At 45.4% G+C, this 57,671-nt stretch carries 53 protein-coding genes and 3 tRNA genes (1 of these 56 running past the window's edge); 45 read left to right on the top strand and 11 right to left on the bottom strand.

Features of this window, described 5'->3' with window-relative positions:
- The 3 genes in view from F7R24_RS06830 to F7R24_RS06820 are tightly spaced (at most 19 nt apart) and all read left to right on the top strand, a layout consistent with a single transcriptional unit that may run on beyond the window.
- A protein-coding gene (locus F7R24_RS06830; protein WP_151670506.1) for a uracil-DNA glycosylase family protein crosses the window boundary here: on the top strand, positions 1-835 show its 3' portion. Its footprint begins 38 nt before the window's first position; only the last 835 of its 873 coding nucleotides appear in the window; its start codon lies beyond the left edge, outside the window; its stop codon occupies positions 833-835.
- Positions 832-1,293: a ribosomal protein S18-alanine N-acetyltransferase gene (rimI, locus tag F7R24_RS06825; RefSeq protein WP_151670505.1), complete on the top strand. Its 462-nt coding sequence runs from the start codon at positions 832-834 to the stop codon at positions 1,291-1,293. Before F7R24_RS06830 ends, rimI begins: the two co-directional genes overlap by 4 nt.
- Before the next feature lie 19 nt (positions 1,294-1,312).
- Complete coding sequence (locus F7R24_RS06820; protein WP_151670504.1) at positions 1,313-1,981, top strand: energy-coupling factor ABC transporter permease; 669 nt, start codon at positions 1,313-1,315, stop codon at positions 1,979-1,981.
- Positions 1,982-1,999: 18 nt separating this feature from the next.
- Here the strand turns inward: F7R24_RS06820 and F7R24_RS06815 are convergent, their stop codons facing one another.
- Together F7R24_RS06815 and F7R24_RS06810 are read right to left on the bottom strand one after the other, a co-directional pair.
- A complete protein-coding gene (locus F7R24_RS06815; RefSeq protein ID WP_151670503.1) occupies positions 2,000-2,533 on the bottom strand; it encodes a response regulator transcription factor in 534 nt (177 codons plus the stop codon).
- Positions 2,526-3,779, bottom strand: a complete 1,254-nt coding sequence (locus F7R24_RS06810; RefSeq protein ID WP_240776021.1) for an ATP-binding protein — start codon at positions 3,777-3,779, stop codon at positions 2,526-2,528. The genes F7R24_RS06815 and F7R24_RS06810 overlap by 8 nt, the downstream gene beginning before the upstream one ends.
- A gap of 109 nt (positions 3,780-3,888) precedes the next feature.
- Here F7R24_RS06810 and F7R24_RS06805 point away from each other — a divergent pair, with 109 nt between their 5' ends.
- From F7R24_RS06805 to F7R24_RS06795, 3 genes are all read left to right on the top strand, one after another.
- Positions 3,889-4,329, top strand: a complete 441-nt coding sequence (locus tag F7R24_RS06805; protein ID WP_151670502.1) for a c-type cytochrome — start codon at positions 3,889-3,891, stop codon at positions 4,327-4,329.
- Between the two features lie 137 nt (positions 4,330-4,466).
- Positions 4,467-6,053, top strand: coding sequence for a peptide chain release factor 3 (locus F7R24_RS06800; protein ID WP_151670501.1), 1,587 nt, complete (start codon positions 4,467-4,469; stop codon positions 6,051-6,053).
- Positions 6,054-6,068: 15 nt separating this feature from the next.
- Positions 6,069-6,839: a TatD family hydrolase gene (locus F7R24_RS06795; protein WP_151670500.1), complete on the top strand. Its 771-nt coding sequence runs from the start codon at positions 6,069-6,071 to the stop codon at positions 6,837-6,839.
- On the opposite strand, the gene F7R24_RS06790 is transcribed toward F7R24_RS06795, so the two are convergent.
- Positions 6,836-7,237: a hypothetical protein gene (locus tag F7R24_RS06790; RefSeq protein WP_151670499.1), complete on the bottom strand. Its 402-nt coding sequence runs from the start codon at positions 7,235-7,237 to the stop codon at positions 6,836-6,838. The two genes, F7R24_RS06795 and F7R24_RS06790, sit on opposite strands and share 4 nt — an antisense overlap.
- 48 nt (positions 7,238-7,285) lie before the next feature.
- Positions 7,286-9,199, bottom strand: coding sequence for a beta-ketoacyl synthase (locus tag F7R24_RS06785; RefSeq protein WP_151670498.1), 1,914 nt, complete (start codon positions 9,197-9,199; stop codon positions 7,286-7,288).
- A gap of 200 nt (positions 9,200-9,399) precedes the next feature.
- Between F7R24_RS06785 and F7R24_RS06780 the strand changes: the two genes are divergently transcribed.
- Positions 9,400-10,047: a YiaD family glycine zipper/OmpA-like lipoprotein gene (locus F7R24_RS06780; protein WP_151670497.1), complete on the top strand. Its 648-nt coding sequence runs from the start codon at positions 9,400-9,402 to the stop codon at positions 10,045-10,047.
- Between the two features lie 18 nt (positions 10,048-10,065).
- On the opposite strand, the gene F7R24_RS06775 is transcribed toward F7R24_RS06780, so the two are convergent.
- From F7R24_RS06775 to map, 5 genes are all read right to left on the bottom strand, one after another.
- Positions 10,066-11,289, bottom strand: coding sequence for a flagellar assembly protein T N-terminal domain-containing protein (locus F7R24_RS06775; RefSeq protein ID WP_168926787.1), 1,224 nt, complete (start codon positions 11,287-11,289; stop codon positions 10,066-10,068).
- A gap of 4 nt (positions 11,290-11,293) precedes the next feature.
- The gene (locus tag F7R24_RS06770) at positions 11,294-11,788 is read right to left on the bottom strand and encodes a hypothetical protein (protein ID WP_151670495.1); all 495 of its coding nucleotides are present in this window, start codon (positions 11,786-11,788) and stop codon (positions 11,294-11,296) included.
- 76 nt (positions 11,789-11,864) lie between these two features.
- Positions 11,865-12,362, bottom strand: a complete 498-nt coding sequence (locus tag F7R24_RS06765; protein WP_151670494.1) for an LPP20 family lipoprotein — start codon at positions 12,360-12,362, stop codon at positions 11,865-11,867.
- A gap of 120 nt (positions 12,363-12,482) precedes the next feature.
- A complete protein-coding gene (locus tag F7R24_RS06760) occupies positions 12,483-15,185 on the bottom strand; it encodes a [protein-PII] uridylyltransferase (RefSeq protein WP_151670493.1) in 2,703 nt (900 codons plus the stop codon).
- A gap of 2 nt (positions 15,186-15,187) precedes the next feature.
- Positions 15,188-15,958 (bottom strand): type I methionyl aminopeptidase, encoded by a 771-nt coding sequence (map, locus tag F7R24_RS06755; RefSeq protein WP_151670492.1) that lies wholly within the window; start codon positions 15,956-15,958, stop codon positions 15,188-15,190.
- Between the two features lie 392 nt (positions 15,959-16,350).
- Between map and rpsB the strand changes: the two genes are divergently transcribed.
- From rpsB to rpoS, 26 genes are all read left to right on the top strand, one after another.
- Positions 16,351-17,085, top strand: coding sequence for a 30S ribosomal protein S2 (rpsB, locus tag F7R24_RS06750; protein WP_151670491.1), 735 nt, complete (start codon positions 16,351-16,353; stop codon positions 17,083-17,085).
- A 107-nt stretch (positions 17,086-17,192) separates the two neighbouring features.
- Positions 17,193-18,053: a translation elongation factor Ts gene (gene tsf / locus F7R24_RS06745; protein ID WP_151670490.1), complete on the top strand. Its 861-nt coding sequence runs from the start codon at positions 17,193-17,195 to the stop codon at positions 18,051-18,053.
- Between the two features lie 159 nt (positions 18,054-18,212).
- Positions 18,213-18,971 carry a UMP kinase gene (pyrH, locus tag F7R24_RS06740; RefSeq protein ID WP_151670489.1) on the top strand — a complete coding sequence of 253 codons (759 nt, stop codon included), beginning with the start codon at positions 18,213-18,215 and terminating at the stop codon, positions 18,969-18,971.
- The gene (gene frr, locus F7R24_RS06735; RefSeq protein ID WP_151670488.1) at positions 18,961-19,518 is read left to right on the top strand and encodes a ribosome recycling factor; all 558 of its coding nucleotides are present in this window, start codon (positions 18,961-18,963) and stop codon (positions 19,516-19,518) included. Before pyrH ends, frr begins: the two co-directional genes overlap by 11 nt.
- A gap of 43 nt (positions 19,519-19,561) precedes the next feature.
- Entirely contained in the window at positions 19,562-20,308 is a 747-nt protein-coding gene (uppS, locus tag F7R24_RS06730; protein WP_151670487.1) for a polyprenyl diphosphate synthase, read from the top strand.
- A gap of 3 nt (positions 20,309-20,311) precedes the next feature.
- The gene (locus tag F7R24_RS06725; protein WP_151670486.1) at positions 20,312-21,121 is read left to right on the top strand and encodes a phosphatidate cytidylyltransferase; all 810 of its coding nucleotides are present in this window, start codon (positions 20,312-20,314) and stop codon (positions 21,119-21,121) included.
- 30 nt (positions 21,122-21,151) lie between these two features.
- Complete coding sequence (gene rseP / locus F7R24_RS06720) at positions 21,152-22,504, top strand: RIP metalloprotease RseP (RefSeq protein WP_151670485.1); 1,353 nt, start codon at positions 21,152-21,154, stop codon at positions 22,502-22,504.
- A 41-nt stretch (positions 22,505-22,545) separates the two neighbouring features.
- The gene (gene bamA / locus F7R24_RS06715; protein ID WP_151670484.1) at positions 22,546-24,900 is read left to right on the top strand and encodes an outer membrane protein assembly factor BamA; all 2,355 of its coding nucleotides are present in this window, start codon (positions 22,546-22,548) and stop codon (positions 24,898-24,900) included.
- Positions 24,901-24,912: 12 nt separating this feature from the next.
- Complete coding sequence (locus tag F7R24_RS06710; RefSeq protein WP_240776020.1) at positions 24,913-25,410, top strand: OmpH/Skp family outer membrane protein; 498 nt, start codon at positions 24,913-24,915, stop codon at positions 25,408-25,410.
- 4 nt (positions 25,411-25,414) lie between these two features.
- On the top strand, positions 25,415-26,437 hold the full coding sequence (gene lpxD / locus F7R24_RS06705) for a UDP-3-O-(3-hydroxymyristoyl)glucosamine N-acyltransferase (RefSeq protein ID WP_151670482.1): 1,023 nt from the start codon (positions 25,415-25,417) through the stop codon (positions 26,435-26,437).
- Between the two features lie 12 nt (positions 26,438-26,449).
- The gene (gene fabZ, locus F7R24_RS06700; protein WP_151670481.1) at positions 26,450-26,887 is read left to right on the top strand and encodes a 3-hydroxyacyl-ACP dehydratase FabZ; all 438 of its coding nucleotides are present in this window, start codon (positions 26,450-26,452) and stop codon (positions 26,885-26,887) included.
- On the top strand, positions 26,884-27,660 hold the full coding sequence (lpxA, locus tag F7R24_RS06695; protein ID WP_206057490.1) for an acyl-ACP--UDP-N-acetylglucosamine O-acyltransferase: 777 nt from the start codon (positions 26,884-26,886) through the stop codon (positions 27,658-27,660). The genes fabZ and lpxA overlap by 4 nt, the downstream gene beginning before the upstream one ends.
- 8 nt (positions 27,661-27,668) lie before the next feature.
- Entirely contained in the window at positions 27,669-28,835 is a 1,167-nt protein-coding gene (gene lpxB / locus F7R24_RS06690) for a lipid-A-disaccharide synthase (protein WP_338087095.1), read from the top strand.
- Complete coding sequence (gene rnhB, locus F7R24_RS06685) at positions 28,801-29,415, top strand: ribonuclease HII (RefSeq protein WP_151670479.1); 615 nt, start codon at positions 28,801-28,803, stop codon at positions 29,413-29,415. The genes lpxB and rnhB overlap by 35 nt, the downstream gene beginning before the upstream one ends.
- Positions 29,408-32,911, top strand: coding sequence for a DNA polymerase III subunit alpha (dnaE, locus tag F7R24_RS06680; protein WP_151670478.1), 3,504 nt, complete (start codon positions 29,408-29,410; stop codon positions 32,909-32,911). Before rnhB ends, dnaE begins: the two co-directional genes overlap by 8 nt.
- Before the next feature lie 121 nt (positions 32,912-33,032).
- A complete protein-coding gene (gene accA / locus F7R24_RS06675; protein WP_151670477.1) occupies positions 33,033-33,992 on the top strand; it encodes an acetyl-CoA carboxylase carboxyl transferase subunit alpha in 960 nt (319 codons plus the stop codon).
- 30 nt (positions 33,993-34,022) lie between these two features.
- Positions 34,023-35,402, top strand: a complete 1,380-nt coding sequence (gene tilS / locus F7R24_RS06670) for a tRNA lysidine(34) synthetase TilS (RefSeq protein ID WP_151670476.1) — start codon at positions 34,023-34,025, stop codon at positions 35,400-35,402.
- Positions 35,399-37,027, top strand: a complete 1,629-nt coding sequence (locus tag F7R24_RS06665; protein ID WP_151670475.1) for a CTP synthase — start codon at positions 35,399-35,401, stop codon at positions 37,025-37,027. Before tilS ends, F7R24_RS06665 begins: the two co-directional genes overlap by 4 nt.
- A gap of 46 nt (positions 37,028-37,073) precedes the next feature.
- Positions 37,074-38,369: a phosphopyruvate hydratase gene (eno, locus tag F7R24_RS06660; protein WP_151670474.1), complete on the top strand. Its 1,296-nt coding sequence runs from the start codon at positions 37,074-37,076 to the stop codon at positions 38,367-38,369.
- Between the two features lie 61 nt (positions 38,370-38,430).
- A complete protein-coding gene (gene ftsB / locus F7R24_RS06655; RefSeq protein WP_151670473.1) occupies positions 38,431-38,727 on the top strand; it encodes a cell division protein FtsB in 297 nt (98 codons plus the stop codon).
- The gene (truD, locus tag F7R24_RS06650; protein WP_151670472.1) at positions 38,727-39,782 is read left to right on the top strand and encodes a tRNA pseudouridine(13) synthase TruD; all 1,056 of its coding nucleotides are present in this window, start codon (positions 38,727-38,729) and stop codon (positions 39,780-39,782) included. Before ftsB ends, truD begins: the two co-directional genes overlap by 1 nt.
- Positions 39,783-39,801: 19 nt before the next feature.
- A complete protein-coding gene (gene surE / locus F7R24_RS06645; RefSeq protein WP_151670471.1) occupies positions 39,802-40,557 on the top strand; it encodes a 5'/3'-nucleotidase SurE in 756 nt (251 codons plus the stop codon).
- Between the two features lies 1 nt (position 40,558).
- Positions 40,559-41,221 carry a protein-L-isoaspartate(D-aspartate) O-methyltransferase gene (locus tag F7R24_RS06640; protein WP_151670470.1) on the top strand — a complete coding sequence of 221 codons (663 nt, stop codon included), beginning with the start codon at positions 40,559-40,561 and terminating at the stop codon, positions 41,219-41,221.
- An 18-nt stretch (positions 41,222-41,239) separates the two neighbouring features.
- Positions 41,240-42,157: a DUF368 domain-containing protein gene (locus F7R24_RS06635; RefSeq protein WP_206057489.1), complete on the top strand. Its 918-nt coding sequence runs from the start codon at positions 41,240-41,242 to the stop codon at positions 42,155-42,157.
- A 12-nt stretch (positions 42,158-42,169) separates the two neighbouring features.
- Positions 42,170-43,060: a peptidoglycan DD-metalloendopeptidase family protein gene (locus F7R24_RS06630; RefSeq protein ID WP_151670469.1), complete on the top strand. Its 891-nt coding sequence runs from the start codon at positions 42,170-42,172 to the stop codon at positions 43,058-43,060.
- 47 nt (positions 43,061-43,107) lie between these two features.
- A complete protein-coding gene (rpoS, locus tag F7R24_RS06625) occupies positions 43,108-44,109 on the top strand; it encodes an RNA polymerase sigma factor RpoS (protein ID WP_206057488.1) in 1,002 nt (333 codons plus the stop codon).
- Between the two features lie 25 nt (positions 44,110-44,134).
- Here the strand turns inward: rpoS and mutS are convergent, their stop codons facing one another.
- Positions 44,135-46,687: a DNA mismatch repair protein MutS gene (gene mutS / locus F7R24_RS06620; RefSeq protein ID WP_151670636.1), complete on the bottom strand. Its 2,553-nt coding sequence runs from the start codon at positions 46,685-46,687 to the stop codon at positions 44,135-44,137.
- A gap of 143 nt (positions 46,688-46,830) precedes the next feature.
- On the opposite strand from mutS, the gene pncC reads away from it, so the two are divergent.
- From pncC to F7R24_RS06560, 12 genes are all read left to right on the top strand, one after another.
- Positions 46,831-47,307 carry a nicotinamide-nucleotide amidase gene (gene pncC / locus F7R24_RS06615; RefSeq protein ID WP_151670468.1) on the top strand — a complete coding sequence of 159 codons (477 nt, stop codon included), beginning with the start codon at positions 46,831-46,833 and terminating at the stop codon, positions 47,305-47,307.
- A gap of 116 nt (positions 47,308-47,423) precedes the next feature.
- Positions 47,424-48,464, top strand: a complete 1,041-nt coding sequence (gene recA / locus F7R24_RS06610) for a recombinase RecA (protein WP_151670467.1) — start codon at positions 47,424-47,426, stop codon at positions 48,462-48,464.
- 110 nt (positions 48,465-48,574) lie between these two features.
- Positions 48,575-49,030, top strand: coding sequence for a regulatory protein RecX (locus F7R24_RS06605; RefSeq protein ID WP_151670466.1), 456 nt, complete (start codon positions 48,575-48,577; stop codon positions 49,028-49,030).
- Between the two features lie 102 nt (positions 49,031-49,132).
- On the top strand, positions 49,133-51,724 hold the full coding sequence (gene alaS, locus F7R24_RS06600) for an alanine--tRNA ligase (RefSeq protein WP_151670635.1): 2,592 nt from the start codon (positions 49,133-49,135) through the stop codon (positions 51,722-51,724).
- Positions 51,725-51,776: 52 nt separating this feature from the next.
- Positions 51,777-53,012 (top strand): aspartate kinase, encoded by a 1,236-nt coding sequence (locus tag F7R24_RS06595; protein WP_151670465.1) that lies wholly within the window; start codon positions 51,777-51,779, stop codon positions 53,010-53,012.
- A 79-nt stretch (positions 53,013-53,091) separates the two neighbouring features.
- Positions 53,092-53,280 (top strand): carbon storage regulator CsrA, encoded by a 189-nt coding sequence (gene csrA / locus F7R24_RS06590; RefSeq protein WP_036519646.1) that lies wholly within the window; start codon positions 53,092-53,094, stop codon positions 53,278-53,280.
- A gap of 59 nt (positions 53,281-53,339) precedes the next feature.
- Positions 53,340-53,429: transfer RNA gene (locus tag F7R24_RS06585), tRNA-Ser, on the top strand.
- A 9-nt stretch (positions 53,430-53,438) separates the two neighbouring features.
- Positions 53,439-53,515, top strand: a tRNA-Arg gene (locus F7R24_RS06580).
- A 34-nt stretch (positions 53,516-53,549) separates the two neighbouring features.
- Positions 53,550-53,626: transfer RNA gene (locus tag F7R24_RS06575), tRNA-Arg, on the top strand.
- A gap of 414 nt (positions 53,627-54,040) precedes the next feature.
- Positions 54,041-54,301 (top strand): OadG family protein, encoded by a 261-nt coding sequence (locus tag F7R24_RS06570; protein WP_151670464.1) that lies wholly within the window; start codon positions 54,041-54,043, stop codon positions 54,299-54,301.
- 33 nt (positions 54,302-54,334) lie between these two features.
- Entirely contained in the window at positions 54,335-56,137 is a 1,803-nt protein-coding gene (gene oadA, locus F7R24_RS06565) for a sodium-extruding oxaloacetate decarboxylase subunit alpha (RefSeq protein WP_151670463.1), read from the top strand.
- A gap of 12 nt (positions 56,138-56,149) precedes the next feature.
- Entirely contained in the window at positions 56,150-57,451 is a 1,302-nt protein-coding gene (locus F7R24_RS06560) for a sodium ion-translocating decarboxylase subunit beta (protein WP_151670462.1), read from the top strand.
- Between the two features lie 25 nt (positions 57,452-57,476).
- On the opposite strand, the gene F7R24_RS14645 is transcribed toward F7R24_RS06560, so the two are convergent.
- Positions 57,477-57,671: hypothetical protein (locus F7R24_RS14645; protein WP_206057487.1), on the bottom strand; the 195-nt coding region annotated here is incomplete at its 5' end.

The raw sequence follows: 57,671 nt of genomic DNA, 5'->3' as shown, positions 1-57,671 counted from the left end.
GCAAACCTATCTGCAGGCGATGGGGATACAGCGTTGGCTACCTCGTCAGGTGCTGACCCATGCACCTGCATCTGCAGCCTGGGTCGCTGAGTTTGTTTGGCCGCCAAAAGAGGTTGTTGACGTTGATCAACCCTCTGTTGACGAGTCGTCAATGACGGCTTCGGTTAACCCACAGACAAATATAATAGATCGTCCACCGAGAACGTTGAATACTGACGCTATTCAAAGCTCTCGGCAGGCCGCCTTGTCGAATATGGTTATCGATGAACCATCTGTTTCTTTTCCAGCTAAAGCAGCACCGGTATCTGATACAGCGGTAATAGTTGATGAATCTTCTGCAGTCGAAGAAGTACCCTTACCCGAGCGCTTTAAAAATCCTCGTTACTCGTTAGCCTTTATACCGGCGGGTGATCTGCTGGTGATAGACAGTTTGCCGCCTCATGCCCGTGATGCCATCAACCCTGCTTACAAAAAACTCTTGATCGGTGTGTGTCGTTCTATAGGAGCAGAAGTCAATCTCGAGGCGATTGATACTCATCTTTGGCCGGCTTTCGCAGGCTCTCATCTGAATCAAGGTGGTGAAGAAGCGCAAAATTCTGTGCGACGACAGTTAGCCGTCGCGTTAAAAACACACCCTATTAAGCGTATCTTATTGTTAGGTGAACCGGCAGCTCAATGGTTGTTAGAGCAGGATCAGTCGCTTGAAGCGATGAGAGGTCTGACGTTTTCACTGCGAAGTGGTGTGAAAACTCAGGTGAGTTACAGCCTGATGCACATGCTGAAACTGCCTGAGTTTAAAGCCGACTGCTGGCGAGATCTACAAGCGTTACTATGAGCACGAATGACGAGCTAAAACACTTCAACTTTGATCAATTGTCGCCTGAACAAATCAACAAAGCTCGAGAGATAGAGCGTATTTGCTTTGATGATCCTTGGTCAGAAAGTTTATGGCAGCATTATTTACCACAGACCTTTGCTTTGTTTGCGTCGGATCAATTACTGGCTTATGCACAATGCTCTATTGTCCTCAATGAAGCAGAATTACTCAGAATTGCTGTCGATCCTAGCCATCGCCGAAAAGGAATCGGTAAGCAGGTGATGATGGCGTTATTGAACCTGCTGAAAGATCAGGGTACCGAGCGTTTGATGCTAGAAGTAAGAGCTTCAAATAAGGCTGCTATTGCTTTGTATGCGACAAGTGGTCTTTCCCTTGAAGGACGTCGTAAAGGTTACTACGAAACAGAGCAAGCCGGTCAGCGTGAAGATGCTTTGCTCATGGGTGTTAATCTTTAACCAATATTAGGCCTATTTAATGAATATCAGCACCGGAGTGCTCAGTCAGTATTGGATATGGGGAAGTGCTGTCGTGTATGCCATAGCGCTTATCTTTATTATCCGTCGAGTGCCTTGGGGCATTATTATGCGTGAGCGAGGCATTCAACATCTGTTGTTTGGATCAGCCGTGATACTGGTGCTACTCTGGCAATTGCGCGCGGGAGTCACCGATTATTTAACTATCTATTTTCTGGGTATTACCACCTTAACCTTGATGTTTGGTTGGGATTTGGCGGTACTGGTGGGCTCTATCGTCATGCTTGTGATGACACTGTTAGGTATTGAAACTTGGCAGATGCTTCCGATCAATCTTGTTTGCAATATTTTGATTCCGGCAGGGGTTAGTATTTTGATACTGCGTCTCGTAGAGGCCAAGCTACCGAAAAATTTCTTTATCTACATGTTCCTCTGTGCCTTCGCCGGTGCGGGTGTAGCCGTTGGTGTATCCGGTTTCTCTATGGCGATGATTTTATGGTTAGATGGCATTTACCCTTGGTACAAGATCTATCATGACTATGCGCAATACCTGCCGTTAATTATGGTTCCTGAAGGGCTAATTAACGGCATTATCATGACCGGTATGATGGTGTTTCATCCTGACTGGATACGCACTTTTGATGCGAAGGCGTATATCGATGATCAATAAGCTTTCGTGGTTTTGTTGTTAGCGTTTTACCGGATATTTGGCTAATTTTCGTTGCAGCGTGCGACGGTGCATATTCAGTGCACGAGCTGTTGCTGAGATGTTGCCGTCATGCTGATGTAACACCTGTTGTATATGTTCCCACTCCAGTCGGTTCACTGACATAGGTTCAGATTCTACTGGCTGATCGATATCAGGTTGCTCCACTTCAAGTGCTGCCAGAATTTGATCGGTATCAGCAGGCTTGGGGAGGTATTGATTGGCGCCCAGCTTTATTGCATCTACCGCTGTGGCAATGCTGGCATAGCCGGTCAACATCAGCATGCGTATATCTGGAAAGCGCTGACGCAATAACGGGATGAGTGTTAAACCTGAAGCCCCTTCCATTTTCAAGTCTAGCGTGGCGAAGTCGAAATCATGTTTTTTAATTATATGTTCCACTTCCTCTGCACAGTGAGCTGTAGACACTTGAAAGCCCCGTCGAGTGAGAGATCGCGCTAAAACGCGCGCAAAGGTTTCATCATCATCGACGATCAAAAAACGCTTTTCAGACATGCGACGACTCCTGTGAGTTGGCGTCAATAATGGGAAGTTTTACCTCTGTCAGTGTTCCGCCTTCGGGGTGATTGTATAGCCTAACTTCACCTTCTTGACTGGCTAAAGATGTCACGGTTAAAAACAAGCCAATTCCTAATCCGCCTTTGGTGGTGAAAAAGGGTTTGCCCATGTTGGCTAGCTGTTCAGGAGTCAATCCCGGGCCGAAATCTCGAATGTTAATCGTGACAAACTGTTGATTAACATCAGAGATAGAAATCTCAACTGGCTTTTGACTAGCATCTAACGCATTGTTTAACAGGTTAATAAACGCCTGTTGTAGCATCATGCTGGATTGAATTAATGGAGTATCATCATGAAAGGTTGCCAGTTGATAGCGAGCTTCAGGTCGCATGAGTTGCCAAGCACTTAATAGCTTTGATAAAAATTGATCCAAAGGCTGGGCAACGCATTTACTTTGACTCGCATCTTGCGTTAATTGCTGTAATTTATGTTTACAAATATCAACCTGTTGCTGCATCAGGCTAAGATCTTCATTCAATTCTGGGTGCTCTTGCTGTAGGTCACTCAGTATGACTTTTAAAGTTGATAAAGGTGTACGTAGCTCATGAGCTGTCCCCGCTGCAAGGGTCGCCAAGGTGAGTACTTGTCGGTCATGAATACTGCGCTCTCGTTCTTTATGGAGTTCTAAGTCTCTTTCCATCAGTGCGTTACGCATTTGCACCACATAGATACTGATGACGCCCACGGTCAGTAGAAAGCTAATCCATAAGCCTGTGATATGTTGCTGAAAAAGCTGTACCAGCGTGTGTTGATGTGAGGCTGAAAAGTCCAATAAAGGTAGGAAGTTAAACATCAAAGAGCTGTAAAGTGCACCGACAATAAGCGCCATAAGCAGGGTAAAGCGTTTCGGTAACGTCGTTGCAGTGATGATTAACGGAATTAATAAAACAAAGATAAACGGATTACTGGCACCTCCAAACTGATAGAGTAAGGCGGCATATATGACCACATCAGCACAGAGTTGGGCAAAAAACTCGGCATCTAAAACAGGCCATCGAGAGTGAAGCCTAATGTAGGTCATGATGTTTAATGAAATCAGTGCAACTAAACATAACCCGGTCAGCCATAGATTGGGCGTTAAGCGTAGTTGCGAAATGGCAATAAAGAGGGCAACACACGCCACTGCTAAGATGAGCGTTCGAATATAGCTAAGATGGAGTAGGTGTTGTTGATGTCGATTCACTAAAGCCTCCGTTAAGATAAAGTCATTATAAAGGTTTTAGAGGAACTCGGGGCGCGTCAGAATGTCGCATATAAGAATTTGTTGATTAAATAAGAGATTACAGAAAGCTATGAAAAAAACAGTTCTATCCCTTGGTTTGTTATTGGCTGCTAGTTTTGTCAGTGCTGATAATATAAGACCTGAAAGCAGTGTTGAATATCGACAATCTGCGTTTCGTTTAATGGAGTTCCAGTTGAACGTCTTGAACCCTATGCATCGTAGTCAAGCCTATTCAGAAGAAGCTTTTGCCTATCGCGCGGACACGCTAAGTCGTTTGGGGGCACTTGCACATGAAGGCTTTACTGAAGAAAGTCGAAACATAGACAGTCGCGCCTTATCAAGAGTTTGGGACAGCCGAGAAGACTTTGATCAGCGCATGCAAACCTTTATCGAAATTACCGCCAACATGGCCGAAGCCTCAAAGGCTGGCAACAACCGTGAAACGAGAGATCTATTCCGTCAAACCCTGCAAAGCTGTCGTTCATGCCATGATCAATATCGGTTGGATTGATGAGCGGAATTAATCGACTATGTTGATCGGTTGTGTATCGTAGAAGCGTTATTTGTTAGAATGCCGGCCTCTATTGGCTCATCAGAGTCATAACTGAATCAGCTTTCGATTAAAGAACTTTTTAAGGGGTTTTAAGCATGGGTGCTAGCACTCTTCACACTGAAATTAATAAGCGAAGAACCTTTGCTATCATCTCGCACCCGGATGCGGGTAAAACCACCATCACTGAAAAGCTGTTATTGATCGGTCAGTTGATCCAGGTAGCCGGAACGGTCAAGGGTCGTGGAAGTGATCGCCATGCAACCTCTGACTGGATGACGATGGAGCAAGAGCGCGGTATTTCTATAACCTCTTCTGTTATGCAGTTTCCTTACAAGGATCGAACGGTAAATCTTCTGGATACTCCGGGGCATGAGGATTTCTCTGAGGATACCTATCGTACACTAACTGCCGTCGATTCTGCCTTGATGGTGGTCGATGGTGCGAAAGGTGTAGAGGAACGTACCATTAAATTAATGGAAGTGTGTCGTTTAAGAGATACACCCATTTTTTCCTTTGTAAACAAATTAGACCGTGATATCCGTGATCCCATCGAGCTACTGGATGAGATTGAAGAAGTCCTGAAAATCGAGGCTGCGCCAATAAACTGGCCTATCGGTTCGGGTAAATGGTTTAAGGGTGTCTATAACCTTTATACCGATACTATTCATATCTTTACACCGGGTATGGGGCATGCACTTGCCGAAGATAAGCGCATTCAGGGCCTAGAATCCGATGAAGCGCGTGCCTTATTGGATGATGAGTATGATAGCTTTGTCGATGAGATAGAGTTAGTGAAAGGGGCTACACATCATTGGGATGTGCAAGCCTACTTGGACGGTAAGTTAACACCGGTCTTTTTCGGTACGGCGCTGGGTAACTTTGGTGTGCGTGAAATGCTAGACGACTTTGTGCAGTGGGCTCCAGCCCCTCCCGCTCGTCCAACAGAAACCCGTGATGTCGCCGCTGATGAGGAAAAATTCACTGGCTTTATTTTCAAGATTCAAGCCAATATGGATCCCAAGCATCGTGATCGTATCGCCTTTATGCGTATTTGCTCGGGAAGTTATACACGTGGTATGAAAATGCGTCATGTGCGTACCGGCAAAGATGTGCGTATTGCTGACGCCGTGACCTTCATTGCTGGTGATCGTGAGAACGTTGAAGAAGCTTGGTCAGGCGATATTATTGGTTTGCATAACCATGGCACGATTCAAATTGGTGATACCTTTACCGAAGGTGAATCGCTGAAATTTACCGGAATTCCGCACTTTGCTCCAGAGATGTTCCGTCGGGTACGTCCTAAAGATCCTCTGAAAATGAAACAGTTACAAAAAGGTTTGCAGCAGTTATCAGAAGAAGGCGCTGTTCAGCTCTTTATGCCGCTGAAAAATAATGACTTAATCCTAGGTGCGGTGGGTCAGCTTCAGTTTGAAGTAGTGGTTTATCGCTTGAAAGATGAATACAAAGTGGAATGTCTATATGAGCCCATTACCGTGCAAACAGCGCGCTGGGTTGAGTGTAGCGATAATAAGATGCTCGATGAGTTTAGACGTAAAGGTTATGACAACTTAGCATTGGATGGCGCTGGATTACTGACGTATTTAGCACCTACGCGGGTTAATCTGTCCTTAACCGAAGAGCGTTGGCCCGATATCCGCTTTAGAGCAACTCGAGAGCATTAAAAGCAGGGCACACAGTTGTTTTTTGATACCCATTGTCATTTAGATTTTGCAGTGTTTGATGCAGACCGCGGCCCGCTGATGCAGCAGGCGAAGACTATGGGTATCGATAAAATTCTAGTGCCAGGCGTTCAGTTGGAAGATTTTCCAAACATCATTCAACTGCAACAGCAGTGGCCATCGCAGATAGCCATTGCACTCGGTTTACATCCTTGTTTTATTCATAATCATCCCGAAGACGCGATTACTGAATTAACTCATCAGTTAAATCAACATTCCCATGTTTGTGCTCTAGGTGAAATTGGCTTGGATGCGCGGGAAGGCATGGCACCTGAAGCCGTTCAAGTGATGTTGCTAGAAGCTCAGCTCAAGCTGGCTCGGAAAATGGAACTGCCTGTTATTTTGCATGTCGTCAAAGCGCATGATCGAATGTTAAGTTTACTTCGTCGCTATGCGTTGCCAAAAGGTGGTGTTGTTCATGCCTTTTCTGGCAGCTTTGAACATGCAAAGCAGTATGCAAAACTGGGCTTTAAGCTAGGCTTTGGTGGTGCGATCACCTACACAAGGGCTCATAAACAGCATCGATTGGTGCGTGAATTACCCTTAGAGTGGATATTGATTGAAACGGATGCGCCCGATATGCCGTTAGAAGGCTATCAGGATCAACCTAATAGCCCTTTAATGGTCGTAAAAGTAGCAGAGGAAATTGCTGAGCTAAGAGGGCTGAGTCTGCAGTCTGTAGCTGAACAGACTCAGCGTAACGGATGTGAGTTGTTTGGAATTAATTAATTTTCATAGTAGGCACGGTAGACATCTTCAAGCGTAGACCATGCCGTATCAGTATATTCATTCATCGGTAAATGATAGAAGCGGCCTTCTCCTTGGCGTTCAGGGGTGTAACTATTATTAGGTGGGTTGAGTAGCATTCTGGCAAAGTTCAAGGGATAGTTTGGCCCAGCAACGCGTCGACCATACTTTTCTTCCATTGGACGTAAAACAGTTCGTGCTGAAGCTATCGGTGCTAATGCATAGCATCTTGACGTTTCGCCACGACACACTCTGAGATCTTGTGTATCAAGCTTGTAATACTCATTAGCGGTTGGATCACGTTGAAGGAGGCCATCTGTTTTAAGGCATCCGGTCAAAAAAAATGCAAACACTAGAGTTAAACCAGCTAAACGTAACATCTTCTTGCTCCTAGAATACTCTTGATAACTATTTTGCTGATCCGTAGATCAATCATTAAAGTCATCATAGGGGTTTTCGACGGCGATGGAAACGGGGTTTACATAACCGGGTAAGCGAATCTCTGTATCGGTTATATGCAAATCCTCACCTGTAAGCACTTGATGATCGTATAGATAGATAGGTTTGCTAAGACCATGAGTTGCTTCGTTGTCGTATGCTTTGGCAGTCTCAGTGACTTTGGTGTTGCGCTCTTGCCAAGCATGCATGCTGGATTGACCATAGCGTTTCGTTAACAAAGCTTGAGTGGCTTTAGGAGATAAAATCACAGCACTAGCATTGTTACCACCAAAACCTTTGGCATTAATGAGAACACTGTCCATATGCTCTGGATTATCAACTCTGTGACTAAGTGGAAAATGTAAGTTCGATTGATGAACATCATCGGCAATTTCTGGAGTGGTTGTTAATCCAGGAATAACACCGTATTGCCAGACACCTAAAGATGCCATGATCTGATCACCACCAGCACAACCTTGAGAGTGACCAACATAAGCTTTAACAGCCGATACGGTCCAGTCTTGAATGCCGAAAGCTTTGGCTGTTTCATTGATGACATGAGATTCAGTCACACGGTTTTGCGGTGTGCTAGTTCCATGTGCCTGAACAAAACTGTGGTGCTTTAGCGAAGTTTCGCCTAATAAGCTTTCCACAAGTGAAGCAGCCTTACCGAGCGTGAAGTAGTTGCCGATACCTGGTGCTGAGATGGATTTCTTATGGCCGTCAGCATGGACGAAGACATCTCCTACGGCCCCAAAAATTTGAGCACCTGTTTCAATCGCTAGATCATCGCTCATCAGTACTAGGTATTGGCTCGACTCGCCCATGGTAAAGCCGCAGTTATTACCAAAAGGACGGCATGCACGACGATAATCATCTTCACTAAGGCTGGATAGGTTATCCAATGCCATGAGGTATTTATCCTCAGCCAAGGCTCCCATAGCACGAAAACCTTCAATGATTTCGGGTGTGACAGGGGCATCACTACCACCAACCATGACCAGCTTGCGACGTCCTGAACGTATCTCTTCAACACCACTTTTCAAGTTGTATAAAAATGTTGCACAGGCACCTAGAGCTCCACCTGTTAAGCCGACATTGCCCAGTAAGTAGGCATTGATAAAGTCAGCAGGCATTTGTGCATAACCTAACGGCATCTGCTTGGAAGTTGTGCGTTTCCCAAGCGCGGGGAATTTAGTGAGTCCACCAAAACCTGCATCATCCATCTGTCCAATCGAGTTGCTGGCAAATACTGCAACTTGATCGGGAGATAGTTGAGCCGCTAGTGTCTGAAAATCAATACCGACAGAACGTAACGCATCTGAAGCGGCATAAACGCTCATCTGAAGACCGCGAGGGTGGTTGCGTGATTGATACAATGATCCTGGGTCAAATCCAGTCGGTAACATGCCTGCACTTTGTACCGAAGATTCACGAAAATCAGGAAAAATAACCTCACAGCCGCCGTTAATACGAACTTCAGATTCGCTGGCAGAGAGTGCACTGATCTGCCAGTTCGAAGGTGGATTTTGAGGTAAATGGCGATTGCGCAAACGAAAGGTTAATGGATCAGTGCCAGCATTTAGTGTTGCCGCTTTATTCAGCATCACTTGGTTTACATCAAACCAGTCTGGGTGTATGCGGCGAATCAACGTGTCTGCACAGATCTGGCTTTCCAGTGATTGTGCTAAACCGCTCATATCAAGGCTTTGGCCATTTTTGGTGATGAACTGTCCATTGCGATATTCTGCACGCTGCATCAGCGTTGCTAAAGCAGTCAAGGTTTCAGTTCGACTCTTGTTATCTAGCTGATCCAATATCAAACGGCGGTATCCGTGATGAAAGGATGATCGACCGGCAGGGCTAATACCGCCGAAACCAACAATGACCGGAAGCTGTGACAAGAGGATGGCTCCTTGAAGCTGAAATGCTGTAAATGCGCTAAAACCTTGCTATTTTAACGGTAACGCTGAGAGTGTACCAGTATTCTTAGGCGTTTAGAGGATTTGTCTTCTATATGCGTCTATGCTTCATCTAGTGTTCAGCTATAAACATGTATAAATGACTTTTAAATTTTAAGCTGTTTCTTATGGAGAGCAGATCTATGAAAGGTAAACTGGTGCTAGCGACAGTCACCGCTTCTGCATTGTTTTTAGCAGGTTGTACAGCAAATCCTTATCAGCCTTCAAACACAGTCAAAGGTGCGGCAGGAGGAGCAGCAGGTGGTGCTGCATTGGGTGCTGTTGTGGCAGGTTCTGGAAATAGAAATGAAGGTGCTTTGGTAGGCGCTTTATTGGGTGCGGCGATCGGTGGTGGCATTGGTCGTTATATGGATCAACAAGAAGCTCATCTTCGTCAAGAGCTTCAAGGTACGGGTGTTGACGTCAATCGTGTAGGTGATGAGATTCAGCTGGTGATGCCTGGAAGTATTACCTTTGCGACTAACGAAGATCGTATTGAGCCTGCCTTCCATGAAACGCTGAATAATGTTGCCAACGTTCTTCGTCAATATGATCAAACCTTGATAGACGTTGAAGGGCATACCGATAGTACTGGTAGTCTTCAATACAATCAGCAATTGTCTGAAAGACGCTCGCAAAGTGTAGCTCAATACCTGATTAGCTCAGGTGTTTCGCCGATGCGTGTCACCACTCGAGGTTACGGTCCATCAATGCCAGTGGCATCTAACGATAACGCACATGGGCGTTCGTTGAACCGTCGTGTTGAAATAAAGATTCGCGGACAGCAGTAAAGATCAGTTAGAAGTCGTTTACTGACTTCTAACTAAGTCATCACGCTGAATATTCACATGACTAGCTTGCATATTCAGCGTTCCACTCGCAAATGTCGGTTCAACACGATCCAATGTTACCGTGACTTGTGTAGGTACAAATTCTGGATAGCCTTCATTCATGGTGTTGTAATGCGTTTGTCGACGCAGAACGCTCAGTCGATCCCCTTGATTTAATCCAGCTAAGCTACCCGCATTAATCCAGATACGGTTTTGCTCGGACTGAGTGATACGAGCGGTGAATGGCTCACAACGAAGCCGATCATTTAAATCTGTGACCACCTGACGCATTTCACGCCTTACTTTATCGCCATAGTCTTGCTGCCAGAAAGCATCCGTAGCGAAGCCTGTTCTGGTTTGTCGTGCATTCCAAAGCCCAGCAGTCATATACCTTTTTTGCCAGATTAGTCCGCCCGATAGGGCATCATGGACATAGACATCCATGATAAAAGCGCGAAGATTACGTTCATTGTTAGGGTCAAGTCGATGAAATAAATCGGTCACTAATAGTGGTTCGCGTCCACCTTGCGGATTGCGCTGGCGTATATCACGAATGACACCAGAAACAATGAACTGCATGTTAGATTGCTCGGTACTGCGTTGGAAGTTCGTTAAGGTCCCATCATCCAGCATTTGCGTTGGTGCATTATCTAGATTCGGGTGAATTTGTAAGTGGGTTGCTGTATGGCTATTAAAACCTGGAAATTGTTTCAGTTCTCTAGCTAACAATTCAGGTAGACGAACAGGCATTTCATGCAAGCCACCCGCATTTGCTTGCGAGGGCTGCACCAGTGGAAAGGCTGTAAAGCCAATGTTGCGCTGATAAGCAACTTCCGGTAACCCTCCAGGGCAACCTTGTGTTGGTTGGATTCTAGCTCTGATTCTGACAATCAACTCATTACCACTTAACGTTTCTTCGAGGATGTTGAGTTCACTTAAGACTCCACTGCTTGAAAACCTAACGTTATCAGACACTATTTGACCATCTTGCATGCGTGTTGATGCGCTGACAAATGCCGTCGCTTGACGGGTGGCGATTTCAGAGGCCTCGTTTACTGCGACTCGTCGCGCTTCAGAAAGATCACCATTAATGATGATCGCTCTGCCTTCAGCTTCGACAAAAGTAGGCACGGAATTGGCTATGACTGGTAAGCTGAATAATAGACTGAACGTAATAACAAACAGAATATATTTGAATCTCATGAATTTATCGAACCTGATCATTAACGGCGGGTACCGAATGTGCTTGAAGTATCATGGTATAGCTACGGTTTTCAAAGGTTTGTAATACAACCATAGCGCCTCCGGAATTGTTCGGTGTTTTGTAAAAATGCAACAGGTGTCCCGGAAGGATATTCTGCTTTCTACCTAGGTTAATCAGGGCAAATAATGCTTCGGGTTCATTCCAGAAAATCTGAGTGATTTGACCCTGTGAGTTGCTTGGAGGGTAGTCAAAAACAAAACTGTTAGGAATTTCAATTAAGCTGGATTCCTGCTGCTGTTGCAGAAAGCGTTTATGATGTCCAGCCCGAATCTGATCACGAGCTAGACTTGCGACTTCGCTATCAACGCGCTGTGGGATGTGGCTAGTGACTCTATAATCCACAAGATTGTCTGCAAGCGTTATCGATGTCACTGAGCAAGCAATCAGTAGTATTAACCCAAAAGCAGAAGAGTGAAGCTGTTTAGCCGAAACTCGCATGGTGTAAACAGCCTCCTTAAACGATTAAGCTATTAGAACGATCACAAGAGTTGTCGCTCTTGAGGTATGGCTAATATCAAAAAGTGTAGTTAGGGCTTTTTACAGCGCCACCAGGAACAAGGCCTGCTCCTCTTCTCGCGGGTTGGTTATTCTCTTTCTCAAGCATTCTAATCAGCTGGCTTCTGCTGACTTGCATGGTCATTTGCGTCACGCCAACGCCATCGTCAAGTATTTCTTGGTTAGTAATGGATGCGCCTTGAATAAAAGAGTTCAGTTGCATTTTTAGGCGATCATTGCCTGCCATAAAGTTATTCAAATCACTGTCGCCTTGGATATAGATTCCGGCTACTTGTTCGGCAAGTTTGCGGTAGGCATCTAGCTCAGAGGCTCTCAGGGTCATCAGTCGACGCTGTGCAGCATTGGCAAAGGTGTTTTTAGGCGCGCCATAGCCCGTGACATTGACTATCACAATGTCCGACTCATCACGAAATGCATCTGTGCGGGTGTTATGTTGGGATGCGCATCCTGTCAAAAAGACAACGGCTGAGATTGCGAGTAAAAAAAGTTTTTTCATGGTCTGGGTCTCGTTATGGGCCAATCATGATGAAGCTGTTGATATAGATATAGTAGATATCTATATCGGGAGTTGCTAGAAAAACTTTAAATATTACCGCCAAGTAACTGTTGTTCTGTTTTAATTACTATGCTGTATATGTTCATCTAGCTTCTCACAAATAGCGGTTTGCAATCGCTGACAAAGTTCAGGATCGCTAATGGCGTTACCCTCTGAATCGGTGATAAAGAAGAAGTCCTCCACGCGCTCGCCAATGTTAGAGATTTTCGCCTTGCGTACCGAGATATCAAACTCCACGAAAATACGTCCAAGTCTCGCCAGTAGTCCTGGTCTGTCAGATGTCATGACTTCTAACACGGTTTGTTGGCTGCTAGGGTCATTGCTTAAATTGACACTGGTTGGGATAGTAAAGAGTTTTAGGATGCGTGGTACGCGTCGCTGAATGATTTCAGGGAAGTCATTAGGGTCGTCTAGCTCTTCAGTTAGGCGATGCTGAATGGTTTTCAGGTAAGTGGGGTCATCCGATAAGGGTTGGTTGTCTTCAGTTAAGACTGTGTAGGTGTTTAGAGTTCTACCGTTATCGGTTGGAATAATTCGGGCATCGACAACGTTTAAGTGCAGTTGATCGAGTGCTGCCACGGTGGCCGGGAATAAATATGGAAGATCATCGGCATAAATGAAAATCTCTGTCGCACCTTCATAGAGACGATAGGATGTTTTGTGTACTTGGATAAGCGGAAGAGGCAGATCACCATGTTCCAGAATGATCTGAGTGTGCCAAGCAATATTGGCAGAATCTTCTCGCATGAAGTATTCATCACCTAGAAGTCTCCAGAAATTACGCACCTCTTCCTCTTTTTTGTTCATTCGCTCTAGCAGTTGAAGGGCTTCGTGCTGCAATTGCTCGATTCGATCTTCTTTGTTCATTGGATTTTCTAAGCCGCGACGTAAAGCGCGCTTAGTTTCCGTGTAAAGCTGGCGCAATAATGTACCCCGCCAGCTATTCCATAGCGTGTGATTGGTTGCGTTGATATCTGCAACCGTTAGTACGTATAGATAATTAAGGTGGACAATGTCGCGAACTTCAAGTGCGAACTTATGAATCACTTCAGGATCTGAGATATCTCTTCGCTGAGCCGTCATCGACATCAGTAAGTGGCGTCTAACCAGCCAGGCAACTAATTGTGTGTCCCATTTGCCAATGTGATGTCGTTTACAGAAACCGATCACATCATCAGCGCCCAGTTCAGAGTGATCGCCACCCCGTCCTTTGGCGATATCGTGATAGAGTCCTGCTATATAAAGTAACTCAATCTTAGGCAGTTGGTTGATGATGCGGTGAGCCAAAGGGAAATGCTGTTGCATATTCTCATGTCTAAACTGGCGCATCATCTGAATGACTTTTAGTGTGTGAGCGTCTACGGTGTAGATATGAAAGAGGTCATGTTGCATCTGACCCACTATTTTTCCGAACTCGGGAAGGTAGCGACCTAAAATGCCATAACGGTTCATCCGCTTAAGTTGTGTAGAGACACCTTCAGGGGATCGTAAAAGCTCCATAAATAAAGAGGTGTTGCGCAGATCTTGACGGAATTCTTGATTGATCAGATGGCGGTGTTCGCGGATCAATCGAATCGTGGACGCACGCACGCCTTTGATTTCTGGATGTTGGGCTAGTAGAACAAAGACTTCCATCATGGCAAAGGGATGGTGTTCAAATACCGTCTCGTAAGCCGCTTCAATATACTGGTTACGAATGCGAAAGCGACTGTTTAGCGGTGAGACTTGATGCGGGTCGTCGCCCCGTAAAATCACTTCGTCAAAATATTGCAGTAGCATGTCGTTGAACTCTGACATGGCTTTAGCAACGCGGTAGTAGTTGCTCATAAACTGCTCAACTGCCAAGGCACCTTCTTTATCCTCATAGCCAAAAAAAGCAGCTAGGCTGCGTTGATGGTCGAATAGGAGACGGTCTTCTCTACGTTTACAGAGCATGTGCAGGGCATAGCGAACAGTCCAGAGATAGAGTTCACCTTTGTTTAGTGACTCTAGTTCGTTCTCAGTTACAAAGCCGTGTTCAACTAAGTCTCTTAAATAGGTGGCACCAAAGTGGCGTTTGGCGACCCAGCCAATGGTTTGCAAGTCGCGCAATCCACCTGGCGAGTTTTTTAAGTTAGGTTCTAGGTTGTATTCCGTGTTGTTGGTGCGTTGATGGCGCTCTGACTGTTCTTGAAGTTTAGCTTTGAAAAACTCCTTATCAGACCAGGCGCCTTCTGATGTCACTTTGGCATACATGCGTTGTTGCAGGTCAGCATTGCCGCACAGGGTTCTCGATTCAATGAGATTGGTCGCAACGGTAATGTCGTTTCGAGATTCATCATAGCATTCATTAATTGAGCGAACGCTAGAGCCAATATCGAGTTTAAGATCCCACAAAAGCGTCAAAAACCCGCTGATGCTTTCAGAGAATTCATTCGCATCGATGTTATCAGTAAGTAGGAGTATATCGATGTCTGAGAAGGGATGGAGCTCACCTCGGCCATAGCCGCCTACGGCAACGAGAGCAACTTCAGATTGGCTTGGCCAAGGAAACAAATTCCAGGATAAGGTTAACACCTGATCTAACACCCAAGCGCGACCATAGATAAGCCTACGAATGTCGCTACCTTCACGAAAATCATGATTCATCAATGTTTCAGAGTTTCGTAAAGCATTCCTTAAGATCTTTAAAGGCGTTTCTTCAGCCTTATCTAAAGCGAAACGAACAGCTTCTAGATCAAGATATTCAGGAACAGGTTGGGTGTAGACAGGTGTCTGGCTCATGATTAAAAGGGCTCTTCTGAACGGCGTGTTAATACTTCTACGCCATCTGTAGTGACCAATAGAGTATGCTCCCATTGGGCAGACAAGCGTCGATCTGCGGTTTCTACGGTCCATCCATCGCGTTTAGATAACTTAACTTGGCGTTTTCCAGCATTGATCATCGGCTCAATCGTAAACGTCATGCCTTCGCGAAGCGTCTCACCCGTGCCGGCTTTACCATAATGGAGTACCTGTGGGTCTTCGTGAAATTCACTGCCTATGCCATGACCGCAATACTCTCGCACGACACTGTAGTGATTCTTTTCCGCGTGTTTTTGGATGATTTCACCAATGTCGCCTAGGCGGGCGCCCGGCTTCACCAGTGCAATGGCTTTGTATAAACATTCTTGTGTGATTTCACAGAGGCGTTTAGCATGATCAGGAACATTTCCCACGTAAAACATCTTGCTGGTGTCGCCATGAAACCCGTCTTTAATAACGGTGATGTCAATGTTAATGATATCGCCATCCTTCAACGCTTTGTCGTTGGGAATGCCGTGACATACCACTTGGTTCACAGATGTACAGATGGACTTAGGAAAGCCATGGTAGTTCAAAGGAGCGGGGATGGCTTTTTGGGTATTGATAATGTAATCGTGGCAGATTTGATTCAGTTCGTTGGTGGTAACCCCAGTCTGAACATGGGGTTCGATCATTTCTAGTACTTCAGCAGCAAGCTTGCCGGCAACTCGCATTTTCTCAATTTCGTCGGCTGTTTTCAGGCTGATACTCATGGCTCTGATATTTTCCTAATCTGATTTGCTCCTCCTAGGCTTGTGCTCGTTAGCCTATTAAGAGGGCTGTGTATGCTGTGATATCTTTAAGATAAGAGTTTCGTGTATATTTCTTCAACCATTGTAGCGAATAACTCAGTTAAGTGATAACGATACCCGATTAATACGCTCGGATATAGTGAAGAAGATGAGTGAAGTATAGTGTTTGAGCGCGACGGTGAGATAATTTACTTTAAAAAAAATATTGTCTGTGGTATAAAATGCGCTCCAAAAAAACCGTGCTTTGCACACATTAACACACACACTTACCGGCACAGGCTTTCTGGGTGCTGCCTTAGGCAGTGGAGAGATGGGGTAGGTGGAGGTTAAACCCACTACAGGAAATATTTGAAATGGCAAGAGTTTCAATGCGTGACCTGCTAAAAGCAGGCGTTCACTTCGGTCACCAGACTCGTTACTGGAACCCGAAAATGACTAAATACATTTTCGGTGCGCGTAACAAGATTCATATCATCAACCTAGAGCACACCCTGCCAGCTCTGAACAATGCCCTTGATGTTGTTCACAATATGGCCTCAAACAAAAACAAAATTATGTTTGTTGGTACTAAGCGCGCAGCGGGTAAAGTGATCCGTGAAGAAGCAGTCCGTGCAGGAATGCCTTACGTGAATCATCGTTGGTTAGGTGGTATGTTGACCAACTACAAAACGATTCGTCAGTCTATCCGTCGTTTGCGTGAGCTTGAAACGATGTCTCAAGATGGTACTTTCGACAAGTTGACCAAAAAAGAAGCACTGATGCGTGCTCGTGAAATGGAAAAGCTTGAGCGTTCAATCGGCGGTATCAAAGAGATGGGCGGTCTTCCAGATGCGCTTTTCGTTATTGATGTTGACCATGAGCGTATTGCAATCAATGAAGCTAACAAGCTAGGTATTCCAGTTATTGGTATTGTTGATACTAACAGCAATCCAGATGGCGTTGATTATGTAATTCCAGGTAACGACGATGCGCTTCGTGCAATTCAGATTTATGCTCGTTCAATTGCAGATGCCTGCATTGAAGGTCAGGGTAAAACTGTAACTGACAAAAGCGAATTCGTAGAAGTCGAAGAAACTGCTGCTGAGTAATCAGCTTGTAAGCTTGATATGACAAGCTGAACAGATTCCGATGAGGGGAGCGATGCTCCCCTTTTTTCGACTAGAGTAATGATTAATTGAGTTTGAGGATTTAGGAAATGGCGAATATCTCTGCTGCAATGGTTAAAGAGCTTCGTGAGCGTACCGGTTTGGGTATGATGGAGTGCAAAAAAGCACTGGTTGAAGCTGAAGGCGATATCGAAAGAGCGATTGATGATCTGCGTAAATCTTCAGGTATGAAAGCAGCTAAAAAAGCAGGTCGTACTGCGGCTGATGGTGTTGTTGCGTTGCGTGTTGCAGACGATAACAGCTACGCGGTTGCCGTTGAAGTGAACTCTGAGACTGACTTCGTTGCTCGTGATGACAACTTCCTAGGTTTCGTGGAAAAAGTATTGGCTAAAGCGTTCTCTGAGAAGCAAACCGATGTTGCTGCCCTAATGGCAGGTGATCTGGAAGCTGCTCGTGAAGCCTTAGTTCAGAAAATCGGTGAAAACATCAGCGTTCGTCGCGTCTTCTTGGTTGAAGGTGCCATGGTTGATGGTTATGTTCACAGCACTAATCGTCTAGCAGCGATTGTTGCTTTGACAGCGGGTAATGCTGAATTGGCTCGCGACGTTGCAATGCATGTCACGGCTGTGAATCCTCGTGTTGCTAAGCCTGAAGATATGCCTCAGGAAGAGTTAACTCGTGAAAAAGAGATCATTATGGCGCAGCCTGATATGGAAGGTAAGCCACAAGAGATCAAAGAAAAAATGGCTGTGGGCCGTATTAAGAAATTCTTGGCTGAAAACAGCTTGGTTGAGCAGGCGTTTGTTAAAAACCCTGAGCAAACAGTGGCTCAGCTGGTTAAGTCAGCTGGTGCTGATGTGGTATCTTTCGTCCGTATCGGTGTGGGTGAAGGTATCGAAGTTGAGAAGAAAGACTTCGCAGCAGAAGTTGCAGAACAGCTAAAGGGTTAAACCTTACTAGCGAGACATGACTGTCTCAACATTAAAGCCAGACAAGGCTATGCCTGTCTGGCTTTAATATGAATGCTGTATCCATTCATTAAAAAAACTGCGTAATCGCGCCGTTTTCTTGTACACTGTGTCATCTTATTGAGTGCGGAGAACCTATCGATGCCGAGCGCTGATAAACAATCTAGATACAAACGTATTCTTCTTAAGCTCAGTGGCGAAGCGCTACTTGGCGATGAAAATTTCGGTATTGACCCAAAAGTACTTAATCGTATGGCCCTTGAAATTGGCCAATTAGTTGGTATTGGAGTGCAAATTGGTATTGTGATAGGTGGTGGTAACCTATTTCGCGGTGCTGCACTCAGTGCGGCGGGTCTTGATCGTGTGACTGGCGACCATATGGGCATGCTGGCAACCGTGATGAACGCATTGGCGATGAGAGATGCGCTAGAGCGGTGCAATATTGCCACGCGAGTTATGTCTGCTATTCCTATGTCAGGTGTTGTCGATCATTATGATCGTCGTAATGCTATGCGCTACCTGCGCCAACAAGATGTTGTTATCTTTGCCGCAGGTACAGGAAATCCTTTCTTTACAACCGATTCTGCTGCGTGTCTACGTGGCATTGAAATCGAAGCCGATGTGGTTGTTAAAGCCACTAAGGTTGATGGCGTATATACAGCGGATCCAATGAAAGATCCAACCGCTAAGCGCTATAAACACCTAAGTTTTGATGAAGTCTTGGATAAACAGTTAGGCGTCATGGATATGACAGCGATCTGTCTTACCCGTGATCATGATATGCCAGTGCGAGTGTTTAATATGAACAAACATGGCGCACTCGTTAATCTGATTATGGGTGGTGATGAAGGAACGTTAATTGACGCTGGGCCGGCTGCAGGAGAAACCTATGCTGAATGAAATTACTAAAGATGCTGAAACGCGTATGGCGAAGAGCATCGACTCGTTAGTGGAAAATTTTAAGAAAATCCGTACTGGACGAGCTCATCCCAGTATTCTGGATAGTGTGCAAGTCTCTTATTACGGATCGATGATGCCTATTTCGCAAGTGGCTAATATCAATGTTGAAGACTCTCGTACCTTAACCATCATTCCTTGGGAAAAGAAGATGGTGCCCGAGGTTGAGAAAGCAATTATGAAGTCTGATTTAGGGATTAACCCCAACACTGCGGGTGATGTCATTCGTGTGCCTATGCCTGCGCTGACTGAAGAAACTCGTAAGGTTTATATCAAGCAGGCAAAAGGAGAAGCGGAAAACGCTAAAATTGCCATTCGTAACATTCGCCGTGACGCTAACAGTAATATTAAAGATCTTCTGAAAGAAAAGTCGATCAGCGAAGATGAAGAGCGTCGTGGTGAAGATCAAGTTCAAAAATTGACCGATAAGTTTGTATCGGAAGTGGACACATTGCTGGCTCAAAAAGAGTCGGATTTAATGGAAATTTAATGTATCTACTGGAGCGCGGGATTTAAGTCCCGCCACTCGTCCTATGTCCTCATCAGATTCCTCATTTACATCTGCTTCTTTGCCTGCGCATATTGCCATCATTATGGATGGTAATAATCGTTGGGCTAAACAGCGTCATTTGCCAGGTTTGGCTGGGCATAAAGCAGGTGTGCATAGTGTAAGGCAAACCATCGAAGCCTGTGTTGAGCTGGGTGTCGAGGTACTTACCCTATTTGCGTTTAGTAGTGAAAACTGGAAACGACCTGAAAAAGAAGTCAGTGGCTTGATGGATCTTTTTTTACTCTCGCTTGACCGAGAGGTAAAGAAATTACATCGTCATGGCATTCGTCTGCGCATTATTGGCGATCGCAGTCGTTTCTCTGAAAAGTTACAAAAGCGTATGCATGATGCAGAGTTGCTTACTGCCAATAACACCCGTTTAGTGCTTAACGTTGCTGCTAACTATGGTGGTCGGTGGGATATTGTTGAATCTGCTAAAAAGCTCACGCAAGCCTGCCTTCTTGGCAAAATTCAGTTAGATGATATTGATGAGGTATGTTTCAATAATTTTACCTCTCTTGCTGATTTGCCTGCTCCTGATTTATGTATTAGGACAGGGGGTGAGCAAAGAATCAGTAATTTCTTAATATGGCAGATGGCATATACTGAACTTTACTTTTGCGATTGCTATTGGCCAGATTTTGGCAAAGCTGATTTGCAAAAGGCAATCGAATGCTATTCAAGTCGTCAGCGACGATTTGGAAAAACATCAGACCAGATAGAGGCTTAATTTGTGCTGAAACAACGAGTGATAACAGCTTTGATATTAGGCATTCTGGTGCTTGGTGCCGTGATTTGGGCTCCTGTGTGGCTGTTTTCGCTGTTGGTTGGTTGCGTAACCCTATATGGTGCGTGGGAGTGGTCGAATTTTTGCCGCATTGGTCGTCAAAATCGTTTGGTTTATGTCGGTGTGGCTGGTTTGATTATGTGCGTCATTGCAGCAATCGGGTTGCATAACTTATTGACTACCATAGTCATAGCCGCGGGCTTGTTTTGGTTGCTTGCGATTGTGATGGTGTTGAGGTTTCCAGAGGGGTTGCGCTGGTCGGCCTGTGGACCAAAACTCGTTATCGGAATGTGGGTGTTAGTTCCGGCATGGGCCGCTCTGACTGCAATTAAAGCGCTTCCAGACGGGGTGTGGTTAATTTTTTTGTTGCTTTTCTTGGTGTGGGGCGCAGATACAGGAGCCTACTTTGCTGGTCGCGCGATGGGCAAGCGAAAATTAATGCCACGAGTAAGCCCAGGAAAAACCTTAGAAGGGGTTTATGGAGGCTTGGTAACCTGTGTTGTAATTGCCGCTGTTTACGCATTCTTAAGAGAACTTTCATTCGTTTCAGCGGTCTTTTTAATCGTGTTAGCCGTAATAACAGCGGTAGCTTCTGTTTTAGGTGATCTTTTTGAAAGTATGTTCAAGCGTGAACGTGGCATCAAAGACAGTGGTACCCTGTTACCCGGGCATGGTGGTGTACTAGATCGTATCGATAGTATTACTGCTGCTGCACCGATTTTTTTATTAGGTTTGATCTATTTTCCAGTCCTTTAGGTCTGCGACGAAATTGATCTGGAGTATTACATGGGTTTGATCCAGACCATCTTAGCCACACTGGTTACTCTTGGAATTCTAGTCACTATTCATGAGTGGGGTCACTACTGGGTAGCGCGCCGATGTGGTGTGCGGGTGCTCAGGTTTTCAGTAGGTTTTGGTAAGCCATTATTCTCCTGGCGTGGTAAAGATGAAACTGAGTATGTTGTAGCAGCAATTCCTTTAGGTGGTTATGTGCGCATGCTGGATGAGCGTGAAGACAAGGTTCCACCCGAGTGGCAAGGTCAAGCTTTCAATACTAAGCCAGTACTGCAACGCATTGCGATCGTGGCCGCAGGGCCTATCGTCAATTTACTTTTTGCTGTTTTAGCCTACTGGTTTCTATTTGTTGTCGGTACTAGCGTTGTCATCCCCAAAGTGGGTGAGGTAAGGCCCGGATCGCCTGTTGAAATCGCAGGTGTTCAGTCAGGTGAAGAGATCTTGTCGATTAATGGTTTTCGTGTGAATTCATGGGATCAAGTGAATTTGCGTTTGGCTGCTTTAATTGGTGATACGCGAGTTATCGAGGTAGAAGCCGCAGAGCCTGGTCGAAGTGTCCGTCTGTATCACGTTAGTTTGAATGATTGGCGAGTGGATCTGGAGCGGGAATCACCCGTCTCTGCATTGGGATTTATTCCTTGGCGTCCTGATGTTGCGCCAGTTTTAGGTCAGCTGGTTAACGATGGTCGTGCGGCTCAAGCAGGGCTGCAAACAGGTGATCAAATAGTCAGCTTAAACGGCCAGCTTTTGGATACATGGCAAGGTTTGGTAGAGCAGATACAGCAAAGCCCTGAACAGCCGTTAACCTTCGAAATAGATAGAAATGGTCGTTTGTTGACAATTGATGTGACACCGGCTGCTCGTAAGGGTGAAGACGGAACACTTTCCGGATATATTGGTGCGGGAGTGCAGATGCCAGAGTGGCCTGATGAGATGTTACGGGAAATACGCTATGGCCCCGTGCAAGCATTAGTCATGGGTGTTGACCGGACTGGTCAGATGATCATGTTGACGCTCGACTCTATCAGAAAAATGATTGTAGGGATCATTTCAGTTAAAAACTTGAGTGGACCGATAACCATTGCTAAAGTGGCAGGTGACTCTGCTGCCTCTGGGTTCGAAACCTTTATTATGTTTCTTGCCTACCTGAGTATCAGCTTAGGAATTTTGAATTTGTTGCCAATACCGATGCTAGATGGTGGCCATCTGATGTATTATATGGTCGAGCTGATCAGAGGTAAGCCAGTCAGTGAGCAAGTTCAAATGATTGGGCTGAAAATAGGTATGTTCCTGTTGTTCAGTTTAATGGCTCTGGCAATATTTAATGATCTAGCACGCCTGTAAGGCAACAATAAACCGACGGACTAACTGAAAGTATCAAAACCATGAAGCGTACGCTAATTCTGATCCTGATATCTTTGTTCTGGTTTTCTCCTGTGCATGCACAAACCTTTCCATTTGTCGTCAGTGACATACGTGTGGAAGGTGTGCAGCAGGTTGATCTCGGAACTGTATTTAGAAACTTCCCTATATCAACAGGGGATCAAATTGACTCTGCTCAGCTAGCAGCGGCAACGCGACAGCTATTTCGTTCGGGTTTCTTTGATGATGTACAGATCAACCGAGATGGCGATATCTTAGTTCTTGTATTAAGAGAGCGTCCTGCGGTAGCGATTATTCGAATAGATGGCAATAAAGCGATCAAAGAAGAGCAGTTACGTGAAGGTTTGAAACAGTCAGGTCTTCAGGAAGGTGATGTGTTCCGTCGCGCAACTCTAGATCAAATTGAATTGGACCTGATGCGTGTTTACGCATCACAAGGCCGTTACGGTGCCAATATTTCCACTGAAGTTGAAAATCTGCCTGGAAATCGTGTTGCCCTAAATATCAATATCACTGAAGGTCGCATCGCAACCATTCAGCATATTAACATCATAGGGAATGAAACCTTTCCGGATGACGAATTATTAGATCTGTTTTCTCTGAAATTGCCAAACTGGCTATCCTTCTGGAGAAAAGATGATCAGTATTCGCGTGAAAAGCTTTCTGGTGATCTGGAGCGTCTTCGTTCGCATTACTTAGATCGTGGTTTTATCAATTTCTCTATTGATTCTACTCAGGTATCAGTCTCTCCAGACAAGCAAGACGTGTTTATTACCGTAGGTATCACTGAAGGTCAGCAGTTCCGTGTTAACGAAGTGTTAATGATCGGTAACTTAGTTGTCCCAGAATCTCAATTGCTTGCAAAAATGAGCTTGGGTGAGGGTGATGTGTTTTCACGTCGTGAAATGACCGATTCTCAAGAGCGCCTAGAGAGATTGCTAGGTGATCAGGGCTTTATGTTTGCTAACGTTAGCCCGATACCACAAGTTGACGAGGCCGCCGGTACGGTATCGCTACGGTATTTTATCGAACCAGGCAAGCCTACCTATGTAAGACGTATATCTGTTCGTGGCAATACACGTTCAACAGATGAAGTTGTTCGTCGTGAAATTGAACAGATGGAAGCTGGTATCGTATCGACTTCAGCCATTGAGCGTTCTAAAACTCGTTTAGAGCGAACTGGGCACTTTAGGTCAGTTAACGTGGAAACTCGTCCTGTTCCAGGTACGGATGATCAAATTGATCTAGAGTTCAGTGTTGAAGAACAGCAGTCTGGCCAATTATCAGCGAGTGTGGGTTTCTCTCAAAGTGAAGGTATTATCGTTCAGTTGGGTGTTTCTCAGGATAACTTCTTGGGTTCGGGTAAGAGTGTTGCGTTTAATGTATCCAACAGCTCAACATTGACTGAATACAGCTTTAATTACCTTGATCCATACTATACCGTTGATGGCGTTAGTAGAGGATTTAATCTTTATTACCGTGAAGAAAACTTTGATGAAGACGATCGTGGTGATTACAACACCGATGGTATTGGCGGTGGTGTGACCTTTGGTTATCCAATTGATGATTTCCAGCGTTTAAGTTTTTCTGGTGATGTTGAGTTCTTACGTATCAAGCAAAACAGTGCTGTAAATAATAATTCAGATGCCTATAAAGTTATTGAGCAATTCATTAAGAATAACGGTGACGAATATCTAAACTGGCGCTTGACTGCCGGTTGGAGCGATAATCGCCTAAATAGAGGCTTCTTTCCAACCAGTGGTCGTTCTCAGGGTGCTACGCTTGAGGTTTCTGTACCCGGAAGCGATCTTGAATACTATCGTGCCCAGTATAACAATCGCTTCTATTGGCCGATAAATAATGATGAAACTTGGGTAGCATCTGTTCGAAGCAGAGTGGGTTACGCTGATTCTTATGGTAATGGCTCAGATTATCCGTTCTTTAAAAACTACTATGCCGGTGGCTTAACAACGATTCGCGGTTTTGAGGCTAACTCACTTGGACCTCGATATGATCGTGGACAAGGTCGTAATCCGCGCTCTATGGGTGGTAACGTCTTAGTGGCGGGTAGTGCTGAGTTGATTTTCCCGATGCCTTTCTTAAAAGACAAGAGTGCTTGGCGTACTTTGGTGTTTATGGACGCGGGTAATGTCTTCACAACTAAATGCTTACCAGGCGCAGTTAATGATACCTGTGTCGAAGGTGTAGACTTCGGCGATTTGCGTTACTCTGCAGGTATTGGTCTAAGTTGGTTAACACCAGTGGGTCCTTTATCGGTTTCTTTGGCTAAGCCATTGAACAGCGCTGCAGGTGACGATGAAGAAGTGTTCCAGTTTGTGTTAGGCCAGTCTTTCTAATTTGAGGTTATGATGAAAGTAAAAGCGTTAGCGTTTGTTCTTCTGTTGTGCTCAAGCCAATGGGTGTTTGCAGATAAAGTGGTTCGTGTGTTGGGTGTTCAGGAAGCCTTGTTGAGTTCTAAAGCAGCAAATGACTTCCGTGCTCAATTAGAAAGAGAGTTTTCAGGTGATGAGTCGACCTTAACGAATCTTGAGCGTCAAGCAGTTGCAGCACGAGATCGTTTAGAGCAAAACAGAGGCTTAGTTTCTGCTGAAGAGTTTCAGCAGTTAGGAATGCAGTTTGAAAAGGCTTACATTGAGTATCAGAACCTTGCTGAACAGATGACTCAGCGTCGTATGCAGCGTGAAGAAGAGTTCTTAGCGCAGATGCGCCCTAAGTTAGATCAAGCAATTAGAACGCTGATTGAAAACGAGAATATTGAAGTTATTGTTGCGAAGCAGGCAACTGTTTATAGCAGTAATACTGTCGATATTACACAGCGTGTGATTGAACTCTTAAACCAGCAATAATTCTGTGTTTAGGCTTGATGAGTTATCTACACAGGTTGATGGGCTGCTAGTAGGCGATCCAGCAGTTGTGATTAAAAGCTTGGCAACCCTTGAGGTTGCTCAAGCTAATCAGCTGTCTTTTTTTGCTAATCCAAAATATCTAAAGCAATTAAAATCGTCATCTGCAGGTGCTGTTTTAGTTAAGGCGGATATGGTCGATCAGGTTAAAGGAGCTGCTATCGTTGTTGCGGATCCCTACCTTGCTTACGCTCGACTGAGTCAATTCTTTGATTGGCGGGCACCTGTCAATAAAGGTGTTCATGCAACCGCGGTGGTATCCAGCTCAGCTAATATTGATCCGACAGCAGAAGTGTCAGCGCATGTTTTTATCCACGATCATGTTGTTATCGGCGCTAGGACCTATATCGGTCCTAATTCAGTGATAGGTCGAGATTGTGTGATCGGTGCAGATACTCGTATTGAATCTGGCGTAAACTTATATCCTGATGTTCACTTGGGCAGCCGCGTGATCATTCATAGTGGAACTGTCATAGGCTCAGATGGATTTGGTTTTGCTAAGCACAATCGAAAATGGGTCAAAATATATCAGTCAGGCGGTGTTCGCATCGGTGATGATGTTGAAGTGGGGGCGAGTGTTACAATTGATCGTGGCGCCCTCAGCCCCACTCGTATAGAAAATGGAGTAAAGCTGGATAATCAGATCCAAGTGGCACATAACGTGGTGATTGGCGAAGATACGGCGATTGCAGGATGTACGGGTATATCAGGAAGTACTAAGATTGGTAAGCGTTGTACCCTTGCCGGAATGGTGGGTGTAGCAGGACATCTAGACATCGCGGATGACTCGCACATTACTGCTATGTCCTTGGTGAGCAAGTCGATTACTAAGCCCGGTGCATACTCTTCAGGTACCGCTCTAGAACCGCATCAACAATGGAAGCGCAATGTTGTGCGTTTTCGACAGTTAGATGATTTAGCTAAACGAGTAACGTTACTCGAAAAAGCACAAGCAGATAAGTCTGAATAAGGTTAATTGAACATGATGGATGTAAATGAAATCCGGAAATACTTGCCACACCGCTATCCTTTTTTGTTGGTTGATCGCGTAATTGAATTAGTTCCGGGTCAGTCTATCGTGGCTATCAAAAATGTGACGGTCAATGAGCCTTTCTTTAATGGTCATTTTCCTGATCAGCCTGTTATGCCAGGTGTCTTGTTGGTTGAAGCCATGGCTCAAGCCGCAGGAGTGTTGGGTTTTAAAACCATGAATAAAACCCCTGAAGACGGTTCTATATATTACTTTGTGGGTGCTGATGATCTGCGCTTCAAACGTCCTGTTGTACCTGGAGATCAGGTAAAATTAGAAGCCAGTGTGCTATCAGAGCGTCGCGGTATTTGGAAGTTTGCCGTTAAGGCCAGTGTCGATGGACAGCTGGTTTGTAGTGCCACTATTCTATGTGCAGACCGTAAAGTATGAGTTTGATCCACCCTTCGGCTATTATTGACCCCAGCGCTGAACTTGGCAAAGATGTCGAGGTCGGTCCTTGGACCTATATCGGTCCTCAGGTAGAGGTAGGTGATGGTTGTGTCATTGGCTCGCATGTTGTGATCAAGGGGCCTACAAAAATCGGTCGACACAACCGCATTTTTCAATTTGCCAGTGTTGGTGAGGATTGCCAGGATAAAAAATATCGAGGTGAGCCAACACGGTTAGAAATAGGCGATCATAACGTCATCCGTGAAGGAGCGACTTTACATCGAGGTACCGTTCAAGATCAGGGTATCACTCGAGTTGGTAGTCATAATTTGTTGATGGCCTATACGCATGTTGCTCATGATTGCCTGGTCGGTGATCAGGTTATTCTCGCTAACAATGCAGCTTTGGCAGGCCATGTGCATGTCGATGACTATGCAATTTTGGGTGGTTTCACCGCCGTTCATCAGTTCTGTCATATCGGTGCTCATGTTATGTGTGGTGCCGGCACGGTGGTGATTAAAGATATTCCCGCCTATGTGATGGCAACCGGTAACACCGCTCAGCCACACGGTATTAATTCGGAAGGATTAAAGCGCCGTGGCTTTTCGGCTGAAGCGATTGCGCAACTTAAGCGTGCTTACAAAGTCATTTACCGATCTGGACTGACCTTAGAGCAGGCTCTTCCTCAATTGCAGCAAATGGCTGAAGCAGAATCAGCAGTCAATTTACTGATCAAATCATTACAAACGTCATCTCGCGGTATCATACGTTAGGAGGAATTGTGCCTCTAAGGATTGCGATTGTTGCGGGTGAGGCTTCAGGGGATATTTTAGGTGCTGAATTAATTAAAGCCCTAAAAACGCACTATCCAGATCTTGAAGTGGAAGGCATAGCCGGTGAGCTAATGCTTGCTGAAGGTGCACAATCACTTTATCCACTTGAGCGTTTATCGGTGATGGGGCTGACCGAAGTCTTAGGTCGCTTGCCAGAATTACTGAAAATACGTAAACAGCTTATTCAGCGCTGGACAGCTAACCCACCAGACCTTTTTATCGGCATCGATGCTCCAGATTTTACCTTAAAGCTTGAGCGTAAACTGCATGATGCTGGCATAACCACCGTTCATTACGTCAGTCCCTCTGTTTGGGCTTGGCGTCGAAAGCGAGTGGTTTCCATTAAACAGGGTACGGATTTAATGCTAACCCTGTTGCCTTTTGAAGCAGATTTCTATCGCGAACATCAGCAACGTGTAGCATTTGTGGGTCATCCCCTAGCAGATCAGTTTCCGATGCAGCCAGACACTGAAGGGCAGCGACAGCTATTAGGTGTGGATAAACAGGCTAGAGTCATCGCATTATTGCCCGGTAGTCGGGGTGGGGAGGTGTCTAGGCTTGCAGTACCTTTCTTGGAAACAGCCAAACAGCTTTATCAGCGCTATCCTGATGTAGAGTTTTTGTTACCTGCAGCGAATAGTGCACGCTATGATGACCTGAATCAGCTTATCGATACTGATTATCCCGATCTTCCGGTTAAGCTGCTGCTTAAACAATCAGGTACCGCAATGGCTGCCAGTGATGTCATTCTCATTGCATCAGGTACCGCCACACTGGAGGCGATGTTCTGCAAAAAACCGATGGTGGTTGCTTATCGATTATCAGCCTTAACCTATTTTATTCTCTCTAAATTAGTGAAAAGCCCTTGGATTTCATTACCGAATTTATTAGCCAAAGAAACCTTGGTTCCGGAAATATTGCAAGATCAGGTCACGCCAGATCGGCTTGTTAACGAAATTGATGCTTGGTTGAATGATCCAGCAGCCTGTCAAGAGCTTGAAAAACGCTTTACACAACTGCATGAACTACTGCGTGGTGGTGCAAGTCAGCGCGCCGCTCTAGCAATCGTTGAGTTGCTTAATGATAAACAGGTGTCTCGTGATCGTATCGACTAAATTATTGGTTGCTGGTGTGGATGAAGTTGGCAGAGGGCCTTTAATCGGTCCAGTGGTTGCTGCCGCAGTGATTTTAAATCCAGCTGTTGACATAGTAGGTTTGGCTGATTCAAAAAAACTAACTGAAAAACGCCGTTTGCAACTGGATGCTCAAATTCGCGAACATGCGCTGTGTTTTGCGATTGCAAGTGCCTCGGTAGAAGAAATTGATCGTCTGAATATTTTACATGCCAGCTTACTGGCGATGCGTCGAGCGGTAGAAAAACTCAACATTAAACCTAATCATGTTCTGGTCGACGGTAATCGTTGTCCAGAGTTAAGTATCCCTTGTGAGGCTGTTGTCGGTGGTGATGCCTTGCATGCCAATATTAGTGCCGCATCGATTATTGCTAAGGTTGCTAGAGATCAGATGATGGTTGAATTGCATCAGCAATATCCCGACTATGGTTTTGATCGTCATAAGGGTTATCCCACCAAAGATCATCTTCAAGCGATACAGAATTTCGGTGTGTTAGATCAGCATCGACGCAGCTTTAAACCCGTACGACAGTGTCTAGAAGGCCTTATAAAACATGACTAATGCTTCATTTGTTCATCTTCGTGTGCATAGTGAATACTCACTATATGATGGCATAGTTAAGGTAAAAAAGCTGGTGGCTGCGGCTGCCGAAAACCAGATGCCTGCGGTTGCCTTAACTGATCAAACAAACCTATTTGCGTTAATCAAGTTTTACAAGGCAGCTGTTGCTCAGGGGATTAAACCTATTTGTGGTGTTGATCTATGGTTAGCACATGGTGAGGATGAGTCGGCTGATCCCAGTCGATTGACGTTACTGGTGCGCAATGGTGTGGGTTATAAAAACCTGATGGAGTTGGTTTCTAGAGCCTATGCAGAGGGGCAAACCCTTCAATCAGAATACGCACTGGTGCGTCGAGAATGGATTAAAGAAAAATCAGAAGGTTTAATCGCTCTTTCAGGTGCTAGTCGAGGGGAAATTGGTAAGGCCTTACTGGATCAGAATTTCAATTTAGCTAATGAATTGTTAAGTGAATGGATGTCGGTGTTTCCGGATTCCTTTTATCTGGAAGTTCAACGTACCGGTCGTCGGAATGATGAAACACTGGTTCATGCCAGCGCAGCCTTAGCCAGTCAATTTGACTGCCCCTTAGTTGCCACCAACGAGGTGATGTTTCTCTACGCTGAAGATTTTGAAGCACATGAAGCACGCGTGTGTATTAACCAGAGTCGAACACTGGCAGATCCTTCACGCCCAAAAGATTACTCTGATCAACAGTATTTTCGCAGTAGTGCAGAGATGGCAGAGTTATTTGCTGACTTGCCTTCTGCGATAGAAAACACCGTCGCCATCGCTCAGCGTTGCAATATCGAGATAGAGCTAGGTACTTACTACCTACCAGAGTACCCCATCCCTGATGGGATGACGATGGACGAGTTTTTTCGTCATGCCTCGGAGGAAGGGTTAGAGTTTCGTCTCAAGACCATTTTGGATACTCAAGATCCAGAATATGCCAGCAAGCGACAGGTTTATTTCGATCGCTTGAAGTTTGAGCTGGATATCATTATTCAGATGGGTTTCCCTGGTTACTTCCTAATCGTTATGGACTTTATTCAGTGGGCCAAGGATAACCAGATACCGGTGGGTCCTGGTCGAGGATCAGGTGCCGGTTCCTTAGTAGCCTATGCGTTAAAGATTACCGATCTTGATCCACTCGAATACGATCTGCTGTTCGAGCGATTTCTTAATCCAGAACGTGTCTCCATGCCGGACTTTGATATCGACTTCTGCATGGATAATCGTGATCGCGTTATCGACTACGTTGCTGACCGCTATGGACGTGATGCCGTTTCGCAGATCATCACTTACGGAACCATGGCAGCAAAAGCGGTGGTGCGAGATGTGGCTCGCGTTCAGGGAAAACCCTTTGGTTTGGCTGATCGTTTATCAAAAATGATTCCCTTCGAAGTGGGTATGACGCTGGGTAAAGCAGTTGAACAAGAAGAGGTGCTTAAAGATTTCGTTACCAACAATGAAGAAGCGGCTGAAATATGGGAAATGGCGCTTAAGCTTGAGGGTATTACCCGTAACGTCGGAAAACACGCCGGTGGTGTGGTTATCGCACCAACCAAACTGACGGATTTCTCGGCCACCTATTGTGATGAACAGGGGCAGGGGTTAGTCACTCAGTATGATAAAAACGATGTTGAAGAAGCGGGTCTGGTTAAATTCGACTTTTTGGGTCTGCGTACTTTAACGATCATTGATTGGGCGCTTCGTACTATTAATACCCAGCGCCGTCGTCGCGGTGAAGACGATCTGTTCATTGAGGGAATCAATTTAGAAGACCCTGAAGTGTTCAAGATGCTTCAGCGTGCCGAAACAACGGCTGTTTTCCAGCTGGAGTCATCCGGCATGAAAGACTTGATTAGGCGACTTCAGCCGAGCCGTTTTGAAGACATTATCGCACTGGTAGCGCTCTTTAGACCGGGGCCTTTGCAGTCAGGGATGGTGGATGACTTTATCAACCGTAAGCATGGTCGAGCGCCGTTAGCCTGGCCACATCCTGATTATCAGCTTGACAGTCTTCAGCCCGTCTTGGAACCCACCTACGGTATTATTCTTTACCAAGAACAAGTCATGCAGATCGCTCAGGTGATGGCAGGCTACTCTTTAGGCGAAGCTGACTTGCTGCGCCGTGCGATGGGTAAAAAGAAGCCAGAAGAGATGGCAAAACAGCGCCAATTCTTTTTAGATGGTTCGGTTAAGGAAGGTATTGATGTCAATCTAGCCGGAAATATCTTCGATCTTGTGGAGAAGTTTGCGGGATACGGTTTTAACAAATCTCACTCTGCTGCATACGCATTGGTCTCATATCAAACTGCTTGGTTAAAAACCTTTTATCCGGCTCCTTTCATGGCGGCAGTTTTGTCATCGGATATGCAAAACACCGATAAAGTGGTGATCTTTATCGAAGAGTGCCGCCAGATGAAGCTGAAGGTGAACTTACCGGATGTCAATGCCAGTGAGTTTATGTTTACCGTCAATGACGCCAACGAAATTGTATACGGACTTGGTGCGGTTAAAGGTGTTGGTGAAGGACCCGTGGAAGGAATTATGCAAGCAAGGCAGACGGGGCCTTTTAAAGATCTTTTCGACTTCTGTGCACGCGTTGGTGTTAAGAAATTGAATAAACGTGTTATGGAAGCGTTGGTTCGTTGCGGTGCCTTGGATAAACTCGGTCCAAGTCGATCGGTATTATGGCATGCGATAGGGGCTGCCTTGCAGTCAGCGGATCAAGCTGCCAAAAATGAAGATGCAGGGATGTTGGATTTGTTTGGTGAGGTGATTGCAGAAACACCGAGCGATCCCTATGTCGAGTATACTCAAGTTCGAGAGTGGAGTGATAAAGAGCGCTTAGTCGGTGAAAAAGAAACCTTAGGTCTCTATGTAACCGGTCATCCTATTGATGAGTATGAGCCCGAGTTATCTCGATTGGTCAGTCGTAAGCTGGTGGATATCCAACCTCAACGTGGCCGTTCTCAAAAAATGGCTGGGCTTATCGTGGACATGCGCATTAAAAAGACCAAAAAGGGCGATAATCTCTGCATTTTGACCCTTGATGATCGCAGTGCGCGAATGGACATCACCTTGTTTGGTGATGTCTACGATTCGGCACGTTCCATCATCAACAAAGATGTGGTGTTGATCATCGAAGGAGAGGTCGCTCCTGACGAATACAATGGTGGTGTTCGTGCCCGAGGTCAAAGCGTCATGAGTGTGACTCAGGCACGCGCACGGCATGCCAGTCATATTGAAATTCAATGTGATCAGCAGCAGTTAAGCAATGCGCGTATCAAAACTCTGAAAGAGTGTTTGATGAAAAGCCAGCAATCGCTCGATCGAATTTCGATTGCGTTGCGTTTTCAGCGTGAAGATGCTGAAGGGGATCTACGCTTGGGTGATGCTTGGCAGCCAGAACCGTCTGATGAGCAGATTATTGCACTTAAAGAGCTATTTGGTAATGCTGCAGTCAGGTTGGTTTGGCCCGATCACTGACACTTGAGTGATCAAATCAGTCACTCTGCATTAGACGAGACTGGTGATCCGCTTGTTCAGCAGGTAAAATCTTACCCAATATTTATTTTTTAACCTTTGATTATCGCAAAACTGGAAGCGCATGAACCCAAATTATCTGGATTTTGAACAGCCTATTGCTGAACTAGAAGCCAAAATCAAAGAGTTACGCCATGTTGGCGAAGGCAACGCAGATCTGAATCTCAGCGAAGAGATCAATACACTGCAAGAGAAAAGCCATAAACTCACCCGCTCAATCTTTGATGACTTGACTGCATGGCAAATTTCTCAGCTCTCGCGTCATCCACAGCGTCCCTATACGCTGGATTATATTCACTTGGCGTTTGATGATTTTGATGAAATCCATGGTGATCGTCACTTTGCTGATGATCCTGCCATCGTCGGTGGTATAGCGCGTTTAGATGGCGCACCAGTTGCCATCATCGGTCATCAAAAAGGTCGTGAAGTCAAAGAAAAGGTTCGCCGTAATTTTGGAATGCCACGGCCTGAAGGTTATCGTAAAGCGCTTAGAATCATGGAAATGGCAGAGAGATTTAAACTGCCTATTTTAACCTTTATTGATACACCGGGTGCCTATCCGGGTATTGATGCCGAAGAGCGTGGCCAGTCCGAAGCGATTGCTTTTAATCTTGCAAAAATGTCACGTTTGCGCACGCCGATTATCTCTACGGTGATTGGTGAGGGTGGTTCCGGTGGTGCCCTGGCGATTGGTGTTTGTGATGAATTATTAATGCTGCAATACGGTACTTACTCGGTTATTTCTCCTGAAGGCTGTGCGTCTATTTTGTGGAAGAGTGCTGAACGTGCCTCTGATGCTGCTAAAGCGATGGGCATTAATTCTGAGCGTTTGCATGAGTTGGGATTGGTCGATCGTGTTATTCCTGAGCCTTTAGGTGGTGCACATCGTCAACCTGCCGATATGGCGGCGAGCTTAAAGCTACAATTACAAGATTCCTTGGATCGTTTAACCGCTCTGGATACGGATACTCTAATAGAGCGTCGTTACGAAAGACTGATGTCTTACGGTGTCAGTTCTGTCTAGTTCTGTTAAGTTAAGAGACGTTTAGCGGTTTTGAAACGCACCGATTTGCAAGATCCAGTGGCTTATCTGGCGAGCTTGCCGGAGCGTTTTCCTCACGTTCGCCGCTGGTGTATTGCTTACAGCGGCGGCTTAGATTCTGAAGTGTTACTCTCTGCTGCCGCATTGGTTCTGCCAACAGCTTCTCTCGTTGCTATTCATATTAATCATCAACTTCAGGTTGATGCTGATGCGTGGGAAAAACGTTGTCAACGCAGAGCGGCAGATCTGGGTGTTCAGTTTTTATCTGCTAAAGTAGAACCTTTAGGTCGTTCCGAAGTTGCAGCCAGAGATGCCCGTTATGGTGCGTTTGCTCAAATGCTAACGCCTAATGATGCTTTGTTAATGGCACATCATGCCGATGATCAGGCTGAGACATTGTTGTTTCGCTTGTGTCGTGGAGCGGGTGTGGCGGGGTTATCTGGCATGCCAGAGACCAGACCTTTTTCAACTGCCTTGCTCATTCGTCCTTTTTTAAAGTTCCCACGACAGATTTTGTATCAATGGGCGATGTCACATCAGCTGGAATGGATTGAAGATCCGAGCAACACCTCTCCAGGCTATGATCGAAATTACCTTCGATTAAATGTGTTCCCAAATTTGCGTGATCGCTGGCCGCAAATTGCCAAGCGCTTTTCAGAAACCGCTGGTCATATGCGTGAAGCGCAAAGTCTACTGCAAGAAATAGCACAAGAAGATCTCCATGCTTGTGCAGAGTTTCCGGAAGTCTTAAAGCTACCCGTGTTGAGTGCTTTAAGTTCAGCCAGAATTCAAAATGTATTGCGCTATTGGCTAGCACAATGGTCGCTGTCGTTGAGTGAAAAGCAGTTTCAGCAAATTTGTGTCCAGTTTCTATCAAACGGCACAAATCCTGAACGAGAATTAAGATTGACTCCGCAGTGGCAGTTACGCACCTATCGCCAGCGTCTTTTTTTGTGTCCTATGGTTAACCCGGATTTAGTAGGTCGGCATGATGAAGATTCAACCAATGCTAAGCTGCAGAATTCCATGGAACTTGCCTTGGGTAAACTCAGTTTGCCAGCCAGTCTAATCGATTCTGAGCTGGCGTTAACGCTTAAAACAGGGCTTAAGAATGTCAAAATTAAGCCCAGAGGTAGAGCAGGAAGTAAGGGCTTATCTCAACTTTTTCAGGAAACCGGTGTGCCTCCATGGTTAAGATCTCAGTGGCCACTGATTTGTGATCATCAAGGCGTTTTATTGGTGCCGGGCATCTGTTTTGCCAGTCGTTGGCATAAAAATGATGATTCAGTGGGTGCATGGCAGCCTTTTGGATTGTCTGGAGAGCCTTTTTTTGTTAGTCTGCAATACCATCTTGACCCCTCCCAAAATCCGACTTTTACAGGTTACGCATGACGCGCTATATATTCGTCACAGGCGGTGTAGTGTCCTCACTGGGCAAAGGTATTGCCTCAGCTTCACTGGCAGCCATTCTTGAGGCCCGCGGTCTCAAGGTCACTATGCTTAAGCTCGATCCATACATTAACGTGGATCCGGGTACTATGAGTCCATTCCAGCATGGAGAAGTATTCGTCACCGATGATGGTGCCGAGACAGATCTGGATCTGGGCCACTATGAACGCTTCATTCGAACCACCATGAATCGCCGTAATAACTTTACCACAGGGCGTGTCTATCAACATGTGCTGAAAAAAGAACGGCGCGGTGATTACTTGGGTGGAACGGTGCAGGTTATTCCTCATATCACCGATGAAATTAAACGTCGTGTGGTTGAGGGTGCAAGCGGTGCTGATATTGCGCTGGTTGAAATTGGCGGAACGGTAGGTGATATTGAATCACTACCTTTCCTTGAAGCCGTTCGACAGCTGCGAATTGAAGTGGGTGCCAATAATGCGATGTTTATGCATCTGACCTTGGTGCCTTACATCGCTACCGCAGGCGAAACCAAAACCAAGCCATCGCAGCACTCTGTTAAAGAGTTACGTTCGATTGGTATTCAGCCCGATATCTTGGTCTGTCGTTCTGAGCAGCCTATACCGGCATCAGCACGCCGTAAGTTGGCAATGTTCACCAACGTTGAAGAACGCGCGGTTATCTCGCTTCCCGATGCGAAATCTATCTACTCCATTCCGAGAATGCTGTTCGAGCAAGGCTTGGATGAAATCGTAGCAGATCGCTTCCGTTTAGATTGCCCTCCAGCTGATCTTCATGAGTGGGATAGAGTCTCTGATTGCTTCCTAAATCCCGAAGGTGAAGTACATATCGCCATGGTTGGTAAGTACATGGAGCTGCTTGATGCTTATAAATCATTGATCGAAGCGATCACTCATGCGGGTATCGCACTGCGTAAGAAAGTCAGAATCGATTATATCGACTCTGAACGTGTCGAACGTGAAGGTACTAAAATCCTAGAAGGCGTTTCGGCTATTTTGGTGCCGGGTGGCTTCGGTGAGCGTGGTGTTGAAGGAAAAATACTGGCGGCTCGCTATGCTCGTGAGAATAAGGTTCCTTACTTGGGTATCTGTTTAGGTATGCAGGTAGCGGTCATTGAATATGCTCGAAATGTTGCCGGATTAGAAAAAGCTAACTCAACCGAGTTTGATAAGCAGTCTGCTCATCCGGTGATAGGCTTGATCACCGAGTGGGTTGATCTTGAAGGTAACGTCGAACAGCGGACTGCCGAGACTGACTTGGGTGGTACGATGCGTTTGGGTGCACAGGTGTGTCACTTGGTTGAGGGTTCACGTTCTGCTCAGGTTTACGGTTCTACCGAAATTCGCGAACGTCACCGTCATCGTTATGAGGTGAACAATCACTATTTACCTCTGCTTGAAAAAGCAGGCCTGTTAATTGCTGGTCGTTCAGCAGATGGTGAGTTGGTTGAAGTGGTCGAAGTGCCCGATCACCCTTGGTATGTAGCGTGTCAGTTCCATCCCGAGTTTACCTCTACACCTCGCTATGGACATGGTTTGTTTACTGGTTTTATTCAAGCAGCGTTAGACCACGCAGCTTCAAACTGATACTGAAAACACTAACAATGTTACCCATTTAATTGGAGAGTAAGTAATGGCAAAGATTGCTGATATCAAAGCGCGTGAGGTTCTGGATTCGCGTGGTAACCCAACCGTTGAGGCGGACGTCATTCTAGATTCAGGCGTTGTCGGATCAGCCTGTGCGCCATCAGGAGCCTCTACTGGCTCTCGTGAAGCACTTGAACTGCGTGATGGTGATAAATCTCGTTACATGGGTAAAGGGGTATTGAAAGCAGTTGCTGCCATCAATACTACTATCCGTGAAGCACTTCAGGGCATGGATGTTACAGATCAGAGAGCATTGGATACTAAAATGCTGGCGCTGGATGGTACTGAAAATAAATCAGTCTTGGGTGCCAACGCTATTTTGGCTGTTTCTTTAGCTGCAGCAAAAGCTGCCGCAATCTCTAAAGGCATCCCTTTGTACGCTCATATTGCCGATATTAACGGAACACCAGGTCAGTACTCTATGCCTGTTCCGATGATGAATATCCTCAATGGTGGTGAACACGCAGACAATAACGTGGATATTCAAGAGTTCATGGTACAGCCAGTGAACTTTACTAGCTTTAGTGAAGCGCTGCGTTGTGGTACTGAAATTTTTCATTCGCTGAAAGCAGTCCTTAAAGCACGTGGTTTGAACACCGCTGTGGGTGATGAAGGTGGTTTTGCGCCTAACCTGGGTTCTAACGAAGAAGCACTGGTTGTCATTCGTGAAGCGATTGAAAAAGCAGGCTATGAGCTGGGCAAAGATGTCACGTTGGCGCTAGATTGTGCTGCGTCCGAGTTCTACAAAGCAGGTCAATATGATTTAGCGGGTGAAGGACAGATATTTGATTCAGCAGGTTTTGCTGACTACCTGAAAATGCTATCTGAAAAATACCCAATCGTCTCTATCGAAGATGGTATGGATGAATCTGACTGGGCGGGCTGGGCTGATCTAACTCGCAAGATTGGCGATAAAGTGCAGTTGGTTGGAGACGACCTATTCGTGACCAATACCAAGATTCTGCAAGAAGGTATTGAGAAAAATATCGCTAACTCTATCTTGATCAAGTTCAATCAAATAGGCTCGTTGACTGAAACGCTTGAAGCGATCCGCATGGCAAAAGATGCTGGCTTCACGGCCGTCATCTCTCATCGTTCTGGTGAAACAGAAGACACCACTATCGCTGATCTTGCTGTAGGTACCGCTGCAGGGCAGATTAAGACGGGCTCTTTATGTCGTTCTGATCGTGTCGCTAAGTACAACCGCTTGCTTCGTATTGAAGCTGAGCTTGGCGATAAAGCGATCTATAACGGTTTGTCTGAAATTAAAGGTCAAGCCTGATTTTAACCCTTTTTGGGTCGTGATGGGGAGGGTTACCTCCCCTGTTAAGGCAGGTGGCTGAGTGTTTCGTTTGTTACTCCTCTTTCTTGTGTTGCTCCTAGCTGCCCTTCAGTATCGTCTTTGGCTGGGTGATCCTAATATTCGCCAAGTCTGGCAACTGGAGCAGGCGATCATTGATCAGCGCCGTGAAAACCAACTGCTTACTGAGCGTAATCAACGTTTAGAAGCGGAAGTCGCCGACCTTAAAGAAGGGTTGAAGGCCATAGAAGAGCGTGCGCGCAGTGAAATGGGATTGATCCAAGAGGGCGAAACTTTCTTTCGTCTTATCGAACCCGATACACGCAGACGGTCACAGTAATGAGTTTAATTGAATCTCTTCACCAGCCGCTTACATGGCTTTTGGGTCAGCCCAAATCTACAGCTGTTTTTCGATCTTTACCTGAAGATTTTTATGTCACTGAAAACTTAGGTTTTGAGCCTGATGGAGAAGGTGAGCATGTTTTCGCACTGATTCGTAAGACAGGTGAAAATACTGACTGGGTTGCTCAACAACTCGCACGTCATACAAAAACCCACCCTAAAGACATTGGCTATGCCGGTAAGAAGGACCGTCATGCGGTTACTGAGCAGTGGTTTAGTGTTAAGATTCCGATAAAACAAGCGGTTGATTGGTCTGGGTTTGAAAGTGATACTATTCAAGTACTTCGTCACGCTCGCCACAGTCGAAAATTGAAAACGGGTGTCCATCAAGGTAATCGTTTTGTTATTAAATTAAGACAAGTCACCGAGGGTGACGATCTTCAGCAACGATTTGAACAGTTGATGTGTAAAGGCGTACCCAATTACTTTGGTGAGCAACGCTTCGGCCATGACTACGGTAATCTGTACAAGGGTTATCGGATGTTATTAGGCGAGTTACGCGAAAATAACCGACAAAAGCGGGGTCTTTATATCTCTGCGTTGCGATCGATGTTGTTTAATCGAGTCGTCTCGGCACGTATAGATCAGGGCTTGTGGGACAAGCTTGCTCTCGGCGATGTATTAATGCTTAATGCCAGTCAAAGTTGTTTTAATTACCTTGATCCAGCTGAAGCTGAAGGGCTAGCATTAAGGCTAGCAGAAAAAGACTTGCATCTCACTGCACCTTTATGGGGGCGCGGTGGTTTGATGACCCGTTTGGAAGCGGAAGCTTTTGAGCAATCTGTTGTTTCACCCTGGCAAGAACTCTGTTCAGGTCTGGAAACTTTAGGTTTAAATCAAGAGCGAAGAGCCGCGCGAATCCTACTTGATAACGCTTTTCTAGAAAAAGAGTCCAGCGATCAATGGACAATAGGTTTTGACTTGCCCGCCGGTGCTTTTGCCACCAGCGTGTTAAGAGAATTATCTCATTTGCATACAGAAGACGCCGTTTAACAGCGTCCAGAGAGAGAAGATGAAGATTTTAGTCTCCAACGATGATGGGGTATATGCACCGGGTTTAGCTATCTTGGCTGAAACCTTGCGTAAAGATTCCGATTTATTGTGTGTGGTTGCACCGGATAGAAATCGCAGTGGCGCCAGTAATGCGTTGACGCTTGATAGACCGTTAGAGGCGTATCAGCACACAACGGGTTACTACAGTGTTAATGGCACGCCAACAGACTGCGTTCATTTAGGTCGATCGGGTCTATTTATGGATGGTTTTGTGCCCGATATAGTGGTTTCAGGTATCAATGTCGGTGCGAATTTGGGTGATGATGTCATCTACTCTGGTACCGTTGCAGCAGCGATGGAAGGGCGAACCTGCCGTTTACCGCCGATTGCCGTATCGATGAACAGTTTTCACCCTAAGCATTTTGATACCGCTGCCGAAATAGTTCGCAGTATTGTTGCGAAATTGGATTCTTTAGTGATTGCGCCTAGAACGGTCTTAAACATCAATGTTCCTGATCTGCCGTTGTCTGAAATCAAAGGGATTCATGTCACGCGCTTAGGTCATCGTTTAGCAGCCAATTTACCAGTTCCAGCCGAAGATCCGCGCGGTAAGATTCGATACTGGATTGCAGGTGCGGGTGATGTGGCTGATCGAGAGCCGGGTACCGATTTTTTTGCATTGGAACAGCATTGCGTTTCGATAACCCCCCTTCAAATTGATATGACGCATTACTCAGGGATGGATAATCTAGCCACTTGGTTAGAGGAGCTGTAAGTTGGATCTGGATCTTCAAGGTATCGGCATGACATCGCGTCGAACACGCGAACGATTGATTGCACGGTTACGTGAAAGGGGAATTTCTGACCCTCATGTTCTAGACGTTATGCTAGCGACACCGCGACATCTTTTTTTAGATGAAGCGCTGGCTCATCGAGCTTATGAGGACAGTTCGTTACCCATTGGTTTTAATCAGACTATCTCGCAGCCTTATACTGTAGCTCGCATGACAGAAGCGCTTTTAGCGGCTGGCCCACTTAAGAACGTTTTAGAAGTTGGCACGGGTTCTGGTTATCAGACAGCGGTGTTAGCTCAGTTGGTTGAGCATTTGTTTAGTGTAGAAAGAATTCGCCCTTTACAAGAAAAAGCACGTACACGTCTTCAGCGACTGAAACTTTATAATGTGATGTTGCGTCATAGTGATGGTGGCATGGGGTGGCCAGAAAAAGGGCCTTTCGATGGTATTTTGGTGACAGCAGCTCCGACTGAGGTGCCTGAAGAGTTATTGCAGCAGCTCGCTCCTAATGGTCGCCTTGTTATTCCTGTTGGCGGGGACCTTCAGCAATTAAAGCGTGTGACTCGGTTGGAAGATGGTAGTTTTGCCACAGAAGTGTTAGAAGGTGTCAAATTTGTTCCACTCTTGAGTGGACTGGTCCGCTGATAAGGATTTAAGTAAAAAATGCAGCGAAGCAAGCAATACTACATAAAGTTAGCAGGGAAAGGAATGCTGATGGGTGCCGCAGATGCCGTTCCAGGTGTTTCTGGAGGAACAGTCGCCTTCATAACAGGGATCTATGAAGAGCTGATCCATAGTATTCGCCAGTGCGGACCCGAAGCACTTAAAGTGCTTTTTACCCAAGGTATCAAGGCATGTTGGCAGCATATTAATGGTACTTTTTTGCTGACGTTAGTCAGTGGGATTTTGATCAGTTTATTAACGGTTGCACGAGTCGTTTTGTACTTGTTGGATGAATATCCAGTTTTACTCTGGTCGTTCTTTTTTGGTTTGATTCTCGCCTCTACGTGGAGTGTTATGCGTCATACAGGCAAGGTCGGCTTTAATGTCGCTGCTATGTTTATGTTAGGCGCAGTGATTGCATTGCAGATATCCGCATTGACACCCTCAGTCGCTGATCCTGGTTATTTAATGATCTTTTTGTCAGGCATGATAGCAATCTGTGCCATGATACTACCGGGTATTTCGGGTAGTTTTATTTTGCTGCTGTTAGGTATGTATGCGCCTGTATTATTGGCGTTAAAGAGTTTTGAGCTAGGTTTTATCTCTATCTTTGTGCTTGGCTGCATCACCGGTCTGTTAAGTTTTTCTCGTGTGTTGAGCTGGGCTTTTAACCATTACCGAATTTTAACGCTGTCCTTATTAGGTGGCTTTATGTTTGGGTCATTAAATATGGTTTGGCCTTGGAAATATACACTGTCTTATAACATCAATAGTCGTGGTGAAGAGGTGCCTCTAGCACAAAAGAATATTTTACCCGACACCTATTTAGCACTGACGGGACAAGACCCATTAACGCTATTCGCTGTAGCATTAATAGTGGTTGGATGTACGCTCGTATTGGTGCTGGATAGACGCTGATTTGGAGATAACGTGAACGGCAGGGGCAGTCAGGCTTTTATCCTTGTGATACTGTTACTGAGCCTTATACAAGGCTGTGGTACCGGCTTTGCTCCTGTGACTGATCGCTCAATGGGAGCGCGTCAGGTGGGAGTTCCTGTTTCTTCTCAAGCATCAGCAAGCCGTCCTGCACCGCTTCCGAATCCCGGCAGTTACACCGTTAATCGTGGAGATACCCTGTACTCTATATCTTGGCGTTATGGTTTGGATTATCGTGAAGTGGCAAGGTGGAATAACGTTAACGAACGTTTCCAGATTTTTCCAGGACAAGTCCTGCGCCTATCGCCACCGTCTTCCGCAGGATCTGCAACAACGGCAACAGCAACAAGGCCAACGGCTCAACCACAGCAGAGCTCAACACCTGCTCGCTCTGCAACTCAACAAACAAGCCAAACTACAGCCAATCAGCAGTCATCATCTCAGCAGCAGGCACGTCAACAGACAAGTTCGCAACCGGTCGCATCGACACCGCAACCAGCAGCAACGACTGGACAGCCGGTTTGGCGATGGCCTGCGAACGGTCAAATTATCAGACGTTTCTCTGCTGCAGAGGGTGGTAATAAAGGTATTGATATCGCAGGTCAGCTAGGTGATCCTGTTATCGCGGCTGCAGACGGTCGAGTGGTTTATGCTGGTAGTGGTCTTTTAGGTTACGGCAACCTAGTCATTATTAATCATAATCGAGAGTTTTTAAGTGCTTATGCGCATAACAGTCGCATTTTAGTCAGTGAAAATGATATGGTTAAAGCGGGTGATAAAATTGCTGAGATGGGTCAATCAGGAACGGACAGGGTACAGTTACATTTTGAAATAAGACGCAACGGTCGGCCTGTAGATCCATTAGGCCATCTTCCAAGAAGATAACAAAAACAACAACTGGAAATACCAGATTTCAATGAAAGGGTTATTGCATGACGTCAATGAACGACAGTGATAAGGCAGAAGAAGATTTCTTGTTAGATTCAGATGACTTAATTGATGATATAGAAGAATCTGACGATGATGATATTCAAGACGATGAGTTTCTTGATTCTAGTCGAGGGCGAGGAACGGCCACTCATCAAGATCTGATGAATGCTAAAAGCCTTGATGCAACCCAAATCTATCTAAACGAAATAGGTTTTTCACCTTTATTAAGTGCTGAAGAAGAAGTGTATTTTTCACGCTTAGCCTTGAAAGGTGATGAAGCCGCCCGTAAGCGTATGATAGAGAGTAATTTACGTCTAGTGGTCAAAATTGCGCGTCGTTACATCAATCGAGGCTTAACACTGCTTGATCTGATTGAAGAGGGTAATCTTGGCCTTATTCGTGCGGTCGAAAAGTTCGATCCCGAGCGCGGTTTTCGTTTCTCAACCTATGCTACCTGGTGGATACGTCAGACTATAGAACGTGCCATCATGAACCAAACACGGACTATTCGTTTACCCATTCATGTTGTCAAAGAGTTGAATTTATATCTTCGTGCATCCCGCCAATTGGCTCAGAAACTAGATCACGAACCTACCGCTGAAGAGATTGCTACCCTCGTTGAAAAACCAGTCGAGAGTGTAGAGCGGATGCTAGGTCTCAATGAGCGAGTCGCTTCTATTGATGTTCCCGGTGTCGGTGGTGGAGATAAACCCTTACTGGATAGTTTGGCAGATTCTGAAAGTTCAGATCCAGAATCGTTACTGCAAACCACCAATATCAGCGGTAACTTAAATCGCTGGTTAGATATGTTGCCGGAGAAACATTCTGAAGTGATCGCGCGTCGTTTTGGATTGCGTGGTTATGAAATGAGTACTCTTGAAGAGGTCGGTAATGAAATCGGCCTAACACGTGAACGAGTTAGACAAATTCAAGTGGAAGGTTTGCGTAAATTACGTGAAATTGTCGAGAAGAATGGTCTAACAGGAGAAGACCTGCTGCAATAGCCAGCAGGTCATCACGTTAACAATTCTACTTTGCCTGTTGTAATGCCTGAAGCTGATACAGTGCTTCCAGTGCTTGTTTTGGTGTCATTTCATCAGGACACAGGCTTTTAAGTTTGATCTCAGCCGCACTAGGCTGCGGACTGGCAAACATATCAGGTTGTACAGGGCCTGTTTGTTTGGGCGTTTCGTTGTGTTTGGGTACTGGGCGAGTATCTTGCTCTAGCTGAACTAGTTTTTCACGCGCACGATGAATCACCTCTGATGGAACTCCCGCCAATTGCGCAACTTGAAGTCCATAGCTTTGATTAGCGGCTCCCTCTCTAACCTCATGCATAAACACAATACTGTCATGATGTTCAATTGCGGTTAAGTGGACATTTCGAATGCCTTGAATTCTTTCAGGTAGCGTTGTGAGCTCAAAGTAATGCGTTGCGAACAACACCATCGCTTTAATCTCGGTAGCTAAATGTTCAGCACAAGACCAAGCCAGTGATAAGCCATCAAAGGTACTGGTTCCTCTGCCAACTTCATCCATCAACACCAAGCTGCGAGGTGTCGCATTGTGAAGAATGTTGGCTGTTTCATGCATTTCTACCATAAAGGTTGAGCGTCCACCTGCAAGGTCATCAGAAGAACCCATTCGGGTGAAAATACGATCGGTGAGCCCTATCCTGGCAATGGTTGCGGGAACATAGCTACCCATCTGCGCCATTAAGGTGATCAGGGCGGTTTGCCGCATATAGGTTGATTTACCCCCCATGTTTGGACCGGTAATGATCAACATATGCTGTTCGTTATCTAGGTGCAGATCATTAGCGACAAACGGCGTGTCATTTACCTCTTCAACGACAGGGTGACGACCACCTTGGATATCTATAAGGATATCTTGTGTCAGCTGAGGTCTAACATAATTGAGTGATTCTGCTCGTTCTGCAAGACAGCACAGTAGATCTAATTCTGCCAATGCGGAGGCACTCATCTGTAGAGGGGCTAGTTGATCCGCTAGGGTTTCGAGTAATGCATCATAGAGTTGTTTTTCGCGCGCTAAAGCACGTCCTTTAGCGCTTAAGGCTTTATCTTCAAACGTTTTTAACTCTGGTGTAATAAATCGCTCAGCGTTTTTCAGTGTTTGTCGACGAATATAATCACCGGGAACTGTGTCGGATTGAGAGCGGCTTAGTTCAATGTAATAGCCATGAACACGGTTGTAGCCAACTTTCAGGGTAGAGATGCCCGTGCGTTGTCGTTCCCGTTGCTCCAGTTCTAGAAGATATTCACCCGCATTTTCGCTAAGACCACGAAGTTCGTCGAGTTCAGCATCATAGCCATTTGCAATAACCCCGCCATCACGGATCACAACGGGAGGAGAGTCGATAATCGCTCGTTGAAGAAGGTTAGCGAGATCAGGAAATTCGGCAATTTCTTCAGACAAACTTTCTATGCGAACAGAATCGGTCGGTTTAAGACCTTGTTGAATGCCTGGCAGCGCATTGAGTGCATCCCTTAAACGTTCAAGGTCACGCGGGCGAGCTGAACGAAGCGCAACTCGCGATAGTATTCGCTCGCAATCACCTATCGGTTTCAGTGAACAGGCAAGGGTCTCATGTCTATAATCCTCGAGTAGCCAGCGAATAGCATCTTGGCGAAGCTCTAGGCGGGTCAAGTCTCTAAGGGGTCTGTGTAGCCAACGTTTTAGCAGCCTACTTCCCATCGCGGTTTGTGTACGATCTAACACGGAGGCTAGGGTATTTTCACGTCCACCATTCAAATTGGTATCCAGCTCGAGGTTTCGTCGTGTTGCAGCATCCATCTGCAGTGCCTCACTACGATCTTCAACTTGAAGCCTGCGAATATGGGGCAAATTGCTGCGCTGTGTATCGCGAGCATATTGTAGTAAGCATCCTGCTGCTGCAATTGCAGCCGTAAGATGTGTGCATCCAAAGCCCTCTAGATTAGCTACATTGAATTGCTGGCAGAGAAGACGCTCGGCAGCTTCCGATTCAAAGTACCAAGGGGGTTGTGAATGAAGTCCTTTGCGTTGCTTTAAGAGACTGGCTAGCAGGTTATTATCATCAAACAAAATTTCAGCGGGTTGAAGTCGTTCTATTTCAGCGAGCAATTCATTTTCACTGACCAATTCGAGAAGGCTAAAACGACCCGAGCTTAAGTCAAGTTGTGCTAAACCATAGCGCTGCTGTAATACATAAATAGCCACCAGTAAGCTGTCTGTTTTGGCTTCAAGAAAGGCTTCATCTGTCAACGTGCCAGGTGTGACGATACGAGCCACTTGCCTATCAACGGGTCCTTTGCTGGTAGCAGGGTCACCGACCTGTTCACAGATGACAACGGATTCACCTTGTCTTACCAGTTTGGCAATATAACCTTCCGCCGCATGGTAAGGTACACCCGCCATAGGAATGGGGTGACCATCAGATTTGCCCCGAGCGGTTAACGAGATATCCAGTAGTTGAGCTGCACGTTTAGCATCGTTGTAAAAAAGTTCATAAAAGTCACCCATACGGTAAAACAGCAATTGATGAGGGTGCTCAGCCTTAATACGCAAATATTGCTGCATCATTGGGGTATGATTTTGTAGAGATGAAGTGGAAGTGCTTGAAGACACAGAAGCTCCGTTATGATTGCAACTCGATGAACACTGGTTTTTAATGCAGTGACTATTCTACGTTAAATGGTATCAGCACTGAAACGGGAAATGACAGAATGAAAGATCTAGCAGCTGAAGTGGCACAAGCCTTAACTCAGCGGAATGCGCGCATGGCAACCGCTGAATCTTGCACAGGGGGGTGGGTTGCACAGTTATTGACTCAAATACCGGGTTCGTCTAATTGGTTTGATTCAGGTTATGTTACTTATTCAAATGCAGCAAAAAAAAGAATGTTGGGCGTCAAAGAGGAAACACTCGAATCTAAAGGCGCCGTTTCCGAGTCAGTGGTTGTTCAGATGGCAGAGGGAGCGCTGCGAAATGCAGAAGTTGACATCACCGTGGCAATCAGTGGTGTTGCCGGTCCTGATGGTGGTACGGATCAAAAACCAGTAGGTACAGTGTGGTTTGCGTGGGCAATTCGCAATCAGGCAACAGTAACCTGTTTAAGCTTCTTTTCAGGCGATCGACAATCCATAAGGGAGCAAGCAGTAGAGCAGGCATTACAAGGAGTGTTGGCGTATTTGCCAAATTAAGTAATTTATAGATAGTTTTCTTTTACTACGCTTGCATTTCCATAAAAATATGAAATAATACTGTTTAGATATACAGTATTTATTCGATCATCGCGAACGCCAGAGGTTAAAGCTCAATGGACGATAATAGAAAAAAAGCACTTGATGCTGCTTTGTCACAGATTGAACGTCAGTTTGGTAAAGGCGCAGTGATGCGTATGAGTGACCATCCTCGAGAAGCCATACCGTCTGTATCAACTGGGTCATTAGGGCTTGATATTGCTCTTGGATTGGGTGGCTTGCCCTACGGTCGTGTTGTTGAAATCTATGGCCCTGAGTCTTCCGGCAAAACAACCCTGACTCTTCAAGTCATTGCAGAAGCGCAAAAACAAGGTAAAACCTGTGCATTTGTAGACGCCGAGCATGCGCTCGACCCTATCTATGCTGAAAAGCTAGGTGTAGACGTTGATGCGTTGTTGGTATCTCAGCCAGATACAGGTGAACAAGCCCTAGAAATTACCGATATGTTAGTTCGCTCTAATGCCGTTGACGTGATTGTTGTTGACTCAGTCGCAGCATTAACACCTAAAGCTGAAATCGAAGGTGAGATGGGTGATTCACACATGGGTTTGCAAGCTCGTTTGATGTCCCAAGCCCTGCGAAAATTAACGTCTAATGTTAAAAATGCCAATACACTGCTCATTTTCATTAACCAGATACGTATGAAAATTGGTGTGATGTTTGGTTCACCAGAAACCACAACCGGTGGTAATGCGCTTAAGTTTTATGCGTCTGTTCGTTTGGATATTCGTCGCATCGGCTCTGTGAAACAAGGTGATGAGATAGTCGGTAACGAAACCCGCGTAAAAGTTGTAAAAAACAAAGTAGCGCCTCCCTTTAAGCAAGCTGAGTTCCAGATTATGTATGGTAGTGGTATCTACCATATGGGCGAAGTGATTGACTTGGGGGTTAAGGAAGGCTTAGTTGATAAGGCTGGAGCATGGTACGCATACAAAGGCGATAAGATAGGTCAAGGTAAAGCCAATGCTGCCAAGTATCTTGAAGAGCACCCTGAAATTGCCAAAGAAATCGAATTAGAAATTCGTCGTCGTTTATTGTCTTCACCGGTTAAAGTGACCGATGAAGATCCAACGGTAGAGCCTGAATTAGATTTATAAGTTCAATTTATTAAACTGCATTCAGGGATGGATGCAGTTTTAGTATTTAGGTCATTTTGTTTTAATTGATCTGATACAATTTATTGATAGCAACAGGATGTTGATTCCACATGAATACACTTCTAGACGCCCAGTCAATCAAAAATAAAATCATCTCACTACTTGCACGTCGTGAATATTCGCGTGCTGAACTCTATCAACGCCTTAAATCTCAGTCACAGTCTATTGAGTTACTTAACCAAGTGCTGGATACCATGGCACAAAATGGCTACCAAAGTGACCAGCGTTTTGCAGAAAGTTTTATTCGTCAGCGCATCAGTCAATACTGGGGACCCAAAAGGATTGTGTTTGAACTATCCCAAAAAGGTATTTCCAAAACAATGATTGATCAAATCCTTGATGAGATGGAACCAGACTGGTCCGAACTAGCACAGGCCTTAGCTAATAAACGTTTTGATCCTAGTCAGAAACTCACGCCTAAGGAGCAAGCGAAGCAGGTGCGTTACCTTTTAAATCATGGTTTTAGCTATGACGATATAAAGAATGTATTCAGAAACGAGATGTGAAGAAAAAGCAAGGATAAATATCGTACATTTTAAAGAATTTCTATATAATCTTCGGTCATTTTTAGATCCGTGGTAAGTAGCAGAAGGTTAACTATGCAATACATGACCAGTGCACAGATACGTGAAGCATTTCTTCAGTACTTCAATGAGCAAGGACATACCATTGTCCCATCAAGTTCATTGATTCCGGGTAATGACCCGACCTTGCTATTTACTAATGCGGGCATGGTACAGTTTAAAGACGTTTTTTTAGGTACCGATAACCGCGACTACTCTCGTGCAACGACATCGCAACGTTGTGTAAGGGCCGGCGGCAAGCATAATGATCTAGAAAATGTTGGTTATACTGCTCGTCACCACACATTTTTTGAAATGTTGGGTAACTTCAGTTTTGGTGATTATTTTAAACAGGATGCTATTCGCTTTGCTTGGACCTTTCTGACAGAAGTATTGCAACTGCCCAAAGAGCGTCTTTGGGTTACCGTTCACCACAGTGATGACGAAGCGGAAAAAATTTGGAAAGAAGAGATAGGTGCAGATCCTGCGCGCTTTTCGAAATTAGATGAAGATAACTTCTGGTCAATGGGTGATACAGGTCCTTGCGGTCCTTGTACTGAGATCTTTTTTGATCATGGTCCTGACGTTGCTGGTGGACCGCCAGGAAGTCCAGATGAAGATGGTGATCGTTATATTGAGATCTGGAATATTGTATTTATGCAATATAACCGGTCAGCCGACGGCAGTATGGCACCTCTGCCAAAACCCTCGGTTGATACTGGCATGGGGTTGGAGCGAGTTGCCGCAGTGATGCAGCAAGTTCACAGTAACTATGAAATAGATCTGTTCCAGAAGTTACTTGCTGCGGCTGCTAAATCCGTAGGTTGTAAAGATGAACGGCAACAGTCACTTAGGGTTATTGCCGATCACATACGCTCCAGCTGTTTTCTGATCACAGACGGTGTTGTTCCTTCGAATGAAGGGCGTGGTTACGTATTACGCCGTATCATTCGACGCGCCATACGTCATGGAAATAAATTAGGCGCGCAGGGTGCATTTTTCCATGAGCTGGTACAAGCCATGGCAGATGTGATGGGCGAAGCTTATCCAGAATTACGAACTCAGCAAGCTCAGATTGAAAAAGTGTTACTTAAAGAAGAACAGCAGTTCGCTAGAACGCTGGATAATGGCATGAGTATATTGCAGCAAGCTATCGATTCATTAGACGGCAGTGTGTTGTCCGGTGAAACAGTCTTTAAGCTTTACGATACCTATGGTTTCCCAGTTGATTTAACTGCTGATGTGGCTAGAGAGCATAATCTTACCTTAGATATGGATGGTTTTGAGCAAGCGATGAACGCTCAACGTGAGCGTGCTCGCTCTGCAGGTCAATTTAGCGTTGATTACAACGAGCAGATTCAACTCGAGGGTGAAACTTGTTTCAACGGTTATGCCTCATTACAAGATCGTGGTCGTGTTCTTCTGCTGTTAAAAGAGGGTGAGTCGGTTAAGCAGCTCTCTGCTGGTGAAACTGGAGTCGTGGTTTTAGAGAATACAGCTTTCTATGCGGAGTCCGGTGGTCAGGTTGGCGATTCAGGTGTATTACGCTGGGATCGTGGTCAATTTGAAGTCAGCGATTGTACCAAGGAAGGAAAGCACCATTTGCATCACGGAAAAGTAGTAGAAGGTGTCATTCAGGTCGAGGATACAGTGGTTACAGAAGTGGACCATCAGCGTCGTCAAGCGACTGCTTTAAATCACTCTGCTACACATTTGTTGCATGCTGCATTAAGAAATATTTTAGGTGAGCATGTTCAGCAAAAAGGCTCGCTGGTGGATGCTGAAAGATTACGTTTCGATTTTTCTCACTTTGAAGCTGTAACTGCAGAGCAGCTCGATGCCATTGAGCAGCAGGTGAATGAGCAGATCCGGGGAAATCTATCGGTAGATACTGAAGTGATGTCACTCGATGCTGCAAAAGCCAAAGGTGCCATGGCTTTGTTCGGTGAAAAGTATGATGCAGATGTGCGCGTACTCAGCATGGGTGACTACTCTTTGGAGTTGTGTGGTGGTACTCATGCCAGTCGCACAGGTGATATAGGTTTATTCAGAATCACCAGTGAAGCGGGTATTGCGGCGGGTGTAAGACGAATTGAAGCAGTCACAGGAAAGCAGGCGCTGGCTTATACTGCTGAAAGTGATGCCCTAGTGTCGGAGATTGCGGCGTTAGTGAAAGGCTCTAGAGGCAATTTACTTGAAAAAGTGAAGCTAATTGCTGAAAGAAACAAGCAATTAGAGAAAGAATTAGAGAAAGTTAACGCTAAACTTGCTTCTGCTCAAAGCGGTGACCTGCTATCTCATGTAACAATTGTGAATGGGATATCCCTGCTAGCTACAGAGATTGAAGGCGCAGATCCAAAATCCTTGCGTGATATGATGGACCAGTTAAAAAACAAACTGGGCAGTGGAGTCGTTGTTTTATTAGCGAGAACCGATGACGGAAAAGTCAGTGTGCTCGCAGGTGTTACCAAGGATCTAATTACGCGTGTGAAAGCTGGCGATCTAGTGCGTGAACTTGCATCAGTGTTGGGTGGTAAAGGTGGCGGTCGGCCAGATATGGCGCAGGGAGGTGGGGTTGATGTATCTGCAATACCAGCTGCTTTGCAACGTGTACCTGAATTACTAAATAACGCCTGATTTTGTGTAAATGGCTGATCGGGTAGAAAAACTACTCGTGCGGAGAAGTAAAATGGCATTGTACGTACAAAAGTACGGCGGTACATCGGTCGGTTCAATTGAAAGGATTGAAGCCGTCGCTGATAAAGTTAAAGGGTTTCGTGACCGCGGCGATGATATTGTGGTCGTGCTATCAGCAATGAGTGGAGAGACTAATCGGTTGATCGCTTTGGCAAAAGCGATTACCGATAGTCCGGACCCACGTGAGCTGGATGTATTGGTCTCTACTGGAGAGCAGGTCACTATCGCATTGCTTTGTATGGCATTGGAGAAGCGTGGAATTAGTGCCCGTTCTTACACAGGTGCTCAAGTCAAGATTTTAACCGATAGTGCCTTTTCTAAAGCACGCATACAAGATATTGAAACGGACAAGATGCGCACCGATCTTAATGAAGGTCGAGTCGTTGTTGTTGCTGGATTTCAAGGGGTCGATACTCAGGGTAACATCACTACGCTTGGTCGAGGTGGTTCAGATACTACCGGCGTTGCGCTGGCAGCTGCTTTGAAAGCAGATGAATGTCAGATCTACACCGACGTTGATGGTGTGTATACAACCGATCCGCGTGTTGTTGAAACCGCTCGTCGGCTAGAAAAGATCACTTTTGAAGAAATGCTAGAAATGGCCAGCTTAGGCTCAAAGGTTCTTCAAATTCGAAGCGTTGAGTTTGCAGGTAAATATAAGGTTCCTTTGCGTGTTCTATCCAGTATGGTAGACGGCCCAGGTACATTGATAACAACAGAGGAAGATAGTACTGTGGAAAATCCGGTCATCTCAGGTATTGCGTTTAACCGCGATGAAGCCAAACTGACAGTTGTCGGTGTACCCGATATACCCGGTGTGGCCTCTAGGATTTTAGGACCGGTCAGTCGTGCTAATATTGAAGTCGATATGATCGTACAGAATGTGGCAGGAGATAAAACCACTGACTTTACCTTTACGGTGCATCGTAATGACTACGATAAAGCCAAAGCGATTCTCGAAAAGGTAGTGGTCGAGTTAGGTGCAAGAGAATGCACAGGGAGCAACAAAATAGCCAAAGTATCAATTGTGGGCGTTGGGATGCGTTCACACGCCGGAGTGGCGAGTCGTATGTTTGATGCCTTGGCTAATGAAAACATTAACATTCAGATGATCTCAACCTCTGAGATCAAAGTATCAGTTGTGATTGCAGAAAAATACTTGGAGCTTGCAGTGCGTGCATTGCACTCTTCATTCAATCTTGATGTAACAGATACCGTTTCTGAATAAACTTAAATTACTGAAGGATCAGTGCCGATGATGTATCGGTCACAGTATCACAACAGTTTAATGGACCGGGAGATTCAAAATGTTAATTTTGACTAGACGTGTTGGTGAAACTTTAATGGTTGGTGACGATGTCACTGTAACTGTATTAGGTGTAAAAGGTAATCAAGTTCGTATCGGTGTCAATGCACCGAAGGATGTATCTGTTCATCGTGAAGAGATTTATCAACGAATTCAGCGTGAAAAAGGGGAAGATTCAGGAAAAGAGTAATTTTTTTAAATTTCTCTTTTCATTAGGGATTTTTCTTAGTAGTATATGCGCCGTTGTTAGGTGAGTTGGCCGAGTGGCTGAAGGCGCGCCCCTGCTAAGGGCGTATAGGGGAAACTCTATCGAGGGTTCGAATCCCTCACTCACCGCCATTTTGATATGCGCCCGTAGCTCAGCTGGATAGAGTACCTGGCTACGAACCAGGCGGTCAGAGGTTCGAATCCTCTCGGGCGCGCCATCAAAAGACAACGGTTGCTATAGAAAAAAAGTGTGCGCCCGTAGCTCAGCTGGATAGAGTACCTGGCTACGAACCAGGCGGTCAGAGGTTCGAATCCTCTCGGGCGCGCCATTTCTTCAAGTCTTGTTTAAGTTTCTTCCTATCAACCAACATTCCTTATTGAGTTGTTTTTTCTTTTTATTTTCCATCGTTTGTAAACCCTTCGAACTACACTTCTGTTCTGCTTGTTACATTCACATAGCAATATGTTGATTCTGGTCTATATTGATTAATCTAATGATCTCCTTCAGCTATGCATTGATGGATTCGTAACCAAAATGTTGTTTAGCTATTGGATCAGTATTTTTTGTAAAAAAATTACATCTTGTTCAGGTAGCTTGCTGCTACAGTTCTTTTTGGCTTTAATGGGCTAATAACCCTTTTGCGCCTACCAGAATTAGGTAGAAACATTTTTAATTAGCTAGACAGTACTTAACGCTTTATCAGCTACAAGTAAGCTAGTTCACTACATCAAAGGAGCATTTGATGGACGACATAGACATAATAACCGAAGGCTTTTACTTGCTAGTTTTTGGTATGGGATTTGTTGTGGTGTTTCTCACACTGCTAGTCATTGCAACATCAATCATGTCGCGCATTATGATGCGTTTTGAACCTGCTCCTGTCCCTGCATCACCCAGAAAGGGTCATACAGTTGCTGCGAGTGGACAGCCTAATGATCAGGCTCTAGTCGCTGTCATGTCAGCAGCTATCAAGAAATACCGTGAAGATCGAAACGGTCAATAATTCTCATTTAACGAAATTATAAAGGTTAGCCCCATGTCTGACGTAAAAAAACCGCTAGGTATCACGGAACTTGTTTTACGTGATGGTCATCAGTCTCTATTAGCAACTCGCATGCGCCTTGATGATATGCTGCCGATTGCAGCTAAAATGGATCAAGTTGGATACTGGTCTGTTGAAAGCTGGGGTGGCGCAACATTTGATGCTTGCATTCGTTACCTTGGCGAAGACCCTTGGGTACGCATTCGCGAACTTAAAGCTGCAATGCCTAATACACCGCAACAAATGCTACTGCGTGGACAAAACTTGCTAGGTTATCGTCACTACGCGGATGATGTGGTTTCGCGATTCGTAGAAAGAGCTGCTAAAAACGGTGTTGATGTTTTCCGTGTCTTCGATGCCATGAATGATCCACGTAACCTAGAGTGTGCCATTAAAGCCGTTAAAGATTGTGGCAAGCATGCACAAGGAACAATGTCTTATACAACGAGTCGCGTACACACCCTAGATATGTGGGTTGACTATGCTAAAACTCTAGAAGATATGGGCGCTGACTCAATCTTTATCAAAGATATGTCAGGTATTTTGACTCCCTACGATGCTTTTAATTTAGTTTCCCGCCTTAAAGCGCAGACAGACTTAGAAGTTCAGTTACAGTCTCACGCGACTTCAGGTCTTGCTGATATGACTTTATTGAAAGCCATAGAAGCAGGTATTGATCGTGTTGATACCTCTATCTCTTCTATGTCTATGACCTACGGACATACAGCGACTGAAACTGTTGTCGCAGCTCTGCAAGGGCTAGACAGAGACACAGGATTAAACCTTGAGTTGTTGGAAGAGATTGCAGCTTACTTCCGCGTAGTTCGTAAGAAATATGCCAAGTTTGAAGGCTCTTTACGTGGTACAGACTCACGCATTCTATTAGCTCAAGTACCCGGCGGTATGTTGACGAATATGGAGAGCCAGTTAAAAGAACAAGGCGCTGCAGATAAGTTTGATGAAGTATTAGCAGAGATTCCAAAGGTTAGAGAAGATTTAGGCTTAATTCCTTTAGTGACACCGACATCACAAATCGTCGGTACCCAAGCGGTTATCAACGTGCTAATGGGTGAGCGTTACAAGAGTATCTCTAAAGAAGTCCAAGCCATTCTGAAAGGTGAATACGGTGCAGCTCCAGCGCCTTATAATGCTGAATTGCAAGCACGTGTTCTTGATGGCGGTGAAGCGATCACCTGCAGACCGGCTGACATGCTAGAGCCAGAAGTTGAAAAATTAACGACTGAGCTTAAAGGAATCGCAAAAGATAAAGGCATTCAATTAGCTTCCGGTGAAACCGAGATTGATGATGTTCTTACTTATGCGCTTTTCCCACAGATAGGTTTGAAATTCCTAGAAAACCGCAATAATCCTGATGCTTTTGAGCCAGTACCGACGGGTGAAGAAAATCTTCCAGCTACCACTTCAGCTGCTACCCCCGCAAAAGCTTCAGATACGGGTGTCTATACCATTGTGGTTAATGGTCAAAGTTATGTGGTTCAGGTTTCCGAAGGTGGTGATATCACTAATGTTGCACCAACGGCTGCACCTGCTTCCAGTGCGCCAGCCGCTGCTCCTGTTGGTTCAGGTGAACCCGTGGGTGCGCCTCTGGCGGGTAATATCTGGAAGGTAATGGTCAGTGTCGGTCAGCAAGTTAAAGAAGGTGATGTGCTGATTATTCTAGAAGCTATGAAAATGGAAACTGAAGTGCGTGCTGCGCGTTCAGGTTCTGTTGTATCGATCGACGTTAAAGAAGGCGATACCGTCCAAGTGGGCGATAGCCTAATATCTCTTGCGTAACAGGGGCCATCAATGGAAGCTTTATTAAGTATTTGGCGTGACTCCGGACTTGCAAACTTGACCTTTGGTCAAGTTGCGATGATCTTCGTGGGTTTCATCCTGCTTTACTTGGCGATTAATAAAAAGTTTGAGCCATTACTGCTAGTGCCAATCGGTTTTGGGGGTATTCTTGCCAATATTCCTCAAGCCGGTATTGCGTACTCTGCAGTAGAAAACGCTTTTTATTTTGGTGGTCCTGAGGTGCTTGGTGAGTTAGCGATTCTTCTAGGCAGTGCGTCAGGAAGTATTGCTGAGATGAAGGTGCTCTATGCTGATGCTGCTGCATCTATAAAAGCAGCTGCAAGCTTCATAGCGCAAGATTCTGGCTACAACAATGGCATGCTATACAATTTCTATAGCATTGCGATTCTATCTGGCGCTGCGCCTTTGCTCATCTTTATGGGTGTCGGTGCAATGACTGACTTTGGTCCACTACTTGCTAACCCTAGAATGATGTTTTTAGGTGCGGCTGCCCAGTTTGGTATCTTTGCCACCGTGATAGGTGCGGTTATGCTAACTGCGATGGGAGTCATGAACTTCACCATTCAAGAAGCTGCAGCCATCGGTATTATCGGTGGTGCGGATGGTCCAACGGCTATCTGGGTATCGACCATGTTAGCGCCGCATTTGTTAGGTGCTATTGCGGTATCTGCTTATGCTTATATGGCTCTTGTACCGATGGTTCAGCCACCGATTATGCGCTTATTGACCACTGAGCGTGAGCGTAAGATTGTGATGAGTCAATTACGTCCAGTATCGAAGCGTGAAAAGATACTATTCCCCATAGTATTGCTGTTCTTGGTAGCATTATTGTTACCTGCTGCGGCACCGCTGTTAGGAATGTTCTGCTTTGGTAACCTGATGCGCGAATGTGGAGTTGTAGATCGCTTAAGTGATACAGCGCAAAATGCGTTGATCAACATAGTGACTATCTTCCTAGGTTTGTCAGTCGGTTCGGTTCTGGTTGCAGACAAATTCCTTGATCTACAAACGCTAGGTATCATGATTTTGGGTATCGTTGCTTTCGCAATAGGTACTGCATCAGGTGTCCTAATGGCTAAAGCGATGAACTGGATGATGGGTGGTAATGCGATTAACCCATTAATTGGTTCGGCTGGGGTTTCTGCTGTTCCCATGGCAGCAAGGGTGTCTAACAAGTTAGGTCTTGAAGCTAACCCACAAAACTTCCTACTGATGCATGCAATGGGTCCTAACGTTGCCGGTGTTATAGGTTCTGCAATCGCTGCAGGTGTCATGATTAAGTTTGTCGGTTAATCTTCCTATCAAACCTAAACCAAACCTAAGCGCCGCTTTCGCATTGATGTGTTAGCGGCAGACATAAAAAAGGCTGCAGATGCAGCCTTTTTGCTTGTTTGCCCAGCGAAGCTGGTAAACCCGTCAGGTTGAAAGAAACCTGAGTCACCCTGACTAAGGGGAAGACAATCCGAATGGCAAGGGCGTTGCTGGCCAACGGCAGGGTCTGAAGGAAGCCATA

Origin of the sequence: Nitrincola schmidtii, from assembly GCF_008973715.1 — a bacterium.
Classification (GTDB): domain Bacteria; phylum Pseudomonadota; class Gammaproteobacteria; order Pseudomonadales; family Balneatricaceae; genus Nitrincola; species Nitrincola schmidtii.
The sequence above is the reverse complement of the archived record's forward strand: the minus strand, read 5'-3'. Positions and strand labels throughout refer to the sequence as shown.

Coding starts and splice junctions, on each gene's coding strand:
- rimI (WP_151670505.1), top strand. CDS start 832: ATGAGCACGAATGACGAGCTAAAACACTTCAACTTTGATCAATTGTCG.
- F7R24_RS06820 (WP_151670504.1), top strand. CDS start 1,313: ATGAATATCAGCACCGGAGTGCTCAGTCAGTATTGGATATGGGGAAGT.
- F7R24_RS06815 (WP_151670503.1), bottom strand. CDS start 2,533: ATGTCTGAAAAGCGTTTTTTGATCGTCGATGATGATGAAACCTTTGCG.
- F7R24_RS06805 (WP_151670502.1), top strand. CDS start 3,889: ATGAAAAAAACAGTTCTATCCCTTGGTTTGTTATTGGCTGCTAGTTTT.
- F7R24_RS06800 (WP_151670501.1), top strand. CDS start 4,467: ATGGGTGCTAGCACTCTTCACACTGAAATTAATAAGCGAAGAACCTTT.
- F7R24_RS06790 (WP_151670499.1), bottom strand. CDS start 7,237: ATGTTACGTTTAGCTGGTTTAACTCTAGTGTTTGCATTTTTTTTGACC.
- F7R24_RS06780 (WP_151670497.1), top strand. CDS start 9,400: ATGAAAGGTAAACTGGTGCTAGCGACAGTCACCGCTTCTGCATTGTTT.
- F7R24_RS06775 (WP_168926787.1), bottom strand. CDS start 11,289: ATGAGATTCAAATATATTCTGTTTGTTATTACGTTCAGTCTATTATTC.
- F7R24_RS06770 (WP_151670495.1), bottom strand. CDS start 11,788: ATGCGAGTTTCGGCTAAACAGCTTCACTCTTCTGCTTTTGGGTTAATA.
- F7R24_RS06765 (WP_151670494.1), bottom strand. CDS start 12,362: ATGAAAAAACTTTTTTTACTCGCAATCTCAGCCGTTGTCTTTTTGACA.
- F7R24_RS06760 (WP_151670493.1), bottom strand. CDS start 15,185: ATGAGCCAGACACCTGTCTACACCCAACCTGTTCCTGAATATCTTGAT.
- map (WP_151670492.1), bottom strand. CDS start 15,958: ATGAGTATCAGCCTGAAAACAGCCGACGAAATTGAGAAAATGCGAGTT.
- rpsB (WP_151670491.1), top strand. CDS start 16,351: ATGGCAAGAGTTTCAATGCGTGACCTGCTAAAAGCAGGCGTTCACTTC.
- tsf (WP_151670490.1), top strand. CDS start 17,193: ATGGCGAATATCTCTGCTGCAATGGTTAAAGAGCTTCGTGAGCGTACC.
- pyrH (WP_151670489.1), top strand. CDS start 18,213: ATGCCGAGCGCTGATAAACAATCTAGATACAAACGTATTCTTCTTAAG.
- frr (WP_151670488.1), top strand. CDS start 18,961: ATGCTGAATGAAATTACTAAAGATGCTGAAACGCGTATGGCGAAGAGC.
- uppS (WP_151670487.1), top strand. CDS start 19,562: ATGTCCTCATCAGATTCCTCATTTACATCTGCTTCTTTGCCTGCGCAT.
- rseP (WP_151670485.1), top strand. CDS start 21,152: ATGGGTTTGATCCAGACCATCTTAGCCACACTGGTTACTCTTGGAATT.
- bamA (WP_151670484.1), top strand. CDS start 22,546: ATGAAGCGTACGCTAATTCTGATCCTGATATCTTTGTTCTGGTTTTCT.
- F7R24_RS06710 (WP_240776020.1), top strand. CDS start 24,913: ATGAAAGTAAAAGCGTTAGCGTTTGTTCTTCTGTTGTGCTCAAGCCAA.
- fabZ (WP_151670481.1), top strand. CDS start 26,450: ATGATGGATGTAAATGAAATCCGGAAATACTTGCCACACCGCTATCCT.
- lpxA (WP_206057490.1), top strand. CDS start 26,884: ATGAGTTTGATCCACCCTTCGGCTATTATTGACCCCAGCGCTGAACTT.
- rnhB (WP_151670479.1), top strand. CDS start 28,801: ATGATAAACAGGTGTCTCGTGATCGTATCGACTAAATTATTGGTTGCT.
- dnaE (WP_151670478.1), top strand. CDS start 29,408: ATGACTAATGCTTCATTTGTTCATCTTCGTGTGCATAGTGAATACTCA.
- accA (WP_151670477.1), top strand. CDS start 33,033: ATGAACCCAAATTATCTGGATTTTGAACAGCCTATTGCTGAACTAGAA.
- F7R24_RS06665 (WP_151670475.1), top strand. CDS start 35,399: ATGACGCGCTATATATTCGTCACAGGCGGTGTAGTGTCCTCACTGGGC.
- eno (WP_151670474.1), top strand. CDS start 37,074: ATGGCAAAGATTGCTGATATCAAAGCGCGTGAGGTTCTGGATTCGCGT.
- truD (WP_151670472.1), top strand. CDS start 38,727: ATGAGTTTAATTGAATCTCTTCACCAGCCGCTTACATGGCTTTTGGGT.
- surE (WP_151670471.1), top strand. CDS start 39,802: ATGAAGATTTTAGTCTCCAACGATGATGGGGTATATGCACCGGGTTTA.
- F7R24_RS06635 (WP_206057489.1), top strand. CDS start 41,240: ATGCAGCGAAGCAAGCAATACTACATAAAGTTAGCAGGGAAAGGAATG.
- rpoS (WP_206057488.1), top strand. CDS start 43,108: ATGACGTCAATGAACGACAGTGATAAGGCAGAAGAAGATTTCTTGTTA.
- mutS (WP_151670636.1), bottom strand. CDS start 46,687: ATGATGCAGCAATATTTGCGTATTAAGGCTGAGCACCCTCATCAATTG.
- pncC (WP_151670468.1), top strand. CDS start 46,831: ATGAAAGATCTAGCAGCTGAAGTGGCACAAGCCTTAACTCAGCGGAAT.
- recA (WP_151670467.1), top strand. CDS start 47,424: ATGGACGATAATAGAAAAAAAGCACTTGATGCTGCTTTGTCACAGATT.
- F7R24_RS06605 (WP_151670466.1), top strand. CDS start 48,575: ATGAATACACTTCTAGACGCCCAGTCAATCAAAAATAAAATCATCTCA.
- alaS (WP_151670635.1), top strand. CDS start 49,133: ATGACCAGTGCACAGATACGTGAAGCATTTCTTCAGTACTTCAATGAG.
- F7R24_RS06595 (WP_151670465.1), top strand. CDS start 51,777: ATGGCATTGTACGTACAAAAGTACGGCGGTACATCGGTCGGTTCAATT.
- csrA (WP_036519646.1), top strand. CDS start 53,092: ATGTTAATTTTGACTAGACGTGTTGGTGAAACTTTAATGGTTGGTGAC.
- F7R24_RS06570 (WP_151670464.1), top strand. CDS start 54,041: ATGGACGACATAGACATAATAACCGAAGGCTTTTACTTGCTAGTTTTT.
- oadA (WP_151670463.1), top strand. CDS start 54,335: ATGTCTGACGTAAAAAAACCGCTAGGTATCACGGAACTTGTTTTACGT.
- F7R24_RS06560 (WP_151670462.1), top strand. CDS start 56,150: ATGGAAGCTTTATTAAGTATTTGGCGTGACTCCGGACTTGCAAACTTG.